Origin of the sequence: Roseovarius sp. MMSF_3350 (assembly GCF_030733425.1) — a bacterium.
GTDB lineage: Bacteria > Pseudomonadota > Alphaproteobacteria > Rhodobacterales > Rhodobacteraceae > Roseovarius.
In genome coordinates this window covers 112,105-168,204 of sequence record NZ_JASHIZ010000001.1, presented here as the reverse complement: position 1 = coordinate 168,204, position 56,100 = coordinate 112,105, and the positions used below count along the sequence as shown (strand labels likewise).

The window sequence follows — 56,100 nt, the reverse complement described above, 5'->3', positions numbered from 1 at the left end:
TGCGCCATTTCCGGCACTAAGGATCTAATTAAAATACGGTTGGCGGGTACAAGCTGACCCTGAAGGAGAGCAGCATGCGCACCTTAGTCTGGGTAGCCAGTTTCATCTTCGTGATCGATCAGATCACGAAATACTGGGTGGTTCAGGTGCTCGACCTCAAGACCGTCCGCTCGATAGAGGTCTTGCCGCCTTACCTCAATCTCGAGATGGCCTGGAACACGGGGATCAACTTTGGCGCGTTCGCCGGAGCCAGCCCCTGGATATGGATCACCGTGGCACTTGTGATTGTTGCCGCCGTGCTGTGGTGGGTCTGGTCTGACCCGCATGGCCGATGGCAACAGATATCGGCTGGTCTCCTGGTGGGAGGCGCCCTGGGCAATGTCATCGACCGCCTGATCTATGGCGCCGTTGCTGATTTCCTCAACATGTCATGTTGCGGTTTCACCAATCCGACCTCTTTTAACGTTGCAGATATCGCCGTTTTCATAGGCGCCTTCGGCATGGTAATCTTCAGCGCGGACAGCAAAAAGGCGGCGTGACGTTCCAGGCCGAATGCGATATGGCTGACGGAACGAAGCAGGAGTGAATAATGAAACTTCCGGCGATTTTGGTCTTGACCCTCGCGATGGCGGTCACCGCCTGCGGTGGACGCGACAGGGACATCACGCTTTCGCGGATCAAGAACACGGGCAATGGACCCGAGGAGTTCAACATCGTCCCCGGAAAACCCCTTCAGGCGCCCGACAGCTATTCGACCCTGCCCGCCCCCACGCCCGGCGGGACCAATATCACCGATCCGACCCCCCGAGGTGATGGCGTGGCCGCGCTTGGCGGCAATCCCGCCGCGCTTGCCAATACCGGGATCGGCCAAGCCGATGGCGGGCTTGTCAACTATGCCAACCGCTTTGGGGTGGTGCCGGGCATTCGTCAGACCCTTGCCCGCGAGGATGTCGAGATCCGCCGCCAGCGTGGCCGTGTCAACATCCTGAACATCGGCAGAAACGACGACTACAACCTTGCGTACAGACGCCAGTGGTTGGATTCGAACGCCGAGGCGACCCGACTGCGCCGGATCGGGGTTCCGACGCCCTCGTACCCGCCGGACGCTGGACGCCGCTGACGCCTCTCGCGCGCTCACAACAAAGTCAGAACAGTTGAATCGCCTTTGGCGCAGCGTATCTTCAGTGCAACGTCATGCTGACTGCAGGGGAGAAATTTATGCGCAATTGGCTATCCGGCCTATGCCTACTGATTATTGGTGCGACCACAGCCGTGGCTGATGACATGGTTACCAGCTTCACGCTTAAGAACGGCATGGAAGTCGTCGTGATCGAAGACCACCGCGCTCCGGTGGTTGTGCACATGGTGTGGTACCGCGCCGGCTCCGCCGACGAGAAACCCGGCGTTTCGGGCGTGGCGCATTTTCTTGAACATCTACTGTTCAAAGGTACGGAAAACATGGCCCCGGGAGAGTTTTCTTCCACCGTGGCCCGCAACGGAGGCTCGGACAATGCGTTCACGAGCTATGACTATACAGCGTATCTTCAGCGCGTCGCCGCGGATCGCCTTGAACTGATGATGAAGATGGAGAGCGATCGCATGGTCAACCTCCAGCTCGACGAAGAGGATATCTTGACCGAACGCGATGTCATCATCGAAGAGCGCAACCAACGCATCGAGAACAATCCTTCTGCCCTTTTCCGCGAGCAGCAGGGCGCGGCACAGTATCTCAACCACCGGTACGGCGTCCCTATCATCGGCTGGCAGCACGAGATGGTCGATCTGTCACTTGCCGACGCGCTGGACTACTACGAGACCTACTACGCCCCCAACAACGCCATCCTGGTCGTTGCGGGTGACGTAACGCCAGACGAAGTTCGTACCCTGGCCGAAAAATACTATGAACCGATCCCGGCCAACCCGAACCTGCCGGAACGCAGTCGGCCGCAGGAACCTCGTCAGTTGGCCGAACGCCGCGTTTATTACGAGGATCCCCGCGTCGCGCAACCGTACCTGCAACGTTCATACCTGGCGCCGGAGCGGGATTCCGGGGACCAGGAGACTGCCGCGGCGCTGACGATACTGGCCGACATTCTTGGAGATGGCACGACCTCGATCCTGAATGAAAAGTTGCAGTTTGATACACGCACCGCTGTATATACAGGCGCGTTCTACGGCGGCACGTCACTCGACGATACCACCTTCAACCTTACTGTCGTCCCCGCTCCCGGCATAACGCTCGAACAGGCAGAAACCGCGATGGACGAAGTGATCGCAACCTTTCTTGACGAGGGCTTCGAGCCGAAACGCCTCGAGCGTATCAAGACTCAAATCCGTGCTTCGCAAATCTACGCGCGTGACGATGTCGGCTCGATCGCCAATCGCTACGGCAGGGGACTGACCCAGGGCCTTACGGTAGAAGATATCCAAGCTTGGCCCGATATCCTGGAAGGCGTCACTTCAGAGGACGTCATGAACGCCGCACGGGACCTTTTTTCGCAGGATAACAACTCCGTCACCGGCTACATCACCGCCAAGGAGGTGACCCAATGAAACGCCTGACCGCTTTAATCCTGTCCGCCATCTTTTTGCTGGCCGCGCTCCCGGCCCACGCCGAAGTCGAGATCGAGGAAATTACCACGCCAGGAGGTATCAACGCCTGGCTGGTCGAGGATCACTCGATTCCATTCGTCGCCCTCGAGTTGCGCTTTCGCGGCGGGACGTCCCTGGATGCTCCGGGCAAGCGCGGCGCCGTCAACCTGATGACAGCGCTTCTCGAAGAAGGCGCCGGCGACCTGGACGCACGGGCGTTTTCCCGTGAGACCGATAGGTTGGCCGCGACATTCTCCTACGATGCCGGTCCGGATTCGCTGGGCGTTTCAGCCCGCTTCCTGACCGAGAACCGGGAAGCTTCGATGGACCTTCTGAAAGATACGCTCGTCGATCCGCGTTTCGACGAAGAAGCGATCGAGCGTGTGCGCGCGCAGGTAATTTCCATTATCCAATCGGACGCAAAGGATCCGCAGGAAATTGCCGGCGCGAGCTTTTCCTCTCTGCTCTATGGTGATCACCCCTACGGTAGCGACGAAAACGGCACGGTGGAAACGGTTAGCGCCTTGACCCGCGAGGACATTCTTGCGGCACATGAGAACACCATCGCGCGGGATCGGCTCTACGTGAGCGCCGCCGGCGACATCACAGCCGAAGAGCTGTCTTCGTTGCTGGACGAGCTCTTGTCTGATCTGCCTGAAACCGGCGCTCCTCTCCCCGAGGATGCCGCACTGAATCTGCCCGGGGGGGTTAAGGTTGTCGATTACGACACGCCGCAATCCGTTGCTTTGTTCGCGCAACCCGGTCTGGAGCGCGAAGATCCGGACTTCTTCGCGGCCTTCGTCCTGAACCATATCCTTGGCGGTGGCGGTTTCGAAAGCCGTCTCATGACGGAAGTCCGTGAAAAACGCGGCCTGACCTACGGTGTCTATTCCTATCTCGCGGACCGGGACGACGCCCAGGTCTGGATGGGCAGCGTGGCCTCCGCCAATGACCGCGTCGCAGAGGCGGTCGACGTCATTGCAGCTGAATGGAAGCGGATTAGCGAAAACGGTGTCACCCAGGAAGAACTGGACGATGCCAAAACATATCTTACCGGCGCCTACCCGCTGCGTTTTGACGGCAACGGGACGATCGCCAACATTGCCGTAGGCATGCAAATGGACGGATTGGGCACCGAGTACATCGCCAACCGCAACGATAAGGTGAATGCTGTCACCCTTGAAGACATCAATCGCGTTGCCCGAGAACGGCTTCTTCCCGACAAGCTGACGTTTGTCGTGACAGGACAACCCGAAGGTCTGACAGGCACGATCAACTGAACCTTCGTTTAACAGCATGGGCGGATGCAGCCATAAGCTGCGCGACCCTTATCGGCCGTGAAGGGGAGGACGTTCTCTCGCTAAGCCTCATGCGAAGGCCGCCGCCAGTAGCGGCGGCCTTCTCATGCAAACGAACGCGTCTCAGAACGCGAGGTTTGCCGTCAGGCTGACCGAGCGCCCCGGCTCCGTCAACGCGATCACGTTACCCAGCCCGGCCCCGTCGGACGAGCGACTCGTGTAGGTCTTGTCAAAGATGTTGCGGACGTCCAACCGCATCTGCAGGCGGTCGAAGCTGCTCGGCGTATAGGTCGCGTACAGGTTGGCCACTTCGTAGCCCGACAGCGGTACTGGCGTGTCGCGGTTCTTGAAGGCAATCTCCGCCGTGCCACCAAGCGTCCACTCGTCGGTGAGGTCCACAGCGCCCTCCAGCGCGATTGCCTTGCCGACAGGCCGGCCAAGGTAATACGCTGTCGAGCTGATCGTCGTGCCGTTCAGATCGACATCCGCATCGGTGTAGTTGGCCCTTATGAACCCGTTGACCCACGTGTATTCGACCGATGCCTCCCAACCCTTCGAGGACAGGTCGGCGATGGCACCCCGGTCGCCGCCTGTGGGCAGTACGGCGTTGATGTCGTTCACGTAGGTCTCAAAATAGGCACCGCTAAGCTGCCACGGTCCCCGCTCGTAGCGCAGACCGATCCGGCCCGCATCCGACCGCGACGTGGTGAACCCGGCATAGGTCCACGGCGCGCCGAAATTGATCAGCGCCGCCTCGCCCAACTCGAACCCGCCCCAGCTGTGGGCATAGCCCGCGTTCAGGGTCAGCGCATCGGTGATCTTGAAATCGACCGACCCGTTGGCGCTGAACCCGTCATCCTTGAAGGTCTGGCCATTGGCGGCCTCAAACTCCTGCCAGTCATAGCGTGCGCCATAGGACACCGAGGCGCGTTCGCCGACATCCTGCCGCGCCTGCGCGAAAATCCCGATATTCCAGTGATCCTCCCGGCCCGAACTGCCGAACGGGCCCGGACCACGGCCGAAACCCGAGGCGGACTCGTCGAAGAAATCGACACCCACCGACAGGTCCCCGCCGGCAATGGCAAAGCGGTTCTTGAACGTCCCGCTGAAGCTTTCATTCGTGCCGAAGACACCCGACGCGTCGATCTCCTGTTCGTTGTAGCTCAGCTGGAAGAACGGATCGAACCAGTCCGTGGCACTGTTCTTGGTATAGGTCAGCGTATAGGACGTGCGCTTCGACAACGCCGGCACCAGAACGCTGGGCCGTCCGGTGACGCCTGCAAAGTCGGGCCGGATGAAGATGATGCCGCCCGGTCCCACCTGTCCGGCTCGCAGGCCGGTGTCCTCGGTCTGGGACGCCGCGAATTCCAGGCGGTGCCCCGTGGGCGACGTATAGGCGAACTTGCCCAGGTAGCTGGTCAGATCCGCCCCCGAGCCGGGAACGGTCACACCGCTGCCGTCCTCGTAACTGCCACTGTCGGACCGCGTGCCGCTCAGCAGGTATTCAAACCCGCCGCTGCGTCCGAACAGCGTCAGCCCGGCGCGGATCCGGTCCTCGTTCGTACCAAACGTCAGCGTCGTCATGCCGCCGAAATTGTCGCCATCCTCCAAAAGGTCGGCGGCGTCCTTGGTCTCGTAGGCCAGCGAACCGGCCAGCGCATTCGGTCCCGCATCCGCCGGCGCCAGCCCCTTGCTGACCTCGACAGATTTCAGCAACGCAGGGTCGATCAGCACGTTCCCGGTATGGTGAAACGCCGACTTGTTCTGCCGCGCGCCGTCGATGGTGACCGACAGCAGGCTTTCCTCGATGCCGTTGACGAAGACCTTGTTGGCAATCGCCGCCCCGCCGCTGGTGGTGACCGAGGTTTCCCCGTCGAACACGTCTCGGATGGATTGCGGGTTGCGCTGCTCGATCTCTTCTTCCGAGATCTCGTCATTGCCCAGAAGCGCCTGCGCTTCCGGCGAGCCGATGCGGATCGTCCCGAGGAAAGTGGCACCTTCCGCGTCCTGCGCAAAGGCGGCAGGCACGGGCAGGAAAGCGGTCGTGATCAACAGAATGCCGAGGCGAGAGAGGTTCATGACTGTGTCCCATTTCAATCGTGTCGAAGCTGGGTACGTGCGGTCATGCTTCCCTGGCGGTGATCCGGCGACGTTTAAGCCCCTGCGCGCAAAGTGCAAGCACCATCCCGTGCAAAGCACGGGCCGGTCTGGCATTTTTGCATCAATGTCGCCGTGCCGAAGGCTCAGACCCCCACGAAGGTCCGCCCGCCGATCCTGTGCACCGCCGCGTCGGTTGCGAAAATCTCGTGCATCAGCCTGCCGTCCACCAGGGTGGTCGCATCGCCCTGCGGGCCGATCCGCCCCCCTTTCATGGTCACGATATGATCCGCATAGGCACAGGCATAGTTTATGTCATGCAGCACGATCACCACGGTGCGCCCGTGCTCTCGCGCCAGCCTCTGCAGCAGCGCCATCAGCGACCGCGACGCCGCGATATCCAGATTGTTCAGGGGCTCGTCCAGCAGCATGTAATCCGTGTCCTGCGCAAAGATCATGGCCAGCAGCGCCCGCTGCCTCTGCCCGCCCGACACCGTGTCCAGCGTCCGCTGCGCCAGCGGGTCCAGGTCGAACAGGGCCAGCGCCTCGGCGATCTTTTCACGGTCGTGCTTGCCCGGCCGCCCCAGGTGGTGCGGGTAGCGCCCGAACGCCACCAGCTCTTCGATGGTCAGCCGCGGCGCAATTTCGGAACTTTGCGGCAGAATCGCCAGCCGCCGCGCCAGCGTGTTCGACGCGCAGACGCCCACCTCCAGCTCGTCCACCATGATCCGCCCCGTGCGATGCCGCGCCAGCCGCGCGATAAGAGACAGTAGCGTGCTCTTGCCCGCCCCGTTCGGACCAATGAGTGCGGTCACCTTACCCTTGGGTATCTCCAGCTCAATATCGTGCAGCACCGTGCTGCCGCCCAATTCGTGGCTCACGCCCGTCACGGAAATCATCGTCTCAATCCTCTCATCACCAGCACCAGGAACAGCGCGCCGCCCGCAAGGTCGATCACCACGGTCAGCGGCGTCACCAGACCGAACACGCGCTCCAGCACGGCCTGCCCCCCGACCAGGGTCGTGCCCGAAATCAGCGCGGCCGAGACCAGCAGCACCGCGTGCCGCCCTGTAGGCGTCACCACGTGGGCGATACTGACCACCAGCAGGCCCAGGAACGCCGTCGGCCCGACCAGCGCTGTCGCGACCGACACCAGTACGCCGATCAGGAACAACACCTGCAACGTGCCGCGCCGCACGTCCTCGCCCAGGTTTATCGCCGCCTGGCGCCCCAGCGACAGCACGTCCAGCCGGTGCCGCATGACCCATGCGCCGACCAGCGCCGCGCCGATGGTCGCCGCCGCGATGGCCAGCAGGCCGGTCTCGATCTGGTGGAACCGGGCATAGGACGACACCTGCACCACGCTGAACTCGTTGGGGTCCAGCATCCGCACCAGCAGCGTGCGCAGCGACCGGAACAGCACGGTCAGCACCAGCCCGGTCAGGATCATCCGCATCAGGTCGGGCCGCTCCTGTAGCAGCAGCGTTCCGAACAGCAGCAGCGACGCGCCGGTCATCAGCACCAGCGACACGACGAACTGAACCCACGACGTGACGACAAGGTAATCGGTCATCCCGAACACGAAGACGCCCATCGCCACGATCAGCACGAAAAGCTCGTCGAAGCCCATGATCGACGGCGTCAGGATGCGGTTCTGCGTGATCGTCTGAAACAGCACGGTCGAGGTCGACAGCGCCACCGCCACAAGGCACAGCGCCGCCAGTTTCGCACCGCGAAACTCCAGCACGAAGCCCCAGTTGCCCCGCGCGCCGACCGTCATGTAGGCCACCGCCGACGCCACGAACAGCACCGCAAGAACGATCAGCCGCCTACGGTGCATGGCGCGCCGGACGGTACAGCAGCCAGATGAAAACGGCCGCGCCCACGACCCCCAGCACCGTGGCCGAGGGCATTTCGAACGGATAGCGCAGCACGCGGGCCACGATATCCGCCACCAGCACCAGCCCCGCGCCCATCATCGCGATCACCGGCAGCGTGCGGCGCAGGTTGTCGCCCATCATGCGCGACACGATGTTGGGCACGATCAGCCCGACGAAGGGGATGATCCCCACACTCACCACGGTCAGCGCGCTGACCAGCGACACGGCCAGAAGCCCGAACAGCATCACCTGCCGGTAGTTGAGTCCAAGGTTGATGCTGGCCGCATGCCCCAACCCCAGGATCGAAAACTGGTCGGCGGCCACGAAACACAGAACCGCCGCGATGGCGGCCAGCCACAAGGTCTCGTACCGGCCGCGCAACACGCCCGAGAACTCTCCGGTCACCCAGACGCCAATCATCTGCAACAGGTCGTTCTGGTAGGCCACGAAGGTCACAGCCGCCCCGATCACGCCGCCATAGACCAGCCCCACGAGGGCCACCATGTAGGGCTGCGTCGGCGGCAGCCGCCGGGCGATGAGCAGGAAGCCGGCGGTCGAGGCGAACGCCGTCGCCGACGCCATCGCGATCTTCGCAAACAGCGATGCCGCCGGCGCGAAAAGCGTGACCAGCAGGATGCCCAACGCGGCACCCTCGCCGCTGCCCACCGTCATCGGCTCGACGAAACGGTTGCGCACCAGCATCTGCAGGACCGTCCCCGCCACCGCCAGCGACGCCCCGGTGATCAGCACCGCGAACAGGCGCGGCGCCCGGCTCACCGCGATCAGTTGCAGCGCTGCGGGGTCCTGCAACAGCGCAGCCGGTCGAAGGTCGATCACGCCTATAAAGAGCGACACGACCGACAGCGCCAGCAGCGCCACCACCCCGAGGACAATCTTGCGCACCGCTCAGTTTCCGGAAAACGCGGCGAGCAACTGGTCCATTGTGGCATTGAGGGCCTGCACGCCGCCCGCCGCGATGTAGATCGGCGCGCTATCGAGGGTGATGACCTGGCCGTTGCGCCAGGCCTTCGTCTCGCGCACCAGCACGTTGTCCAGCGTCGATGTCGCCGTCTCTACGTCGCCGATCGCGGCGCTGCGGTCGATCACCAGGATCACATCGGGATCGACCTGCCGGATGAATTCGAAACTGATCGCCTCGCCGTGGTCCGAGCCCTTCACCTCTTCGGCGGCCACCTCCAGCCCGAAGGCCGTGTGCAGCCAGCCGAACCGCCCAACCGGGCCGTAGGCCGACACCTTCGGCCCGTTCGTCATCACGATCAGCGTCCGGCCCGCGCCCGCGGCGGCCTTTCTCACCTCGGCCTGCTTGCGGGTCAACTTGTCGGCCAATGCCGCCGCCTCATCCTGCCTGCCGAAAATAGCACCGTAGGCCTCCAGCCGCTTCAGCCCCGTCGCCAGCGTCTCGACATGGATCGTCATGTCGATCGTCGGCGCGATCTTGGCAAGGTCCGGCACCTTGTCATGGCTGCGCCCCCCGGCAATGATCAGGTCCGGGTGCAACGCGTAAAGCGCCTCCATATCCGGCTCGAACAGGGTGCCTATCCGCGCCGCGCCCTCCGCCACATCCTCCAGGTAGTCCAGGTAGACGTTGGAAATCGTACCATCGACCTCGACACCCAGCGCCTCCAGCGTATCGAGCGCGGCCATGTCGTATACGGCGACGGTTTCCGGGGTCTGCGCGACGGTAACCGGGCCACGGTACGTCTCGACGGTGACGTCCTGCGCGGCCACGGGCCCTGCCGCAAGGCAAAGCGCAAAAGCGAATATTCGGAGCATGTCTTCCCTCTGTCTTGAAAAACCTGCATGGCTGGGAAGTCTGGCTTTGCAGGCGCTGTTGCGCTGTGCTTAACCGCGGGGAAAAGAAGAGTCTACGCCCAACATATCACGAAAAGGAGGCGGCCATGCCCACCCTCATCGGACGCATTGAAACCGAGCACGGCGCGAAGTATCTCACCCAGCTTTGCAAACATTTCGCCCACAAGATCGACGCCACCTGGGAGGGCAACCACGGCCGGGCCGATTTCGTCTTTGGCCCCGCGATCATGGAGGCCGATCCGCAGGGGCTCACCATCCGCTTCGAAGTGGACAAGGATGAAAACATGCCGGCGGCCAAGGGCGTCATCGACAGCCACCTCGTGACCTTTGCCCACCGCGAAAAGATCGAAGGCATGGAGTGGACCGCGGCCTGACCTGGTGATGCGCCGCGCCCCCATCGGCTGTCTGCTCAGCGGACCTTGCTGCAATTCACGACGGAGGCAATTGTCAGACCCTGGGGCGGCGATCCGACGGCAATCATGAAGCACTTTATGCCTGCCAAATACGTCCTCGAAGTGATCGGTGCGCCCAGCCTCAGCCAAATCGCCAGCCCAAGGGAGGGGCTGACGATGGCTGGGCCGCTGCGCGGCTGTTAACCGGCTGGGGGATTCATACCAGTGTCTCTTAATAGCTCGATTCTGGCATTCGTTGCGGGTGGCACGAATGGCGGCTGTGCGGAACGAAGCGGACGTTATTCACCGACGGTAAGGAGACGCGCATCGACGGGCCGTGGTGCGGCGAACCGACGATAGTGATGGGCAATTTATGCCTGGCAGGCACATCCAACCTGAGTGCGTGGCACGTCACCTGCCAAATCGCCGTGCCGGGGGGCGGCCCGGCGATGCGCGGCGGGCTTCGCCCTTGTTCCGCGCGAGCGCTTTGTGACTAAGGCAAATATGGGCTCCAACCAGACCCTCGCCCATGGGTGACCGCGCCCCTTACGGTCGCGATAATCTCCACGCCGGCCCACACGGGCAGAACCACGCTCAGAACCGCAGCGTTGCCCGCAGGTTGAAGGACCGGCCCGGCTCCCGCAGCGGCGTCACCGTCGCGAATTCCTGACCATAAGTCGCCCGCTCGGTGTAGGTCTCGTCGAAGATGTTGTCGATTTCCGCCCGTAAGGTCAGGTTCTCCATCCGGCGCGGCGTATACTCGGCAAAGGCATTGACCACCTCGAACCCGTCGATCTCGCCCCCCGGCGCGCCCGCCGCCGACTTGTCGAACACGATCTGCGCATCCGCGCCCAGCGTCAGGCCCAGCCGATCCCAGGTGTTGGCCACCTCGAAGACAAGATTGTCACCCAAGGGCGTGGTCAGGTACCGCCCGGTATAGCTGTCGGCGGGTCCGCCGTTGATCTTGGTGTCGATATCGGCATAGGCGATGCGGGCGAACCCGCTCGACCACGTGTAGGCCGCGCCGATCTCATACCCCTCGGTGTCGAGATCCGAAACCTGCCCTGGCCCGCCATTGAAAAGACCCGTGGTCGGGTCCAGCAGGGTGCGCGCGTTGTCGATATCGGTCTTGAACAGCTTGGCGTTGAAGTCCCAGTTGCCCACCCGGTAGTTCGCCCCCAGGTAATAATTCTCGGAAGTTACCGGCTCGATCGACGCGGGGTATGCCCAGGCCGGATCGAACAGGAAGCTTTCCGCCAGCGCGATACCGCCCCACACGCGCGAGGCCCCGGCGCTGACCGTGATCGCATCGGTGACATCGAAATCCCCGGCGATATTCGCCGACAGCCCGTCATTGTCATAGGTCGTGCCGTCGACGCCCTCGAACTCCTGGAAATCATAGCGCGCGCCCGTGGACAGACGGAACCGCTCCGTCAGGTCCAGCTCGGCCTGTACGAAAAGGCCGATATTCGTGGCCTTCTCCTCGGCAAAGAACACGGCCGTGCCTTCGCCGTTGATATCCGCCACGTCGCTGTAGAAATCGAGGCCCGCATTCACGGTGCCTTTCGCCACCTGGAACTCGTTCTGGATCTTGCCGGTGAAACTCGTGGTCTCGCCCGAATAGGCGTCGGTCGCACCCGGCATCGGCCCGGTATAAAGATCGGTCGAGTTATAGGCGATCTGCACCGAAGGGTTCCACATCGCGGTGGTATTCCCGAACGCGTAGGACAGCACCAGGTTCTGCCGCTCGAGCCTGTAGGTCCGGGTGTCCAGCACGCCGCGCAAGCCTGCGAAATCCGCCCGCAAGGGACGCAGCGCATCGTCGCGCACAATCTCGTATCCCAGTTCAAGCCGCCCGCCATTTTCGGCATTGAACGCCACCTTGGCCAGGCCACTGGTCAGTCCTGTACCCGACCCGGTGATATCCATGCCGGAGCCGTCCTCGCGGATGCCCCCATCCGCATACTTGCCGAAGGCCAGGTATTCGAACCGCCCCGACACGCCAAAGAGCGCCAGGCTGTTGGTAAAGACATCGCCGTTGCTCTGGTATTCGGTGATGAACCGCCCGCCGAACGTGCGCCCTTCCTCCAGCAGGTCGCCCACGTCCTTGGTCTCGAACGCGATTGCGCCGGCCATCGCCCCCGGCCCCGCATCCGCCGGCGCCACGCCGGGATCGACCCGCACCGCCTTCAGCAATTCGGGGTCGATATAGGTCGTGGCGCTGTGGTGAAAGATCCGGTTGTTCTGCCGCGCGCCATCGATGGTGACGTTCAGGTTGTTCTCCTCGACGCCATTCACGTAGATCTTCTGCGAGATCGGCAGCGAGCTTCCCACCGACACCGACGACTCGGACTTGAAGACTTCCTGCAGGTCCTTCGGCGTCGTGCGCGTCAGGTCCTCATTGTCGATCCCGATGGAAGTTGTGGCGTCAGACCCGATATAGATCGTGCCCAGAACGAACGGTTCGGGCGCTTGCGCGAACGCGCTCCCGGTGCCGATGATGAAAATAGCCGACGCATACGGCGTGACAGTGCGCATATCCATTCCCCAGTAGATTTGATCTTTTTCTGGGTAGCGGATGATTGGCTGCCTGATCCTTTGCCTTTCACGTGGCGGCCCGAATTGCAAGACCTTCTGGTTTCGCGACGATGCAGGCGAGAGCCTGTCGGGTGTCTCCCGTCTCGGCACGATGGTGACGACGCGGTGAAACTGCTGAACGACCATGCCAGCCACGACTTTCTGAGCGACCGCGACAGGGAGGACGAGTGCACGCTGGCCACCTTCTGACCAGCTCGAGTTTGCCGACCTAATCGTTCTGACAAGGTCACCCATGCCGGACCCGAGCGCACCGATGCCGTGTACAAGACCATACGCGGAATGAACGGTTATCAGAAATCCAGGTTTTCGACGCTCAATGCGTTCTGCTGAATGAACTCTCGACGCGGCTCTACCACGTCGCCCATCAGCTTCGTGAAAAGATCGTCCGCTTCGGCCACGTCGTCGACTTTCACCTGCAAGAGCGTTCGCGCCTCCGGATCCAGCGTCGTTTCCCACAGTTGATCTGGGTTCATCTCGCCCAAGCCCTTGTAGCGTTGCAAGGCGAGGCCCTTTTCACCTTCCTTCAGGATCGCATCGAGCAGGTTGAGCGGGCCATAGATCGCCTGTGACCGCTCCTTGCGGTGCAGGGTCGCAGGCTCGTTGTAGATCTCGCGCAGCCCTTCGGTAAGTTGCCCCAAACGCTTTGCTTCGCCACCACGCAAAATCGGACCGTCAAGCGTGCGCACTTCTTCGACACCGCGCAGGATACGCGTCAGTCGAATACCGTGATCCTGGGTTTGCCGCCCCTGCCACCCCCGCTCGTACTCGAGCGCAATGAGGTCCAGACGCCTTGCCACACTGTCGGCGACCGATTGGACATCGGCGTCCACGCGGCCCGGTTCGAACGCCTCGGCGATTGCCGCCTGTTCCAAGATATGCCGGGGATAATGCGTTGGAAACGCGTCTAGGATACGCGTTGCCTGCCGCGCCTCCTCGACCACGCGCACAAGATCCTGCCCGGTGATATCCTCGCCCGAACCAAGCCGAAGGACCGCATCCTCGGTTCCCTGCGCAATCAGGTAATCTTCGAGCGCCGGTGTATCCTTGAGATACACCTCGGATTTGCCTCGGCTTACCTTGAACAGCGGCGGCTGTGCGATGTAGAGGTACCCTCCCTCGATCAGCTCCGGCATCTGCCGGTAGAAAAATGTCAGCAGCAGCGTACGGATATGCGCGCCGTCCACGTCGGCATCGGTCATGATGACGATCTTGTGGTAGCGCAGCTTCGAGATGTTGAACTCATCGCGCCCGATTCCCGTGCCGAGCGCCATGACCAGGTTCCCGATCTCCTGGCTTGACAGCATCCGGTCGAACCGTGCGCGCTCCACGTTCAGGATCTTGCCGCGCAGGGGCAGAACCGCCTGGGTTGATCTGTCCCGCCCGGTCTGGGCCGAGCCGCCGGCGCTGTCACCCTCGACAAGAAACAGCTCGGTCTTCGACGGATCCTTTTCAGAGCAATCCTTCAACTTGCCGGCGAGATAGTTGACGTCGAGCGCTGTCTTGCGCCGGGTCAACTCCCGCGCCTTTCGCGCCGCCTCGCGCGCCATCGCCGCTTCCATGATCTTGCCGACGATCATCTTGGCCTCGTTCGGATTCTCCTCGAACCATTCCGACAGCTTTTCGTTGACCAGGCTTTCCACTGCCGGGCGCACCTCGGAACTCACCAACTTGTCCTTGGTCTGACTGGAAAATTTCGGATCGGGCACCTTGACCGACAGCACGCAGGTCAACCCTTCGCGCGCATCGTCGCCGGTGAAGGTGATCTTTTCCTTCTTCGCGATCCCACTTTCGGCAGCGTATTTCTGCAAAACGCGCGTCAGCGCCCCGCGGAACCCGGCAAGGTGCGTGCCGCCGTCGCGCTGCGGGATGTTGTTGGTGAAAGGCAGAACCGTCTCGTGATAGCTGTCGTTCCACCACATCGCCACCTCGACACCGATATCGTCCCGTTCGCCGGTGACGAAAATCGGATCGGTCATCAGGGGGGACTTGCTGCGATCAAGATAACGCACGAACTCCTGCACGCCGCCATCGTAATGAAGTTCCGTCTGCAGCGGTTCGGCGGGGCGCTCGTCGCGCAGGATGATGCGCACACCGGAGTTCAGGAAAGCCAGTTCGCGCAGGCGCTTTTCAAGTGTTTCAAAGCTGTATTCGAGGTTCGAGAACGTGTCGAGGGAGGCCAGGAAGCGCACCTCGGTTCCGCGTTTGCCGTCCGCGTCGCCGACCACTTCGAGATGCTTGGCCGTCTCGCCCCGCTCGAAGCGGGCGATGTGCTCCTTGCCGCTGCGCCAGACACGCAGTTCCAGCCAGTCGGACAGCGCGTTCACCACCGACACGCCAACGCCGTGCAACCCGCCGGAAACCTTGTAGGAATTGCTGTCGAACTTCCCCCCTGCGTGCAGCTGGGTCATGATGACCTCGGCGGCGGATACGCCTTCTTCCTCGTGCATTTCCACCGGGATACCGCGGCCATTATCGCTGACCGAGATTGAACTATCTCCGTGAATACAAACGCTTACGTGGTCCGCATGGCCAGCCAGAGCCTCGTCGATGCCGTTGTCGACGACCTCGTAGACCATGTGGTGCAGACCAGAGCCGTCATCGGTGTCACCGATATACATGCCTGGGCGCTTGCGAACTGCCTCTAAGCCTTTAAGAACCTTGATGGAATCGGCGCCATATTCTTCGGGGGACGCAGCGGGCTCTGCCATGCAGATTATCCTTCGTTCATTTTCGTATTTTATACGATTTCCGGCGGGGAATGTCACGCAATAGGCACAAGATTTTGTGGTTCACGATCAGGAACTTAATATCGGTATCACGTCGGTATCCGGGTGGTATCGCGTCGGTGTGATTTTCCGGTTTCAGCGAGGGGTGACGATCGAGCTCATTTCATCCTCGGTCACCTCGAACAGCTGCGCCCGTTCGCCCAGTTCCGTGAACAGCTCCGGCCCCGTTCCCGTCATCCAGGCCTGGGCGCCCAAGGCACAGATCTCGGCGTAGAGCGCCGCGCGGCGGGCGGCATCCAGATGGGCCGCGACCTCGTCCAGAAGCAGGATCGGCGGCGCGCCGAAATCCTGAGCCAGTGCCCGCGCGTTGGCGAGGATCAGCGACACCAGCAGCGCCTTCTGTTCACCCGTCGAGCACTCCGCCGCCGGAACCCCCTTGGCGGCATATACGCCGTAGAGATCGGCCCGATGCGGGCCAACCAGCGTGCGACCGGCCGCGATGTCACGAAAGCGGCTTTCGGACAGGGCATCGCGGAAATCGGACCGGGTGCCGGGCATCTCGCCTTCGGTCATGGTCAGTTCCAGTTCGGCCACAGGAAACGCCGTCTCGGCCAGCGCCTGCGCCGTTGCCAGTTGCTCCAGCGCCGTCACCCTGTTCGTGTGGATCGCCGTCCCCGCCTCGGCCATCTGCCGCTCCAGCGCCACGTACCAGTGCCCGTCCCGCACCTGGTCCTTCAGCAGGCGGTTGCGCTCTCGCATGGCCTTCTCATAGGCCAGCGTCGCCTCGGCATGGGAGGGCACGAAACTGAGCGTCATGCGGTCGAGAAAGCGCCGCCGCCCCTCGGCCCCTTCGATCCACAGCCGGTCCATGGACGGGATGAGCCACAGCACCCTTGCAACCCGGCCCAGCGCCACCTGCGACGCGGCCTTGCCGTCGATCCGCAACTGACGCGCGCTGCCGCCCTCGGACCAGGTCTCGATCTCGTGGACCTGGTGCATCGATCGCAGAACGCCGGTCAGTTTCCACCCGATCGCATCGGGCCGCCGCGCCATGTCCTGAGCCGCCGCGCGACGCAAGCCGCGCCCGGGCGAGAACAGCGAGACGGCTTCGAGGATGTTGGTCTTGCCCGCCCCGTTCGGCCCGAAAAGCGCCAGGGGCCGTCCGTCCGCCTCGATCCGCACGCCCTTGTGCGAGCGGAAATGCGACAGCGTGAGCGATGACAGATACAATCCGGGCATTCACGCCCTTTTCCTCTGGCCAAAAATATCCCCGCCTGAGGCTCCGACAGTCGTCACACGCGCATCGGCATGACGACATAGACCGCCGAGGTGTCATTGCCTTCGCGCATCAACGTCGGATCGCCCGAGGAATTGAACATGAAAACGGCGTTCTCGCGGTCGACCTGGCTGGCGATTTCCAGCAGGTACTTGGCGTTGAAGCCGATTTCCAGCCGCTCGTCGCCATAGGCCACGGCCAGTTCTTCCTCGGCCGCACCACTGTCGGGGGCGTTGACCGACAGGATCAGACGGTCCTCGTCCAGCGCCAGTTTCACGGCGCGCGAGCGTTCGGAACTGACGGTGGCCACACGGTCGACGGCCTGGGCGAACTCGCTGGCGTCGACCTCCATCTTGCGGGTGTTGCCTTGGGGAATGACGCGCGTGTAATCGGGGAACGTGCCGTCGATCACCTTGGAAGTGAGCGTGATGTTGGGCGTGGCAAAGCGCACCTTGGTTTCGCTGACCGACACGGCGATGGCCATGTCGTCGTCATCCAGCAGCTTGCGCAGCTCGCCCACGGTCTTGCGCGGGACGATCACGCCGGGCATGTCCTCGGCATCCTCGGGCAGGTCGGCGTCGATCCGGGCCAGGCGGTGGCCGTCGGTCGCCACGCAGCGCAGCACCTTGCCGCCCTCGGCGTCCGAGACGTGCATGTAGACGCCGTTAAGGTAATAGCGCGTCTCTTCGGTCGAGATCGCGAATTTCGACTTGTCGAACAGCCGGCGCAGCACCGGCGCCTTGGCAGAAAAATTGCAGGAATATTCCGACGACGCCATGATTGGAAAGTCTTCCTTGGGCAGGGTCGCCAGTGAAAAGTTCGAGCGCCCCGCTTCGACCGTCAGGCGGCCCGAGGCACCATCGTCGGTCAATGTCACCAGCGCCCCGTCGGGCAGCTTGCGCACGATCTCGTGCAGGGTCACGGCAGAGACGGTCGTGGCGCCCGCGCGCTCGACCTGGGCGGGGGCCTTGTCGACGACCTCGATATCGAGGTCGGTGGCGCGGAAATGCACCGCGTCTCCCTCGGCCTCGATCAGCACGTTGGCAAGGATCGGAATCGTGTTGCGCCGTTCGACAACGGACTGCGCCTGCGAGACCGCCTTTAGCAGCGTTCCGCGTTCGATGCTGAGTTTCATGCCCTCGCTCCCTGCGTGCGTGCCTCTGACGGGCACCGGGACCGGCACGTTAGCAAGTTTCGCCTTATGCTCAAGCCTTTTATTGCCCTTCAGCCCTCGAGCGCGCGACGCAGAATCTTGAGGTCTTCGGCAAGCTGTCCGTCCTGCGAGCTGAGCTCCTCGATCCGGCGCACGCCATGCATCACCGTGGTATGATCGCGACCGCCGAACCGCCGGCCGATTTCGGGCAGGGACCGCGACGTCAGTTGCTTGCACAGGAACATCGCGATCTGGCGCGGGCGGGCAAACGTGCGCACCCTTTTGGGCCCGATCATGTCGCTTAAACGGATGTTGTAGTGTTCGGACACTTGGCGCTGGATCTCTTCGATCGACACCTTGCGCTCGGACGCGCGCAGAATGTCAGCCAGGCAGTCCTGGGCCAGTTCCAACGTGATCTGGTGCCCAACGAGCGAGGCAAACGCGTAGAGCCGGGTCAGCGCGCCCTCGAGCACGCGCACATTGGTCGAAATGCGATGCGCGAGGAATTCCAGCACGCCATCAGCCATTTCAAGGCTGGGATACTGTTCGGCAAAGCGGTCGGCCTTGGATTGCAGGATGCCGAGGCGCAGTTCGTAATCGGTGGGATGCAGATCCACCACCAGGCCACATTGCAGGCGCGACTTGATACGCTCTTCGAGGTTGGCGATCTCGCCCGGGGCGCGGTCGGCGGAGATGACGATCTGCTTGTTCTGGTCTACCAGCGCGTTGAAGGTGTGAAAGAACTCCTCCTGCGTGCTGTCCTTGCCTGCGATGAATTGCACGTCGTCGACCATCAGCACATCGACGGAGCGGAAGAGTTCCTTGAAATCCATCATGCGACGGTCGCGCAGGGCCTGGACGAAGCGGTACATGAACTGTTCGGCCGACAGGTACAGCACGTTCAGATCGGGTTGCGCCGCCTGCAGGTCCCAGGCGATGGCGTGCATCAGGTGCGTCTTGCCCAGTCCGACACCGCCGTAGAGGAACAGCGGGTTGAACGTGACCGGGCCGCCTTCGGCCACGCGCTTGGCCGCGGCATGGGCCAGCTCGTTGGGCTTGCCCACGACGAACCGGTCGAATGTGAACCGCTCGTCGAGCGGGGCGGAGGACAGCACGTCTTCCGAAAGGCGCGCAGTCGGCCGCGCCGGGGCGGCGGCGGCGGGGGCCGGTGCAGTGCTTGCGGTGGCGGCGGGTTTTTGCGACGAATTCGCCGCGACCTGGAAATCGATCCGGCGGATCGAGGGGGCAAATCCGTTCACCTTGAACAGGATCAGCTCGCCAAAGTTGCGGGACACGTAGTTGCCCTGGAACGTCGTCGGAACCTTGAAGGTCACGACGTCATCGTCGATCGCGGTCAGTTCGAGCGGTTCGATCCAGTTGGTGAAGTTGTTCTTGCCTACGGTCTTCAGCAGGTCTTGCTTGATTTGGCCCCATTGATCTTTGGTCATTTTTATCCCGTTCCGCGGTCTTGTTGTTTCGCCCCGGCACGCCCTCGACTGGCGCACCCACAAGTATGCGTTCCCGGTTCGGTCAAGAATCGACAAGCCACACCCCTTCGCCCGATAGATGTACCGGGCGGGAAGCCTGCTGGCCATTGTCAGGACGCCCCCATGCGCTGGCCCTGTGTCGTCCCCACAATCGTAAGGCAAGCCGCATGGATCGCGCCAATTCCGTTGGACAATATGCCCTCCGACACCAGTCGGATGCACCGGGACGATCAGAGCAGTAGATCGTCTGTTCCGGTTCGGGCGCCTGTCCCCCCAAGCGTGAATCGCTCGGATAAACTAGCAATTGAGTCCGCGCGGCGGCAACTGTTCTTAGCGCTTGACACATTCTTTACCGTGAAAAAATCGCGCGGACCCGAGTCGTTCATAGCCATAAAAAAAAGGTGCCGGACGATTCGGCACCTTTTCCTTCAATAGCTTAGGTTGGCGGATCAGCCCAGCGATTTGACCCGCGAAGACAGTCGCGACATTTTCCGGGAAGCGGTGTTTTTATGAAACACTCCCTTGGAAACGCCGCGCATCAGTTCGGGCTGCGCGGCACGGAGTGCATTTTGTGCGGCTTCCTTGTCACCGGACGCGATGGCTTCCTCGACTTTGCGCAGGAAGGTGCGAATCCGCGAGCGGCGCGCTTTGTTGACATCGAGGCGGCGGGCGTTCTGGCGCGCGCGCTTCTTGGACTGGAGAGTATTGGCCATGCTGTGAACCTTTTCGGGTCTGTCGTTACGTTTCAGATCTGCACGCGGACGAGCCCGTTCCGGCAGGCCAGGGGCCGGAATGATTCTGGCCAGAGCGGGCCGCACGCGCATGTATGGCGCAGGCGTATAGCGGCAAATGCCGCAAAAGCAAAGCGGGAATCGATGAAAACCGCTTTCGCCCGCGCTGTGCGCCCGGCATGATCCGACCGACGTAACCGGAGAGACCAATATGACCCTTGCCCACCGGAACTGGGTGCCCGCGAAATGCGAGACGCTGGTTCAGACCATCGCGACCCGGACAGGCTCGGAAACCAGCGCTGCGATTGCCACCCGGATCGAGGCGCTGGCCGCGCAGAACCGCGAAATACACGAGCGCGAATGCTTCAACCTGAACCCGGCGACGAATGTCATGAACCCGCGGGCCGAGGCGCTGCTGGCGTCGGGCATCGGTTCGCGCCCGTCGCTGGGCTATCCGGGCGACAAGTATGAGATGGGGCTGGAGGCCATCGAGGAGATCGAAGTCATCGCAGCCGAGCTGGTCGCCGAAGTCTTTCAGGCGAAGTTTGCCGAGATCCGCGTGCCTTCTGGGGCGTTGGCGAACCTATATGCGTTCATATCCACCTGCAGGCCGGGAGATACGATCATCGCCCCACCGGCCACCATCGGCGGGCATGTCACCCACCATGCCGATGGATGTGCCGGCCTGTTCGGCCTGCGCACCGTCCCGGCGCCGGTCAATGCGGATGGATACACGATTGATCTGGACGCGTTGCGCGACATTGCACAACAGCACAAACCCGCGCTGATCACCGTGGGCGGGTCGCTGAACCTGTTCGAGCATCCGGTGGCCCAGGTGCGCGCCATCGCCGACAGCGTGGGCGCGAAGGTCATGTTCGACGCCGCGCATCAATGCGGGATCATTGCCGGTCGAGCATGGAAGAATCCCCTTTCCGAAGGGGCGCATCTGATGACGATGAGCACCTACAAGAGCCTTGGCGGCCCGGCGGGCGGTGTGATCGTGACCAACGAGGCGGAGTTGGCCGAACGGCTGGACGCCATCGCATTCCCCGGCATGACCGCGAATTTCGATGCCTCCAAGTCAGCGGCGCTGGCGGTGTCGATGCTGGACTGGCGCGAGCATGGGCAAGCCTACGCGCAGGCCATGATCGACCTGTCCAAGGCTCTGGCGGAGGCATTGGCGACACACGGCATTCCGGTGTTCGAGACGCCGCAGGGATACACCGGTTCGCATCAGTTCGCGGTCGAGGCGGCACGGTACGGCGGCGGTCAAGCGGCGTCCAAGACCTTGCGCAAGGCCGGGTTCCTGGCCTGCGGGATCGGCCTGCCCATCGCGGAGGTGCCGGGCGATATGAACGGTCTGCGCATCGGCACGCCGGAACTGGTGCGCTGGGGCGTCACGCCAGGGGACGCGCCGGCACTTGCGGCGTTGATACAAGAAGGCCTGACCGGAGACGCGGAGGCCGTCGCATCGCGGACTCAAGCGTTGCGCAAGCGGTTCGACACCTTGCATTTCGTGATCTGAAACGGGGCCGGGGGCAGGATGCCCCTCGGCTCTACTTGTCGCGAAACTGCGCTTCGCGTTTCTCGGCGAAGGCCGCCATGCCTTCCTTCTGGTCCTCGGTCGCGAAGAGGGAGTGGAAGACGCGGCGCTCGAACAAGAGCCCCTCGGCCAGCGGCACCTCGTAGGAACGGTTGACCGCTTCCTTGACCGCCATGACGGTGATCATGGACTTCTCGGCAATCTTGCCGGCGGCGGCCATGGCCTCTTCCATCAGTTTCTTTGCGGGAACGACGCGGCTGACGAGACCCGAGCGGTCGGCCTCTTCGGCGTCCATGAACCGGCCCGTCAGGTTCATGTCCATGGATTTCGATTTGCCGATGAACCGGGTCAGGCGCTGGCTGCCGCCCATCCCGGCCATGACGCCGAGGTTGATCTCGGGCTGGCCGAACTTGGCGTTGTCGGCGGCGATGATGAAATCGCACATCATCGCAAGCTCGCACCCGCCGCCCAGCGCATACCCCGACACGGCGGCGATGATCGGTTTGCGGATGCGCACGATGGCGTCCGCCTCGGGGCCGAACAGGTTGCCCGAGAACACGTCGACAAAGGATTTCTCGGCCATCATCTTGATGTCCGCACCGGCGGCGAAAGCCTTTTCCGAGCCGGTGATCACGATGCAGCGCACCTTGTCGTTGCCCTCGGCATCCTGCAACGCGTCGACAAGCTCGCCCAGCAACTGATCGTTGAGGGCATTGAGGGCATCGGGGCGGTTCAGGGTAATCTTGGCGACGTGGTCTTCTACTTCGACGATGATCGTCTCATAGGCCATGAAATCTGCTTTCGCTTGTTTCTGTCAGAGTTGAGTCATTACCATTTGAGGCAGTCGGATCAAGGTTATCTTTGGCAAGTCGCGCAATAGAAGCTGGAACGCCCCGATTGCACCACACGGCGCACATTTCCCTGGCAACCGGCGCGGCGGCAGGGGGCGCCCTCGCGGTCGTAGACGTCAAAGCTGTGCTGAAAATATCCAAGCTCTCCATCGGCTTGGCGGAAATCGCGCAAGGAGGATCCGCCGGCGAGAATCGCGTCGTTCAGCACGGCACGGATGATCGGCACCAGGGCCGCGGCCCGCCTGACCGCGATGCGACCGGCGCGGCGCAGGGGCGATATACCGGCCCGGAAAAGCGCCTCGCAGACGTAGATATTGCCCAGCCCCGCGACGATTCGCTGATCCAGCAGGGCCGATTTGATAGGGGTGTTTTTTCCCGCCAGCGCGGCGACCAGGTAGGGTTCGTCGAACTGGTTGCCCAGCGGTTCGGGGCCCAGCTTGGCCAGCAGGGGATGCGCCTCGGCGTTGGCAGTGGCCATCAGGTCCATCGCGCCGAAGCGGCGCGGATCGTTGAAGGTGATGCGGGCGCCATTGGCCATGTCGAGCACCACGTGGTCGTGTTTCTCCGTCGCGGGATGGTCGTGCACGAACTGTCCCAGCGGATCGCCCGAGATCAGGATGCGGCCGGACATGCCGAGGTGGATCAGAAGCGTCTCGCCCGACGACAAATCGGCAAGGATGTATTTCGACCGCCGCCGCAGGCCCAGGACACGCTGTCCGGTGAGCCGGTCGGCCATGCCCGGAGGGAAAGGCCAGCGCAGGTCGGGGCGGTTGACCTGAGCCGACGCGATCACGGCACCGGTCATCGCGGGCTCCAGCCCGCGGCGCACTGTCTCGACCTCTGGCAATTCCGGCATTCCGCCTCCTCTGCGACCAAACGGGCGCATTGTAACCCGCCCCCGGCGACCTATAAGAAGGACTTGAGGATCAAACGGCAAGGCCGCGGGGATAAATGACCGGGAAAACAACGCATTTCGGATATGAGGACATCCCCGAGGAGGAAAAGGCGGGCCGCGTGCGCGGCGTGTTCGGTTCGGTCGCGTCGAAATACGACGTGATGAACGACGCGATGTCCTTTGGCATCCACCGCGTCTGGAAGGACGCGATGATGGACTGGCTGGCGCCGCGCCCGGGGCAACGTCTGCTGGACGTGGCGGGCGGCACCGGCGACATCGCCTTTCGGTTTCTCAAACGCGCCGGTTCGGGCCATGCGACCGTGCTGGACCTGACCGAGCCGATGCTGGTCGAGGGCCGCAAGCGGGCCGAGGCGGAACAAATGGCTGCGAGCCTCGACTGGGTGGTGGGCGACGCGATGGCGCTGCCCTTTGCCGATAACAGTTTCGACGTCTACACGATCAGCTTCGGCATCCGGAACGTGACGCGCCCGCAGGAGGCCCTGAACGAGGCCTTTCGCGTGCTGAAACCCGGCGGGCGGCTGATGGTGCTGGAGTTCAGCCAGATCCCCAATGACCTGATGCAGAAGGTCTATGACCTCTATTCCTTCAACATCATTCCCCAGATGGGCCAGGTGATTGCCGGGGATCGCGACAGCTATCAGTATCTTGTGGAATCGATCCGAAAGTTCCCGGACCAGGAAACGTTCCTGGGCATGGTGCGCCAGGCCGGGTTCGAGCAGGCCAAGTACCGCAACCTCAGCATGGGAATCGCCTGTCTGCATTCCGGCTGGAAGATCTGAACCATGCGCGGGCCACACAACCTCCTGCGCCTGATCCGCACGGGCGCCACGCTGGAACGCACCGGCGCCATGGGTCTGATCATGGATGCGATGGACGCGCCGCCGCTGGTGCGCGGGACCATGCGGTTCCTGGCCTGGCCGTTCCAATGGCTGGGCTACAAGGGCGACACCAGCATGCCGCCGGCCCTGCGTGCGCTGACGGCGCTGGGACCGGCCTATATCAAGTTCGGGCAGGTCTTTTCGACCCGGCCCGACATCGTGGGCGATGCGCTGGCGCAGGAACTGCGAGTGTTGCAGGACAAGCTGCCGCCCTTCGATGCGGAGGTCGCCAAGGCCAGTGTCGCCAGCTCGATGGGCCAGCCGGTCGACGCCGTTTTCTCGGAGTTCAGCGACCCGATTGCCGCCGCCTCGATCGCGCAGGTGCACAAGGCACGGCTGCGCGAGACGGGGCAGGACGTGGCGGTCAAGGTGCTGCGCCCGGGAATCGAGCGGGCTTTCCGCAAGGACATCGACGCCTTCTATTTCGCGGCGCGCATGATCGAGGTGCTGTCCCCGTCCGCCCGCCGACTGAAACCGCGCGACGTGATCGCCCATTTCGAGGGCGTGGTCATCGGAGAGTTGGACCTTCGCCTCGAAGCCGCCTCGGCCAGCGAGTTCACCGCAAACACCGCAGAGGACAAGGGCTTCAGCCTACCGGCCGTGAACTGGGACATGTCCGGTCGGCGCGTGATGGTGATGGAATGGGCCGACGGGGCACCGATGGGCGACAACGCCGCGATCGATGCCGCGGGCCATGACCGCGCGGAGCTTGCCGAGCGCGTGCTGCAGCTGTTCCTGAAGCACGCCCTGCGCGACGGGTTCTTCCACGCCGACATGCACCAGGGCAACCTGAAGGTCGCGCCGAATGGCGATATCATCGCCTATGACTTCGGGATCATGGGGCATATCGACGAATACACCCGCCGGGTCTATGCCGAGATCCTGTATGGCTTTATCAAGCGCGATTACCAGCGTGTTGCCGAAGTGCATTTCGAGGCAGGCTATGTGCCCCCCGACCGCGACGTGGACGAGTTCGCCCGTGCCCTGAGGGCCGTGGGCGAACCGATTTTCGGCATGGATGCCTCGAAGATCTCGATGGGCGGGCTGTTGAGCTATCTCTTTGAGGTGACAGAGAGATTCGGAATGGAAACCCGGACCGAGCTGATCCTTCTGCAACGCACGATGGTGGTCGTCGAAGGTGTCGCCCGAAGCCTGAACCCGCAGACCAATATCTGGCAGGTCGCCAAGCCCGTGGTCGAGGATTACATCCGCAAGAACATCGGCCCCGGCGCCGCGTTGCGCGACTTGCGCCGTACGCTGATGGTCCTGTCGCGGTACGGGCCGCGCCTGCCGAAGATCGTCGAAAGCGCGTTGATCCGCCAATCCTCGCCCGAACCGGAACCGACGCGCGGCCTGCGCTGGAAATCCGTGCTATGGCTTGTGCTGGGCATCACGCTGGGTGCCATGGCGACCTTGCTGGCATCGGTATTTCTCTGAAGACGTGGTATTGATGTGACTCCCGCCATCTATCGAAAGTCACGACGCGTCAGGCGGTGTCGGAATCGCGTGGCGTTGGCTAACGTCGACGGGACGTCAATGGAGGGAAACCCGCAGTGATCCGCAAATCGACACGCGTTTTGGTCACGTTCGGGATGCTCGGCCTTCCGGCCCTGGCAATTGCCGACGATCTTACGACGCTGACGACCAACAACTATGGTACGCCCGGCGGCCTGATCGACATGCCCACGGCGGAAACGGCGCCGGATGGCGAGCTGAGCACCAACATCACCTATTTCGACGGGTTCTTCCGCACGACGCTGAGTTTCCAGATCACCGACCGGCTGTCAGGTAGCTTTCGTTATGCCGGAACGGAAGATATCACCCCGGCCTTCTCGACCTATTACGACCGCAGTTTCGACCTTCGGTTCCGCCTGTTCGACGAGACCGATTTCACCCCCGCGGTTTCGGTCGGTTTGCAGGATTTCGTCGGGACCGGCCTTTTGTCCGGCGAATATATCGTCGCCACGAAGTCGATCGGCGACCGCCTGCTCGTGACCGGCGGTCTGGGCTTCGGGCGATTCGGCAGCTATGCCAGTGACGGCAGCTTCGGGACACGCACCCCGTTCAGTTTTGCCCAAGGCGGCACTGGCGGGCAGTTCAACATCGACGACTGGTTCCAGGGCGATTACGCCTTCTTTGGCGGGGCCAGCTATCAGGCGACCGACAAGCTTTTGCTGAGCGCCGAGTATTCTTCCGACAACTACGACACCGCGCAATCCGCCGGCATTCTGAAACGGTCGATCCCGTGGAACTTTGCCGTGACGTACCAGCTAAATCGGAACACATCGCTGCGGGCCTTTGCTCTGCATGGCGAAGAATTCGGCGCGGCGCTGACCTTCAACCTCAATCCGAAGAACCCGTCGGTCAAGGGCGGGGCCGAGTTGGCGCCGCTGCCCGTCGCGGTGCGCGGTCCGCGTAGCGCCGAAGACCTGGGCTGGACCACGCAACCGGGCCGGGAAGAGGCGATTACCGCGTCCCTGGATCGCAGTCTTCAGCAATCCGAGCTCGACCTCGAGGGGCTGACCCTGAACGGACGCTCGGCGCATGTGCGGATCCGCAACGCAAAGTATGACGCCACCTCCCAGGCATTGGGCCGGACCCTGCGGAGCATGAGCCGCGAACTGCCGCCCTCGGTCGAGATGCTGCATGTGACGCTGATCGAGAACGGCATCCCGGCGAGCACAATCTCGTTCAGCCGCACCGACCTGGAGCGCCTGGAGCACCGGCCGGCACGCGAGGCGCTTGCCGCCGCGCGCTTTACCGACACGCTGCGCTTTGGCGATTATCCCGATCCGTTCCCGGAGACCTATCCGCGGTTCGAATGGACGATCGGCCCCTACCTGCGCACCTCGCTGTTCGATCCCGGCAACCCGCTGCGCGGCGATGTCGGCATTCGCGCCAAGGCCAAGTATCACCTGGGATCCGGGTGGGTCGTTGCCGGCTCTCTCGGCCAGAAGGTGATCGGCAATCTCGACGAGGCCGTCCGACCCAACAACTCGCAGCTGCCGCATGTGCGCTCGGACGTGGCCCGCTACAACAGAACCGACGAACCCTTCCTCGAAAATCTCACCGTGGCGAAATACGGGCGCCTCTGGCCCGATTTCTACAGCCGTGTCACGGCAGGATATCTGGAACGCATGTATGCGGGCGTCTCCGGCGAGGTCCTGTGGAAGCCGGTGGACAGCCGTTTCGCGCTTGGCGCCGAGATCAACTACACGCATCCGCGCGACTTCGACCAACAGTTCGGCCTGCGTTCCCGGGTGACGCCGGGCGGCACGATTCCGGAGTTCAATGGTCACGTGTCGGCCTATTACGATTTCGGGAACGGCTTTCACGGCCAGATCGACGCGGGGCGTTATCTGGCCGGCGACTGGGGCGGCACGATCACGATCGACCGTGAATTCGCCAACGGCTGGAAGGTCGGCGCGTTCGCCACCTTCACCGACGTGTCCGCCAGCCAGTTCGGCGAGGGCTCCTTTGACAAGGGCATCCGGTTTACCGTGCCGTTTTCCTGGCTGGTGGGCGAGCCGACCAGGCAAAAGGCGAGCGGCGTCCTGCGCCCGCTCACCCGTGACGGCGGTCAGCGGCTGGAAGTCGACGGGCGCCTTTACGAAACCGTACGCGGGTCACACCGGCCGGAAGTTGCCAAGAGCTGGGGGAAATACTGGAGATGAGGCCGAGCAAGACGCTTTTATTCGCGGTCGGGTTTCTGGCTGCGCTGTCCTTGACAGGCTGCACGAACACCAGGCAGGGCGTTTCGCTTCTGACCGTCGGAAAGACCCTGATCGATTCCCGCCGCAACCAGAACCAGCCCAGACAACAGATCGCCGACAGCGTGGTCCAGCGGGAGGTGCAGCGCGCGTTGCAGTCCGGCGACGGCCCGTTTGCACTGATGCGGATCGAGGAAACCGGCAGCGTCGCCGTCCTCCGTGTGATCGAAACCAATGGCCCCTACAACACCTGGGCGGCCTGGGGAACGTCCGAAAGGCGCAGCGTGTCCACGCGCGGCGGCGTGATCACCTCGACCCGCGGACTGGGCGCCGACCTTATGTCGTCCAGCGTAAATGGTTTGCTGGGAATGCTGTCGCGGCGTGAAGACGGGATCGAACGACAGGTCCTGCGGCATCTGGACGGCGAAAACCAGATCGAGGAAACCGAAGCCTATTGCGCCTTTACCCCGGATGGGCGCCAGACCTACGAAGGCGGCGCGCTTCGGCTTCAGGTGACGCGCGTCGACGTTTTTTGCAAGACCGACACCGGTACGTTCGACAATTACTATCTGGTGAGCGACGGCGGACGGATCGTCGAAGCGCGCACCTGGCTTGGCGAGGGCCTGGGGTACTTCACGCTGAGCCATCTGCGCTGAGCGCGACACTTCGAACTCTTCGGCGCGGGCACTGGCGGCAGTCAGTTGCTTTCTTTGCAGCCACCTTCCAGTTTCGCCTTGTTCCAAAAGAAAAGCGGGCCCCGAAAGGCCCGCCAGACTAATCGAATATTTGGTCGGATCAGTTGCGCACGAGGCTCGTCGTGGTGGAAGAGCCATCTGCCAGCGCCACGATCAGGCCAGCAGCGACGACGCCGACGACAACGTAGGTGACGCCGCCGATGGACAGCAGCGAGCCTTGCGCTTGCGTCGAAACGAAAGGATCGTTGGTCGCGGGGGCGTTCTGGGCGACGGCCGGCGCAACCGAAGCTGCAACGACAGCGCTTGCTGCGATGAGTGTCGTAAGTTTCTTCATGACAGTCTCCAAGTCATAAGGTTGCACGATGCCGAAGCACCTTGTTCACGTGGCTTATCCCATAAAGTTGAACAAAATAAAACCCAATCTGAGCAGATGGCGAAGAATCCGGCGTTTATTATTTTGCTGTGGCCATTACGCCGAATCTTTCACCAGAAGCCTTCCAAGTCGCCTGAGGCAGGACTGTTCGCGACGCCCGCGCGGCGTTCGAACGAAAGGCGCATTTCGACTTTATGCCTCAAGCCCGAGTTGAAACGCTTTATCGAGGCAACCGGAGTCCAAGCATGGCCGATGCCGCCACCTCCTGACCGCTTTCCATGACCAGCAGGGTTTGGCCTGCCTCCGTCCTTGCCTCGATGATTCTGCCGTGAACCTGGGCGGGCGTCGATGCCACGATCTCGTCGCCGGAATAGGACTCGACGCTGATGTCGTAGGTTCCGGACGGCAGCACTGTTCCGTCAGGGTCACTGCCCAGCCAGGCAATCTCTTCGCGGTCGCCTGAAACGGCAAGGCGCTGAACTTCGTTGCCGCTGCTGTCCCGCACGATCAGTTCGTGCCGGTCGGCGAGACCGTCGCCGGAGATGGTCAGGGGCACCGGAGCGCCGTCGAACACGACGGGCGCGATCGCGCGACCTTCCATGCCGATCCAGCCGGACATTTGCGACACGCCCAACAGGCTCATCTGTGCGCCCAGGGCCGACAACAGATCGTTGGTCTTGACCTGCTGTTCGACCCCGGAGAACGTGGCCAGCTGTGTGGCGAATTCCGTCGACTCGATCGGGTTGAGCGGATCCTGGTTTTCCATCTGCACGGTCAGCATTCGGATGAATGTCTCGAAATCCGAGCTCAGGACGGATGAACCGCCCGCCGAAGACGCGGCGCCACGTGCGGCGGTTCCAGCGGCGGTCGCGGAAAGGGTGGAGAAATCCATAAAGCTGTCCTTTTCGGGCTGATCAGAGACGAATGTCGACACGGTCAAGCGCGATCCGCGTCGACGGCGGGCTGGGGGTCGCGCCCATCGGCGCATCGCTTTCGGACACGGTCACGTCAGGACGATACATCTCGCGGCCGTCATCGCCGCCCTGATCCGTCTGTGCGTCACCGCCCTGGCCGAACGAGAATTCCGCCGCGCCATAGCCGATTTCGTGGAATTCCTGGGCAAGGCTGTCGCTGTGTCTGCGCAACAGGTCGAGGGTTTCCGGCCTTTCGGCCAGCACGGTCACGATGACACCGGTTTCGCTGGTGTGCAGGCTGATACGGACACGCCCGAGCTCGGCCGGATTCAACATGATTTCGGCGCTCTTGTCGACGGCGCCGCGAAACCCGTTCGCCAGCTGCTCCGCCACGTGGCGTGGCAAGTCCGGCGTCAGCGATGTCAGGGACGCAGCCGGGCGCACCGGTGCGCTGGTCTCGACCTGACTGGCAAAGCCACCGGCGGCAGTAACGCGGCCGACTTCGGCCTCGATGCTCCGCACCCACTCCTCGCCGACACGGCTTGCGCCGGATATGTGGGCCAATGTCGCCATTCCGTGCGTTGCGGGCCCGGTGGCCGGGCCTGGCGCCTCGGACCGCGACAGCGAAGGAGAGGCAGGAACATGGATCATTGGCCGTTCGGCGGGTGCCCGAGACCTCGCTTCGGGATGCGACAAGTCAGGCCGCGACAAATCTTGTTGTCCAGAGGTTTGAACGATCGCGCGGGCTGTGTCCTCGCCTGCCTTCTTTGTTGTCATCTTGGGCTGGCGGGCCGGGGAAGGGTCCGAGATCACGCGCGCTGTAGAAGCCATGGCGGTCGGAGCGTTCTCAAGGGCAGGTTGGTTTGCGGAACGGTGCGGACCGGACGCAAGTGTAGCAGGCGGAATATCCTGCGTCGAAACCGGGGCCGATCTGCGATCACCGGCGCGGGGCTGTCCTTGCGGCTGCGCGGCAGGGTCCGATCTGAAAACAAATCGCACCCCGGCAGGCAGGTCACCGGTTGGATCGACGCGGGTTTCGCCTGTGACTGATTGCGTGGGGTGCATCACCTTGCTGTCCGGCCTGGTGATGGTGTCCAGCGCCTCCGGCGCGGTGCGGCCTGCGCGACCGGGGTCGCCTTGCTGCAGGGCGGCAGATGCAAGGAGTTCTTCGGCCAATGGCGGCACGCGCCCGGTTGCCGGGGGCGCCGCGGCGGTTCCTTCTACCGATGCCACCGCCGGACGCGGCTGGGCTTGAGGTGCCTCCTCAGACCTGCTCGCACCCTGTGCGATCGCACGTTCGGCGGTTCCGTTCTGAACCGTTTGCGGAGGTCGGAGTGTCGCCGGCGTCTCGGAGGCGGGCAGGGTCAGACGCTTGACGTCACCGCCGGCCGCTGCGTCTTTTACCCGTGTCGCCGCCACATCGACTGACACGTCAGGTTTCCGGCTCACGTCGTTTTCCGTTCTCTTCAACGACGAGGGGCCGTCGGGACGCTGATCCTCCTGCACGCCACCCCCTCGGAGTATCCGATCCTGTTCAGCGATTTCGGACTCGTGAGGTTCTGCCAGAACGACAGGACTTTCCGAAACATCAGTTGGATCGTCGTCCGCGACCTCGCCAGCGGTCTCAGGCGCCACCGTTGCGCCGCTTTCGGCCCCATCCCCGGGCATTTCCGCATCTTCCGACGGACGCTCGACCTCGGGCTCCACGGCTGCTGAATCGGTCGTCGAAGCCTGCCGCGACCGGGCCTCCGCGAAAACGGTCGCAAAGCTCGGCCGGGTCGGGTTGCCATCGGCTTTGTCGCCCGTGGCCGCAGCTTCGGTTTTCACGGCCATGCGCCTGCCGGTGGGAGGCGTGGCAAATTCGCTTGTGAACATGTGCTGCATTCCAGAGCTCCGGGATTCTTCCTCGCTCGTCGAACTTCGCAGACGGTGATTACCAGTTCTTTACCGCTTTGCTGTCAGATACCGGAAAGTTCGCAGCATTAGAGGGATTCTGGTGACCGATCATTTACCCATCAAACCGGTGGCGCGCTCGATGCCTGCGCCACGCATGTTGACGCAGACCTCTCCGGAGGCGGCGCGCAGGGCCGCCGAGACGCTCGAGGCGACGTTCCTTGCCGAGATGCTAAAGGCCGCCGGTTTCGGCAAGCAGGTGAAAACCTTTTCCGGTGGCGAGGGAGAGGACCAGTTCGCGTCGTTCCATCGCCAGGCGATCGCGGACAAGATCGCGGCAGCCGGCGGTATCGGCCTTGCCGAGCATTTCCTGAGATCAATGATGGAGAAGACAAATGAGTGACTCCCCCGCGCAAGCGCTGGTCGATGAACTGGATGCGCTTCTGGACTCCGAACGCAAGGCCGTGCTGAACGGCAAGCTCGACGAGATGTCGCGCCTGACGGAGCGCAAGGAAGCACTGATCGATCAGCTGAGCCAGTTCGATGCGGCGGATGCCGCCATGATATCGGAAATCCAGGACAAGCTGTCGCGCAACCAGCTTTTGCTCGATGGCGCCCTGCAGGGCATCCGGCAGGCCTCTGCGCGGCTGGCCGCCATCAGAAAGGTCCGTCGCTCGCTGGAGACTTACGGCGAAGATGGGCGGAAGAGAACGATCGACGCCCAGATCACGCGGCAACTGGAAAAACGGGCGTGAGCCTTCCAACGCGGTCGATGCGCATTTGTTTTAAATGCCGGTCATACGGGCCGTCGAATTTAGGATTCTCTTAGCACTTTCCCGGCATTTCTCGGCCTGCGTCCCAGGGCGGATGGCGCGATGCCGAGACCGTGCATCGCAAACGTCAGAACGACTTTTGAAACCACCGCCAAGGGGCGGTGAACGTGTATCGGCGCAAAAGCGCCGCAGAAAAAGGACTATGCTATTGCGACCTTCCAGGCGCCGCCATGGTGCCCGTCGCCGCCCGTGACCTTTTTCCGTTTGATGATGACTGGCGCGGCATTGTCACCAGACGCACTCATCTCACCACCTATTCACTCACCCGAAACAATCGTTAGCAGACGGGGTCTTACTCGACCGTTAACAGATCAACTTGTCCGCTTAATCGACCGGGCCGCGCTCGGCCGGAACCCTAGGCATTCGAGTAAAATGCAGGGCACTCTGTTTTTGTCAAACGCGGACGGAAATGCTAGAAGCAACCTTGTCGCGCCAGTATGGCCGAAACCAATTCCAGAGACACGTGTGGTGCGTAGGGAGCACGTGGGGCAACGGAGGGTATCGGTCGATACGCGCAGGTACCCTCCGTCCGAATTTTAATGAGATTCTGGCCGAACGCGGCGCTGCCTACGGCGTCAGACCCGCCATCTCACAGACAATTTTCCATTCATCCTCGGCGACCGGCTGTACGGACAAACGCGAATTGCGCACCAGCACCATTTCCCCCAGACGCGGATCCTCCTTGATCATGTCCAGCGTGACGGGCGCCTTGGCGGCCTCGAGCGCCTTGATATCCACGCACTCCCAACGCTCGTCATCGGTCGTGCTGTCGGGATGGGCCTCGGCGATCACTTCGACGGTGCCGACCACCGCCTTTTCCGTCTGGCTGTGATAGAAAAAACCGCGGTCGCCCACCGCCATCTCGCGCATGAAATTGCGCGCCTGGTAGTTCCGCACGCCGTCCCATTCCTCGCCCGCTTCACCCTTGCCAACCTGCTGGTCCCAGCTCCATGTCGACGGCTCGGATTTGAACAGCCAATAGCGCATCGCTCAGATTACCTTGTTCCAGGGGATAAGCTCGACACTCTCAAACAGGTCGGCCGCCTTGTAGGGGTCGTTCGCCGCCCAGGCCTCGGCCTGTGCCATGTCCTCGACCTCCAGCACCACGAGCGAGCCGATCATCCCGCCATCAGCATCCAGCAGCGGACCCGCCTGGCTTACGACGCCACTGTCCTTCAGGTAGGCCACGTGCTTGTCGCGGTTATCGAGACGGGTTTGCAGGGCGCCGGGTTTGTCCCGGGCAATCAGGGCAATCAGCATTCTTCTTCCTTCAATGGCCGTTGCAGCAGCATATCCATCGCGTCGCGCACGTTCAATTCGCCACGCACCAGTCCTGTCACGACGCGTGTGATCGGCAGGTCCAGCCCGGCCTGGCGCGCCATCTCCTCCAGCGCCTGCGCGGTTGCCGCGCCTTCGACCGTCACGCCCTTGTCGAAGTTCTCGCCCGCGCCGATACTCTCGCCAAAGCGATAGTTGCGCGATTGCGCCGACGTGCAGGTCAGCACCAGATCACCAAAGCCGGAGAGGCCGGACAGCGTCTCTGCCCTGGCGCCATGCGTTTGTGCAACCTTCACAAGTTCGGCGAACCCGCGCGTCAGCAGCGCAGCGCGCGCGCTTTCGCCCAGCCCGGCCCCGATGGCCGCGCCACAGGCGATGGCGATCACGTTCTTCAGCGCGCCACCAAGTTCCGCGCCGGTCACATCCGTGGTGCGATAGAGCCTGATATTGGGCGTTGTCAGCCGTTTTTGCAGGTGCCCGCCCATGGCGTCATCCGCGCAGGCCAGGGTCAGCGCGGTGGGCAGGCCCTTCGCGATGTCCTGCGCAAAGGACGGGCCGGTCAGCATCGCCGTAGCGGCCTTCGGCACGTGATCGGCGATCACCTGCGTCGGCCTCAGCCCTGTACCCCGCTCCATGCCCTTGCAACAGGCTACCACGGGCTTTCTAGCCAGTTGCGGCCCAGCGGTTTCAAGAAACGCACGCAGCTTTTGCGCCGGAACAGAGACCAGAACGATGTCCGCGTCCGAAACGTCGTCGAGATCCGCAGAAATGGTGATGGCTGTCGGCAAGGTGATTCCGGGTAACCGCCGCGCATTCTCTCGCGTGGCCTGCATCTCTTGGACGTGCTGCGTATCCCGTGCCCAAAGAACAACCGGGCCGTTGCGTGCCAGCGATGCTGCCAGAGCCGTGCCGAACGCACCGGCGCCGATCACCGCGATCATGCCTTGGCCCCTTTCTTTCCGCCACCCAGAAGGGCGGGACTGTGTTGATCCAGTGGCCAGCGCGGTCGCGCCGCCAGCGTCATGTCGTCAATGCGTCCGGCACGGAAGAGTTCCCCGCCCGCATAGGCGATCATCGCGGCATTGTCGGTGCATAGAGCAAGGGGAGGCGCGACGAACCGCACGCCGAATTCGCCTGCAACAGTCTCTAATCCGGCCCTGATCTCGGCATTAGCAGCCACCCCCCCGGCAACCGCCAAGGCGGGGGGCGCCGGCAGTTCCAAAGCCGCTTCGGTCAGAGCACGGCGCGTCTTTTCTTGCATGACGTTCGCCACCGCCCGCTGAAAACCGGCGCACAGATCGGCCCGGTCCTGCCGCGTCAGTCCGCCTTTTTCCGCAACCACCGTGTCGCGGGCCCGCAACAATGCGGTTTTCAGACCCGAGAACGACATGTCACATCCCGGTCGATCCAGCAGGGGCCTAGGAAATCGAAACCGCGCCGCGTCGCCATCGCGTGCCGCGCGCTCGATGGCCGGACCGCCGGGCTGGCCAAGGCCCAGAAGGCGGGCGGACTTGTCGAACGCTTCGCCCGGCGCATCGTCGATCGTACCGCCCAGGCGCGTGAAGTCGTCGCAGCCTTTGACCAGAAGAAACTGACAGTGCCCACCGGACACCAGGAGCATGACATAGGGATAAGGCAACCCGTCGGTCAGACGCGGGGTCAACGCGTGCCCGGCAAGATGGTTGACCCCGACCAGCGGAATCCCCCGCGCCGCGGCGATCGCCTTGGCCGTCGTCACCCCGCACAGCACGCCACCGATCAAACCGGGGCCTGCCGTCGCGGCCACCAGCGTCACGTCTGCCAGAGACATTTTCGCCTGAAACAGAGCCTGTTTTACGGCGATATCCAACTTTTCGGCATGGGCGCGGGCGGCGATCTCTGGGACGATGCCGCCGAAGGCATCATGCAGCGCGTCCTGCCCCAGCACGACCGACGACCGGATCTCGGCGCCTCGTCCAGTGACGGACACAACCGCGGCGGCGGTGTCATCACAGCTGCTTTCCAATCCAAGGATCACTAGGTTGTCGGTCATCTCACGCCCGTTGCGCCACGCCTTCGTGGCAGGTAACACCGCAGGGACGCACAAACAACTCCGGAGCGTGCATGTCGCCGCTGATCCTGATCACCAGACCCGCCGACGCGGCGAAGGCTTTCGCCGACACGGTGCGGGCGGAACTGGGACCCAGGGCCGACATCTGCATCGCCCCGCTGCTGCAAATCCAGCTTTTGACGGACCTGCCCGACCTCACGCGCTATCCCACGCTGATCTTCACTTCGGCCCATGCCGTCGCCAGCTTTGCCCAGGCAACATCGGCGCGGGATTTCACCTGTTACGCCGTGGGCACGGCAACCGCCGAAAAAGCGCTTGATTGCGGCCTGTCTCCGCGTGTCGGCCCCGGAACCGGGCGCGAGCTTGCAACCCGGATCCGTCACGACGCCCCCGCGACGCCTTGCCTTCACCTGCGCGGCGACCACATCGCTTTCGATATCGCCCGACACCTCAGTTCCGCTGGAATAGAGACTGCAGAGGCGACGGTCTACCGCCAGATAGCGGTCCCCTTGCCGGACGATGCCAACGCCCGGATCGCGCAGGCGGAAACCGTCATCGCACCTGTCTTTTCACCGCGCAGTGCTCAGCTTTTGCTAGATGCGCTTCCAAATGGCACTAACTTGCATATCGCGGCAATCAGCGATGCCGCAGCCGGGGTCTTTGCCCCGGAAAACGCGGCCCGGATCGAGGTCGCGCAGTCACCCGACAGGCAGGCCATGCTCGCCTGTGTTGCAACACTATGGTCTCAGGCCAACCGGCTTGAGGGCAGTACCGGCCCACAGTAAGCTTGCCTCACCGGGCATTAGCGGCAAGATTCGAAAGAGGTTTTCAAGTGGCAAAGAAACCATCGTCCAAGGCGAAGAACACGTTCGACCGGGATGCGTCGCAAACGGACGAAACTTCCGAAGAAAAGAGCGAAGCCACCGAAAGCTCTGGTGAGAAGGCACAGGAGGAAGGCAAGACGGACTCCGCCCCGACTGCGGCCGACGTCACGTCATCCGAAGACCCGGCCAAGGAAGAGCCGGCTGCCACAGACGACCCCAGCGCGCAGAAAGATCCCTCCGCTCAGGATGTCGCGCCAAATGCAGCCGCCGAAAGGACCGATCCCGAGGATGCGCCTCCACCGAGCGGTACGGAAGATCACACCACCGACACGACCACGACCACGGCCACGGCGCTTCCCGCGACCACCCGGCAGCCGGCAAAGGGCCCGGGCGCCGCAGCGCTGGTCCTGGGCGGCATCGTCGCGGGCGCCATCGGCTTTGCCGCGGCCTATTTCGGCCTCGCGCAGACAGAGCCTCTGCGCGACGAGGCGCTCGCCAGCGAAGTCAGCGACCTGGGACTCCGGGTCGATGCCCAATCCGGCACGATCGAATCCCTTTCCGAGAAGGTCGGCGGCATCACCAACACCGATGACGCCGCGCTCGAGGCTCAGGTCGAGGCGCTCGGTACCCTGTCCGAACGCGTCGCCGAGGCCGAGGAAACGCTGGAGGCATTAGATGCGCGGTTGCGCGATGTCGAACAGGGCCCGGTCACAGAAAGTGCCGATTCCGCGGCCGTCGCGGCCTACGAGGCCGAACTCGACGCCGCCCGCCAGGAACTCGCTGCCCAGCGCGAAGAATTGCAGGCCCTGATCGACGAGGCGATGAACACCGAAACCGCCGCAGACGAAGCCGCGGTCGCGGCGATGCAACGCGCCGCAATCAGCCGTATCCTGGCTGCGCTCGACAATGGCTCGGGTTTCGCAGGGGCCGTGGCCGAGTTGCAGGATACCGATGTCGAGGTTCCCGAAATTCTCGTCTCAACCGCCGAATCCGGTGTCGCCACGCTGTCCAGCCTTCAGGAAAGCTTTCCCGATGCGGCCCGGGCGGCACTCGAAGCCTCCCGTGACGTGACCGGCGAAGGAACCGGCCTGTCGGGCTTTCTCCGCAATCAGCTGGGGGTCCGTTCGCTCGAACCACGTGAGGGCAGCGACCCGGACGCGGTGCTGTCGCGCGCCGAGGCGGCGATCCGCGACGGCCGGCTGCAGGACGCCCTGGCGGAGATCGAGGCCCTGCCCGAAGAAGGCCGCGCCGAGCTGTCAGACTGGGCCGGACGGGCGACACAACGGCGCGAGGCGCTGGGCGCGGCCCAGTCGCTGAGCGAGACATTGAATTAAACGCCAGGGGAAGTCAGAGAATGTTGTGGTCCATAATCAAGATCGTCCTCTTCATCGGCCTCGTCGCCGCGGCCAGCTGGGGGGCGATCTATCTGCTGGAACTCGACGGCGGCGTGCGCATCGTGATGGCCGGACAGGAATTCAACCTGACCCCGCTCATGGCGGTGATCGCGCTTGTCCTGCTGGTGGTTGCCGTCTGGCTCATCCTGAAGATCGTCTCGCTGCTGGTTGCCGTCCTGCACTTCATCAACGGCGATGACACCGCGCTGTCGCGCTATTTCCAGCGCAACCGGCAGGAAAAGGGCTATCAGGCACTGTCCGAGGGCATGATGGCACTGGCGTCCGGCGAGGGCGAAGTGGCCATGGCCAAGGCTGGCAAGGCCGAACGTTATCTCAACAAGCCCGCGCTCACCAACCTGATCACCGCGCAGGCCGCCGAGATGTCGGGCAACCGCCGCAAGGCCGAGGAAACCTACAAGCGTTTGCTGACGAACGAGAAGACCCGCTTCGTCGGCGTGCGCGGCATCCTGCGCCAGAAGCTGGCCGATGGTGAAACCGAAACCGCGCTGAAGCTCGCCAAGACCGCCTTCACGCTCAAACCCAAACACGAGGAAGTGCAGGACACGCTGCTGAAACTGCAAGCCCAGACCGGCGACTGGAAGGGCGCGCGCGAAACGCTCAGCGCCAAGCTGAAATCCGGCAACCTGCCGCGCGACGTTCACCGCCGCCGCGACGCCGTACTGGCCCTGTCCGAGGCGCGCGACATTCTGGACGAAGGCAAAAGCATCGAGGCCCGCGAGGCCGCCATCGCCGCGAACAAGCTCTCGCCCGATCTGGTGCCGGCCGCCGTTCTGACCGCCCGCGGCTATATCGAACAGGGCAACAAGCGCCACGCCACCCGGGTGATCAAAAAGGCATGGGATGCCCAGCCTCATCCCGACCTTGCCGCCGCCTTCGCCGAGATCGAACCCGAAGAGACGCCGCAGGCCCGGATCAAGCGCTTCTCCAAGCTGCTGAAAATCCATCCCGATCATCGCGAGACGCGCCTGATCGATGCCGAACTGCACCTCGCCGCAGAGGATTTCCCCGCCGCCCGCCGTGCGCTGGGCGATCTTGCCGAGGTCGACCCCGATGCCCGCGCGCTGACCATAATGGCCGCCATCGAACGCGGCGAAGGCGCGTCGGACAGCGTGGTGAAGGGCTGGCTCGCCCGCGCCCTGTCGGCGCCGCGCGGGCCGCAATGGGTGTGTGAAAACTGCCATCACATCCACGCTCAGTGGGCTCCGTCCTGCGACAATTGCAACGCCTTCGACACGCTGAGCTGGCGGGCGCCGCCGGCCTCGTCCGTGTCTTCCGCCACCGGGATCGAGATGCTGCCCCTGATCGTCGGATCCCAACCGGATAACGCGGCGGATACGCTGGATAGCGGGGTCGACACGCACAGGACCGGCACGAACGAGGCCGACGAGTCCGAGGTCGCGGATGCCGAGATCGTCGAGGATACCCGCCTCGAAGAGACCGAAAAATAGCCCTTTTCGGATACGGATTGGAGTGCTATAGCCGCGCTCCACGGGGCCGCTGTAGCTCAGCTGGTAGAGCACGTCATTCGTAATGATGGGGTCGGGGGTTCGAGTCCCTTCAGCGGCACCACTTTTTCAAGAAAAACCATGTAAAATCAATCGCTTGTGCGATTTCAATTAATTTCCATCCACCCTTTAGTCCACCCCGCGCAACGACTGTTCGCGTTTTAAGCTTTTCTGCTCATTTGCGTCACAAGAGCTTTGATGGTGGGTGAAAATGCCCAATACAGTATTATCCATGTCAGCGCTGTGGATGCATTGGTACCAATGGCGGTGGACGTTTCAATTTCAAAGAAAGTCGGCAGGGGTTCCCTCGACAGGATCCAGTCTCCTGGCCATGTCCAAAGCCACGAGATTCCTCCCCACACGTCAGAAATGGTGAGTTCATGTTGGCAGTCGAAGTCGTTCCAACCGTTTGATGGCCAGCTCAAACGCGATCCCGTAACATCGGCATCCCTTAATCGGGCGCATTCTTTCCAGTGCACTTGCGCCCCTCCAATACTCGAGCGACAAACACAGTCGTGTTGTTACAAATGTGGCAACCCCATGTGAGGTTGCCACGGACTTCAAAAGTGATTCGAATATTCTCACTTGCTATGCTGATAATCTTGGCAATTATAATTGTGACCGCAAAGTGCCACTATGCCCAATTTTTGTCGTATTCTGGCAATTCGGAAGACAAACCTATCGGATTGTAAGTCGACGGGAGTTTCTGATTACTTTGTAGGGAGGTCTATATCAGGAACTCGCCACCACCAACGGCGGATCGGCCGGAAAGCTGCGCACATCAAACCAGGTGAACCGCGTTCCATCTGGATTGCACTTGTTGCCCCAACACAGGCCCTCCGCACCCTGCCGGATCAGCGCGGCTCGGAAGGCGTTGAGGTCGATCAGGTACCACCGCTCTACAGCCGTCTGAGAGGCGTTGGCGTGGCCATAGAACAGCCAGTCGCCTTTCCCGTTCACTATCTTGGAAAGCTCCGTCTCCGCGCCGGAGGGAAGCCGGGAGCGCACAGTAAACTGGTACGGGTAGCGGTCGGCATATCCCGGCCTGCGTACCCGAGCGGCAATCCGCATGTCGCGGGCGTCCAGCATCACCAGATCCGTTGCTTGGGTCATGTCGAGCATATCGGGAGCCGCCTGCAACAGGTGACTACCGACAATGCTTTTGATTTGCGGTATGAACTGGTCAGACCACTGGCGGTTAATGTCGTACTGAAATGTCATTTTTGAAATAGCCTTAATGGGGAAAGGCAGCCCACGAATGCAGGCTGCCTCCGACGACAAGGATAAGGGCGATTTTCAGTTTTCAACTCCTTTCACACCCAGGATCCTATTTCTGCTTTCGCTTGAAAGTGTCTGAAGGGCCATGCTGAGTTCGTTCATCATTGCTTCCGCAACCTCAGCGACCGCTACACGGGCGTTGCTGTGTCCCTCGCTGTCGAGGTGGTTCACGCCCTCCATCACTCCACACAGCATGATCGAGTAGTGCTCACAGTCGGAAAGCGTGGCGTCTTTGGGCAGGCTCAAGTCGTTCATTCGTGTTCCCTCCTGGGGTTCTGGTTGGAAGTAATTTTTGCTGTTTCTGATCCGTTCGCCGAACCTAGTCCCACCCCCGCTTGTGGTGCGCCTGCAGCGCCTCCTGGGCTTTCTCACGCGCAATTTCCAGCAGGGTCATGAGCCGCACCGCTTCAGGTTCAGAATTGCCGAGCGTGTCACTGTCCATCGCCAGATCATATAGCGTGTCCAAGAGACTGGTGGTCTGGTGAAGCAGACCGTCGGTTTCCTCAAAGGCTTCACGTTGCGGGTTCATGCTGAGCCTCCTTTTCCCGTAGTCACTTGCATCTCACGCAGGTCGTCTATTCGCTTCTGCGCGTTCTCCATTGCATCGGAGAAATCAACCTTGCCGCTTGCGTTATCCTTGAGCGCGCCAACGATGACCTCCCGCTCTTGCGGATCGAGCTTCCGGAGCAAATCAAAGAAGTGAGCGGTTTCAGGGTCCATCTTGTGCTTCTCACGAAACACCGATGCCATCCCTGCAACGCCGCCACAGAACACCCAATCCATGGATGCGCCTTGTACTCTGATCCACGTCATAAGCTCGTCAGTGAGCAGGATCGCGTCGGGTTCATCGTCGTCGTGCTCCAGTGTCGGGGGCGAAACATCAAAATGCTCGCAGAACCAAGCGATGCGTTTGCCAGCGGTGTCTATGTTTTCAGGGCAGTCTTTCATTGCGGAAACCTCCACTCGTGATATGATACCAAAAGTATCACCATAGGGGCGGGCGCGTGTCAATACTAAAAGTATCAATTGAGCAGGTGAAAGCTGCACGAGCGTTACTGAAATGGTCCCAAAATGACCTTGCTGAAAAGTCAGGAGTGTCCATTCCAACGATCAAAAGGCTCGAAGCTTCTACCGGGCCTATTGGCGGTCGAACTGAAACCGCCGATGCTATCCGAGAAGCTCTAGAAGCTGCCGGGGTGGAGTTCATTCCAGAGAATGGAGGAGGCGTAGGTGTGAGATTGAAGAAGGATAAACCATGAAGTGGTTTAGGTTCGCCTCTATGGCTTGTTGCCTGACGGCAATAGCGACGAGTTCCAGCGCGCAGCAGATTACTGGCAACCAATTGCTTGATACCTGTACGAGCGATAACCAGGTCATGGCCGGGTTTTGCCTTGGCTACATCATCGGGTATTCGGAGGGCGCTCCTTGGGGCGGCACTCTGGCTGTAATGCAGGCCAACCCTCGATTGGGCACAGATGCTGTAAATGATGCAGTCGGGGTCATTACAGGCAGCTGCGTTCCGTCTGAGGCTTCAAACGAACAACTGATGGACGTCGTGATAAAGTACCTCACAAATAACCCTGAAACTCGCCACACCAGTGCCCGGACCTTGATCTGGACTGCATACTCCGAAGCCTTCCCCTGCGGATAGGGCGAATCCTGCAATCGATTGCCAGACAGTTCAGTTTCTCGATAACGGCCAGGTAGCCGCAGGCCCAGGCGTGGCTTTGAAAGCGATAGACTAGAGCTGCTTCAGCCATTGTTTTGGCATAAACGGTCTCCAGAAATGAAAAATGCGGCAACCGCAAATCACACACGGTCGCCGCTTTCGTCATGGAAATCAGTTATAAACACTCGTTACTGATAGCCATCTTTGCGTTTTGTCCGTGCGCTAAATGTGGCTCGAATGTGTTCTAAATTGGCCGTTGCGGGTTTTCTGCGAAACAACGCGTTTCGAAAAACGAACTGTCACGTAAGTCTTCGAACTTTGTTTCAATCGCATGTCACGCCTTGCGGTAGATTGCCGTCGTTATCCGCGAAAGAAGCTGGATTTTGCCGTCTGAACTGCTCGGATCGGGAGGGTTATCGAAATTTTTGCGTGCGTGCTTATCCCTTTCGAAGCAGGTCGTCTGATCGGCCTGTAGCTTGGACAAGTACGAAAGGTTAGCACAATGAAACTCAAGACAGTCGCATTGACCACCGCACTGGCCTCGACCCTCGCGCTGCCACTGTATGCACAAGGCGTCGGCGCAGATGCAGGTGCAGAGGCTGGCGTTGGCGGAGTTGGCGCTGGAGTGGGCGCTAATGCCGGTGTAGGCGCTGATGCGGGCGTTGGCGGAGTTGGCGCAAACGCTGGAGTTGGCGCAGGTGTGAGCACCGACACCGGGAATGTCGGCGTTGATTCCAATGCAAACACGTCTTCGAACGCTGCAACTGACAACGCAGCGGCTGGTGTGAACGTCGGTGCTGAAGTCGCATCCGCAGACGGTCAGTCCATCGGCACCATTGCTGACACGCGCACGAGCGCCACAGGAACTGCCCAAGCCGTGATCGACGTAAATCCCGGCCTCGGCCTGGGTGTTGATCAGGTTGCGGTAGACGCAGCTGGACTGCAGACCGATTCAGAGGCTGGTGTCTCCATCGGCATGGCTGCTCAAGACTTCCGCGATAGCATCCAGGCTCAATTGGGGGCCCGTGCTGGTGCAGAGGCGACCACTGGCACAAACGACGGCTGAACCCCCGAATGCAAAATGCGTCAGGCCGCTGAAAGGCGGCCTGGCGACAGAACGGGAGCCAAAACTGGTTGCGTTCCGAGTGGAAATGTCGCTCGCAATCGTCTAGGTTGAGAGACGTTGGCGAGGCTGTTGAAATCCATTCGCCTCGCCTGGATCTCCTTATATCACTGCGACCGAGCCTATCTCGGTCGCTTTTTTATGTAAGGATATCAAATCACGGGTGTTGTTACTTCGAAGTAGTTGAAACGCCCCGGCCGCGAAGGCCAGGGCGTCAAAGGGAGTTAGTACGTATTACACCCCCGAGGGAAGCGTATCCGGACAAGGCCGTACACCCGAGAGCGTGACTACAACGTACCATGGTTGAGTCAAAAAGTATATTAAAAGCAAAAATTGCGCTCGGCGTTTAAGCGCAGTTCTTGATCGTTTCTATCACAGCCAAGAAGCCATACGGATGGAAACTTGTACCAGATTTGTTGAAAATGCCCGCTCAATATTTCCGTTACCAATTTCAACGCAAAGCGTTATCGATTTGAGGAGTAATGGGGAGAGGAGCAAAAAAAATCTGTGCATAATTGTAGCCGCTCAGCTCAGAGGCATCGACAACTCGTCGCTTATCTTAAAGTGAGGGTTCCGTTGTAATTGTTACAATCACACTTTTAGTGGTGTCGACCTTTACTTACGATCAGCGTCTGTCGGGACGGCTCTCCTGAATACTCGGATATCAATTTGTTTCGGGAGAACGAAGTAAAAGCGAAATCTTTTCAACCACCTCTGCGTCCCGAAATGGTTTTTCTATCACCTCGCAGTCCCGCGGCGTCTTAGGCAAATTGCGCACGTCCGCTTCGAAATCTGCGACGAAGACTACGCGACAGGCGTTTTGGACTAGCCTTTGAGCAATGCAGACGCTTGAATTACTATCATCAATTGTGAAGTCGACGATGGCAACTTTTGGAATGCGAAGGCTGATTTCACTGGTCGCACTCTCGACGGAATTGCAAAGAACTAAGTTATCGAATCCTTGATGCCTCAGTTCCATTTCCAAGCCCAAGGTGATTACTGGATCGTCTTCCAGAACCATTACTAATGCTTCATTCATGGTGATGGTCGTTTCTCCGAGATTTCAAGAGTAGCCACTAATACCTTGTACACTGGCGGTTTGGTGCCCACGTAGATACTATCTCCTGTCTTAGGCTCGTGAAATTACGTGGACGTCTGCCATACTCTAATCTCTAAGGCATCGGCAACGGGAAGTTATCAATGCTGGCAGTAGGAGCGGCCCAACCCTGCAGCTTAGTTAGACGGGATCACAAAATTTCGTCCGGATATGGCAGGTCATTGATGCGCATGTTCACGAAGTCTGGGGCGGGTGTTTTTGCAAACCGCACCGCCGGAATATGAGTTCGGCTTTCCAGTATCGCCTTTACAACGCGGTGCATTCCATCCATCAACCGCCCCTCGGCACTTAGGATAATAGGATGACTAGGATCTACGTCATTAATCAATGCCATGTGCAGCGCGAGCGACCTCGGGGTCGGAACAGCTTCAACCGAACTGTACCACCAATTCTCATCGGCCTCTAATATTTCGGCGACCGGAAACATCTCTACTTCAAGGTCACGGGACGCACGAATGAGCCGGTGGACATCCCAGATGTATCGGTCTGATCCAACAATGCGCGAGTGATACTGCTTTCTAATTGGTTTAGGTTCTACTTTGTCCATGCCCATTAAATAACTCGATTTGAGTAATGCAGTGGCGGTACGTGTTATTAGTGAAAAGCCGGAAGAAGCCGAAAGGTATTAGCGCACTACCGCATGGCTACGTGGACAGCGAAACAGTGAACGTCGTCCCTTTGCCTTCTGTTGTATCGAATTCGATTTTTCCACCGTGATGATCAACAATGGCCTTAACAATGCTCATGCCTAGACCTGTGCCTTTTTGTGTGGCGGTGTAACTCTCCGGAGACCGCGTGAATCGGTCGAACAATTCTTGCTGCAAAGCCGCCGGGATGCCCTTGCCCTGGTCGCGGATCCAAAAACCGTTCCCATTGGAAGTTAGGCCGACGTCAACCACCCCTCCAGACGAAGAGGCTTTCACTGCATTCGAGAGCAAATTGCTCAAAACTTGGAGCAAGCGAGCTTCATCGCCAACTATAACACCTGCATTGGCGTTGCTGCTCGCCAAAACGAGCCCTACGTCGTACTGAGCGGCATACGGGCGCATGTCTTCAACCGCCCTGGCAACCAGCGCCGACAGGTCAATTTTTCGGTGATCGGCAGAAAATTCATTTGAGTTGAGCTTTTCCAAGTCAAGAATATTCTCGACCAAGTGTATGAGCCTATCAGCGTTTCGTGTGGCTGAATCAAGCAGCACCCGCATATTTTCGGGGAGCCGCTCACGTTCCATCGTAAGGAGTTTCACAGCGCCGTTTATCGAAGTAATCGGCGTACGAAGTTCGTGCGATACGGTCGCGATGAGTTCGTCTTTGGCCTTGCGAAGTGCTGTTTCTTCACTGATGTCTCGTACCACCCCAACGACTCCCAGTTTTGCGCCAGCATCGCCGTTGAGGGGGGCCATGAAAACTTCCCCAGGGAATATTGATCCGTCTTTCTTACGAAGATTCATTTCAAAACGGTTCACTGCTTTCTGCATCGCCGTGTCGTAAACCCGTTCGCCTTGGCGTTCGTATTCATCGACGCTGGGATAAAGAACCGATGTGCTTTGCCCCACGAGCTTGTCTCGGTCTAAGCCAAATAGCTTCTCGCCAGACGAATTTATCATCTGAATCCTTCGCTCATCGTTTGCGGTAATGATCGCGTCCGGAACCGCCTCGACAATGGCATTGAGAAGCATGGTCTTCTCCGCAATCTCGCGTGCTCGTACCGACTTAAGCCACTCTTGACCGAGCCAGCGCCCGAACAGTCGCACCAACTCGGCTTCCATCGCTCTGAAAGCTTTGCGCTCATCAGGTCCTGAAAAGTTCAGTGTGCCGACGCGTTCTGAACCCACGCGCAAAGGAACACCGATGTAACTCTCCAATCCAAAGTTCTGATAGCATGGGTGGTCGGCGATTTCGGATCCACCAGCATGATGGAAGTAACTCACGTCGTTCGCCACCAAGGTATGCGTGCAATACGTCTCCGAAACATCAAAAGTCGCGCCTGGTTCTGGAGCCCAATCAGGTCCACACACGTGATGCACTTCGTAGACACTGCCATCAATCCGGCTAACAATACCAAGCGGCAAATTTAGAGCATCGCAGCCCAGGCGCAGTAGCCGCGATATCTTCTCATCAATTTCGATATCGGGGTCGAGCGACAGCATGAACAGCTGCCTTAGGGCGGCGTCATGGCGACCAAGAAACTGTTTCCATTCCTCGGAAGCATGACGAAGGTCGTAGTTGGACATGGGCACCCGAATGAACCTATCATCGTAGCTGGGGCAAATTTATAGAAGGATTTGCGAAGAACTCAATTCTAGGCGTCGAAGGTATCGACGGAAATTCGCGAAAAAGATTCAGAGACAAAAACGCTACCGTGTTGCTGGTCGTGCCACGCCTTTTGAACAAGAAAAGGAAGGCTGTTTGTCCTTCTGCTCTTTGCAATCCAAAATTGCGAGAACCAACTTGAAGTAGATTGGAAGTGTCCCTATGAGCGGCAATCAAACTTTGCTCACGCACCAACGATTCACTCCCCGAAAATAAAAAGCATAGTTACGTCGCTGAGATGAAACCGACACTAGAAGACCAAAGAACACTCGCTGATTTAGAGAAATCGCTTTGGGATAAAGACCTAAATTTCAAGAATGACGACGTAAATTACACACTTGTTGCAAAGTTCGTCGAAGTTGATCGCTTAGGGCAGCGCCACGAAAGGACGAGCAAGGCTTTCGCGGAAAAGCGTGCCCGGTTAACCGAAGTGAAGCTGCCGCTATCGGACTACTCAGTAGAATTGGTTGACGAAAACATGGCGTTGGTCACCTATATGTGCGAGGTGCGGTTCGGTGGTGCTCTGGAGATGCTCCACTGCGTTTCGTTTTGGGTAAAGGCAGGCAGTCTTTGGCAATTGCAGCTTCATCAAACGACCCCTCGCTTAGGTTGATAAGCGACTGACTCTGTGCAGATGAATCGAAGCGGGCCGCCGGTTCTTGAACCCTTCGGAGTGATACCCCGGTGGAGGGAGCCGTTTCCGTATCAAAACCTCTTTCTGCCTTCGGGGGTTTCCCGTACCCGATTTCGGGTGGGACAAGTTGCCCCACCCGATTTTCTCGCGCCTCCCAGAGTTCCTTTCGCTTGGCGAGGTGTTCCGCTCCCTGCGTCGGGGTAACGGTTTATTAATCTTTCGACGCGAAGCTGCTTGCCATGGAGGCGCTCAGTTGACCAAAGAACGAGTAAAAGAAGCTGAACGAATACTTGCGGCCTATGCCCAGAAGTATGGACCCAGCGACGAGGTGCGAGATTACTTTATGAAGTGGGGAAACGTACAAGATCACCCACCTTTGTTTTCTCGAATTGCCCTACTTGGACTAGCCGCCGTCGCATTTTTGGAAGTTTTTCGCTGCTTCGTGAACTCGTGAGTTCACAGCATCAAAAAAACGACGCCAATCGCGACCAGTAACAGCGCTGTATAGACCAAATATATGTGTGTCCAGTGCACTAGGGTCAACCTTACTTTGGAGTTAGCCAAGCTAACGCACTGCTTTTAACATTGTTCCATTTTTTTTCGCGAATTGACAACTGCCTATAAATCTGAAGCAATTTCCAGACTACAGAATCCGCCCTCGCTGGCCGACGGTGGAAGAAGGAGTAACCGGTTTTAATACAGCAGGGTTGGAATTGGTGCCACAAAAGATGGATGAGCGTTCGCCATCCTGTCCGTTGAATCGGCTCAGTTTAGAAACACCAGAAAGCTCAATACCGCAATGACGAGGATCGCATAGCAGCGACGTTTGCGCACTTTGACGTTTTTTTCTGGAACGCAAGTCTCTTTGACGTCAAAACTCTCTAGCGCTTTTGCCTTGCTCATCATTTCTGACCACCTGGGTACTGGTTACGAGGTTGCGCATCGATTTTAGATTTAACGCTTTCGGGCTGTGCACGGGAAACACTGCGCCGCGTACAGAGCGAAATGCAACTTCTGGTGGTCGAGAAGGAGACTTATTGAAGCCAACAAAGTGGCAAATGCGACCAAGTACGAAACACTCCGTTTCAGGATTAGTTTCCGGGCGGAAAAGCCTTTCCGCACCCTCGCCCCAGGGCGCTTAATAAAACCTTGCCCTATTGTCGAAAGGGCCGCACCCTAAAATTCGTGAACATCTCGCTGGGGAAGCTTTTCATGACACCACGGTTTTTCGGATCCGATGTTCAAAAGCGGATGCAAAAAGTTGCAAATCAATTATCCCCTTTGCTGGAGGATCATCCTTCATACGGAATAGAAGGTCGCATGTGGGGCATCGACGGTCCAGAGGTCACCGACGCCGACAAAGTGGTTTCACTCGCCTCGCTGCAAGGGGCAACTGTTAATCACTACGTCCCGAAGTCAGAAGAAAAGCGATTTGCGGAAGAATACGCAAAGCGCGGTTTTGCTAATGACCGCTGGGATCAGTTTATGGGGAGGCGTGACTGTCTTGAAATCTGCTCTGACTACCTCGTCGACTTCAATTTACCGAAGCAATATAGGCTTCATCGGATAGGCCCCGAAACACCAACTCACATCCTCGACGGCCTTGAGGAAACAGCAACGGCCTGCGGCGTGCTGCCGCCAATGACGCCAGTGCTGTTCGGGCAGGTACGCGATGCAGTGTACTTCTGCCTCGAGGCAGCCGATGGTAGCGTTGCAGCCTGTGCAGGGGCGTGCCTGCGCAACCACCCTAGAAGCCGCTTCGGAAAGACCTCGTGGTGGGGCATGCTTGCAACACGCCATGAGGACCGTGGACAAAGCTTATCGCTTTATCTCGGGGCACTTGCTGTGCGCCATATGTATGACAATTTCGGCGTCGAGGAGTTCTACACTGGCGTGCGTTCAGACAATGACGTATCGAGGCACATCTGCCAGAAACTCGGCGTCCGTGACAGCGTGTACGCCTGTCTCGCAGTTCTTGACCCGGACGCATTCGGAGAAGACGGGTACACGAAGTAGTAATGATTTTTTAGAGATGTCTCGACCTTCGCGGCAAAGGCGTGAATGTCTACTATTTGACGAAAGATCAGCCGGACCGCCAGTTACAAAAATTACGAAACAAAGCAGTCACCCTTCCACGCCAACACGCCTTCGCTGCTCAGCCACGCTCCTCAGCGTCCCGGACAGGTCGTCTGTGGCGTACACTATGGACACGTCTGACAGACCTTCCTGATGCCAGACATCCACCGTCGCATCGGTCTGATCGAGTTCACCCGATAGCAACTCGAAGGCTCGCCTCAGGCATCTCTCTTCCGGCCAATTCGTGGGGGCATCCGCGAGAACCCATCCTTTCCTGGAAGTGCGGTTGCCCTCCAGTCGGGCAACACGCTTTGCAAATCCGGTCATCTGCTTTCCCCCATCTCTGCCGCGACTGTAGCCGCGCCGCCGATCACGTAAACCGGTGCAAAACTCCCTTGCTACCACCCCCTGAGCGTAGCCCTGCATTTCGATTACGGCTGCGCTGGAATTCATCATGCAGCCCCGCTTTCCCGACGAAGAGGGATAACCTCTGCCGTCGCCAGATCCCGTTCATGGGCTTCGGCCCACTCTTTTGCGAACGCGATGGCTTTGGGGCGCGTGTTGAAGCTGCCGACGATTGCCGCGCTGTCCCGGTGGCGGGACCAGTCATAGACGTAGTAGACCGTCAGGTAGCGGTATGGGGCGATTTCCTCGCCCCAACCTTCGCGGACCTCCACATAACCCCGCAGGTCATCCTCGGGTTTTCGCGAACACTCGGTCATGCCGCCTCGCTTTCCGCAGCGGGACTGGCAACAGTGCTGACTTCGCCCAGGTAACGCACCTGGTCTACAAGGACGTAGATGCCAAAGCGCGTGTTCTCGATCCCATCATTCTCCTGGAAGAACTCGGTTTCGATATTGAGCCCGTTTTCATTCCGCAAAAGCAGTACGATGTCTGACAGGCGAACCGGGCTAGCGCAGTAAATGGGGCTGCGCATCAGCGCGTCCAAAACCTGCCTTTTGCGGTTGCTCAGGGTGATGGATTCACGCTTGCCGTCCGCGTGTTGCACCTCGTAGTGCGCTCCGCCTCGGCGGCGAGGTAGATCAAGCCTCGAAATGATCCATTGGGTGTTTTGAGGCGGTTTAGTGTCTGTTTTCTTATTCATGCTCGTTACCTTCTTCTTGAAGGAACGGGCCGGATGCGGTACGTTTCTGTTGCTGCATAAACGAATACCGCCCCTGCCCGAACCTCTTGGGTGGGGGGTCGTTTAAGCGGCATCCTGCAATTGCTTGGTCAGAGCGTCGTCAACTTGGCTTTCGATCCAGTACGGACGACCGCCCAAGCGGATCGGTTCAGGAATGCGGCCAGCTTCTACGTCTCTATACAGGGAGCTGCGGGAGCGACCGCCAAGCTTTTGTGACAGTTGGTTGAGATTAAGATACGTCATAGCCTCACCTACGTAGGTGGGTGAAGCTAACCCCTGGGGCCTTGCCACGCTTCACCATGGGGCGGCATGGTCGAAGGTAGAAGCGAATGATACTGCTTGCGCCCGACAGAAACGCATTTTGTTTCTGTGGAATGTCTATACGTACATAATTATTGATTTGGTTCAGCAGAACTGTCGACAGCAAATTTCCACGAACGAAGGGCGCTCTGAGCGGACGGCGACTTTCCTTCTTCATATCCTCCTATCGTTGATAGAAGGTCCTCAAGCATACGGCCCATAGGCCCCGGTGACTGTCTCTCGCTTTTTGGAGCAAAGTTCTGGATATGATATCTGTATCGCTCCAATAGCATCTGATTTTCGGCGCTATAGAACTCTTGGAGTAGAGCATTTCTTACGGGTTCTGGTCCGCGCTCTTGGGAATTTACGCGCCATTCCTCGATGGCCCAAACCTCTCGGCAAGCGCCAGCTATAGCTGCCATCTTCCAATCACGATTTGCTTTAGCCGTCGGCAACTTTTCTTGATCCCGCAGTAGTGACTTACATCCGCTTTTGATTTCCTCAGTTAGGAGGGTCACGTCATATAGCAGTGCATAAGCTTCGATTGTCCGAGGTCCAGCTGCCCAATGTAACTTCTCTTTTAGCCCTTCCGGCAAAGCAGAGATTGCTCTTTCGTATTCGGTTGCGGCCCTAGAAAGACGTCGAAGGGCCTCAGCTTGCGCCTTAGACCCATAGCCGAACTGCGCCTCTGGCGACTTCAGGCTATTGAGAATGATGTCTGCGTAACGCCGACTAACAGGGCTGCCGTGCAGCATTTCTATTGAACGCGGCAAATGCATTTCGATGATGCGAGCCACACCTGGCCGTAACGCTTTCATTTGGGAGGTAATCTGCATTTTTACTCTATCTAGCCTCCATCCAGTCGCTGATTGCACTTTCCCGCCAGCCAATGGCGCGCAGGCCAAGCTTCTGGGGTCGCGGGAAATCACCGCGCTCAATCATACGGTAAATCGTGGATCTGCTAAGCCCTATGGCTTGCTGAACTTCTTTGCATCTCAGTATTCTATCGGTCATTAAATGTTTCCTCTTTCCGAATGAAAAAAGGTTACAATCTAATAGTTTAAGCCCAGTTAAATTCTCCAGATTAAGCAAATCGAATCACCTCACTTGTGTTTTCGCCGGTGACGTGATCCGCCCAACGGGCCATCAAAACACGGCGTTGATCGAGGAAATCCGTGCGGCGATAGGCACGGGCAACTTTCGTTCCGGTCACGTGCGCCAACGCCACCTCGGCAATGTTTTCCGGCGTACTCGTCGCCTCGGCGCACCATGTTCTGAAACTGGATCGAAAGCCATGCGGGCGGGCGTCCATGCCGCGCCGTTTCATCAATGCACTCATCGTCGCGTCGGACAGAACGCCCCTACGCACGCTGGGGAACAAGTAGCCATCGCGCGCCAGAGGCTTGGCTTGCTCGATGACGGCCAACGCCTCTTTAGACAGCGGCACGCGGAATTCCTGCTCATACCCTTTCTGCGACTTCATGTTTTCGGCCGGAACGGTCCACACGTCGCCTTCAATCTCATCAAGACGACAGAACCGGATCGGCTTGGAGCGCAGAGCTGTCAGAATCAGGAGCCTCAAGGCCAGGTGCGTCACTGTTCCCTCGGAAAGGCTTTCATAGAAGCTTGGCACCTCTTGCCAAAGCAGCGCTGGAATATTGCGTGCTTCATGTCGGGACTTGCCCAGCAGCGCCTTGGCTTTTTCCGTTGCCTGAACATCCACATCGAGTCCCATGGCGGCGGCATGCTTCAAGGTGATGCTCAGCCGGTTAAGAGCCTTTCTCGCGGTGTCTGACTTCGTGTGCCAGATAGGTGCCAGGGTGTTCTTGATGTCGCGCTGGTCGATATCCTCGACCGGGACTTTTCCAATCTTGGGCAAGACGTGGAGTTCGAGGGGAGTGAACCACCGGCCTGCCTTGCCGTCGCCTTTCAACTCGGCCTTCTTGGCTTCGAATGCCTCCACGGCCACTGAGGATAGAGTGTGGTCGTCGCGCATCGCATCGCGGCGCAGGCGCTCTCGTTCCTTGATCGGATCTTTCCCCTCCCGCACCACGGCCCGCCAGCGCTCGGCAGAATCGCGAGCTTCTTTCAGGCTGACATCGCTCAGGGCACCGAGACCCATTTCCCTGCGCCTGCCGTGGACAGTGACGCGAAGCACCCACTGAGCCCCGCCGTCCTCACGCTTGTGGAGCCATAGACCAGCGCCATCGGAATACTTGCCGGGTTTCGCGTTCTTGAGCTTGGCGGCTGATAGCTTGTGTTGCGCGGGCAAATCTCTGTCCCCCTCTTAATCCACCTCTATATATAGTATAGAACGCGACAGCATGAAACAGCATGAAACGATGAAGTAACCGTTTTTATTGAAAAACCGGGGTATGTGACACAGATTGGAACCACATGATATAGGGTTTCGATGCCCTTCAGCGGCACCACCTTCCCGGGCAGATTGCAGTTCTGACAAGCAGGCGTCGTTTCGCTTGGGCGTTACTGCGCCGTGTCGACCCGCGGTGCGATATGGAACGCTGGAACCGCCGTCGCCTCGACGCAGGAATTGTCCAGCGTCCGGGTCGGATCGTTCACAAAGGCTGCGGTCATGTCTCCGACGCAATCGACATAGGCCAACGCGCCGTGACCGGCCTCGGCGATGAAGAAGTGCTGCGCATTGGTCAGCCCGCGCGTGGCTTCTTTCGCCCAGCTTGCAGCGGTCTGCGTGTCCCATCCGGAACCGATCGAGACGGTGGGAATATCGCTTTCCACCACCTCGTGCCAATTTTCGCGCTGGGTTGGTGTGAACGCAGTGCAAACCGTATAGACACCCGCCGCCGCGCCATCGAAAAACGCCGTCACGTCAAAAGGCTGTTCCGCGGACGTCTGCCGGTAACCTTCCATCGTATTGTAGGGCATGTCCTCCTGGCATGCGTAGAGCATCAGGTCGATGGAGTTCTGCTGAAATTCCAACGTATGCGTCTGCACCGATTGCGCCGCGTCGGCATAGACCGCGGCGATCTCCTCGTCGGTCATGGCCTCGACTATGGCGAGCAGTCGCGCAAGATGCGGCCCCTCGAAATGCGTTTCGACGAACATTGATAACCTTTCGCGCGTCGGCGCACCCAGCTGCAACGCCGAATACCCTTCCAGCGTCGCGCGGGCGGCATCCGAGGTCACGATCGTGTCGGGAACGGCGGCAGACAACTCGGCATCGAACAAGCCGGGCATCGGGCCCAGCACGCGGTCACGGCGCAACTGACGGCGCAGGTCAGCCACGGCGATCCCGAGCGCCGTTGTGGCATCGTCGATAATCGCGGCATCGCCCAGCGCCATTTGCAGAAGATGCATCTGCTGCTCGGTCAGGTCGTCCCGCCGTGCCGCAAGAACTGCGTCCGCATCCGGTTGCGGCACAGAAAAATCCCAGTCCTTCACGACCATTTCGATCGTTGGCGTGTCGTCGCCCCTGTGCAACTCGTACACCATCGCGGGGATATACGGCGTGAGCGAGCCGAGGTTGAACCGATCGTTGCGTTGCGAAAAGAAGTTGAGCACCAGTTGCGGCGGAATGGTCGCGCCGTCGACCACCAGGTCCCCCGCCTTCGACCGCGCGATGACGTCGCGCAGCACCTCGCCCAGATCGGGATAGGCCATGTCACAGACCATGTCCGCGGCGCAATCCTCGACCAACCGTTGCATCGACTCCGCCAGTGGCAGGGTCAGCGTGTCATAGAGCCTGACCCAAGGTGGCGCGACCCCGTCGATCACGGCAGACCGGACACCCTCGGGCGCAGTGCGCAGCACCTCCAGCGTAAGCTTGGTACCGTAGGAAATGCCGTAAAGGTTCCATTCCTCGTAGCCCAGCGCCGTCAGGATCATCGGCACGTCCAGCGCGTTCTGGCGCGTGTTGTATTTCGAAAGATCCGTGCCGTCCGCCTCGATCTCCGACAGGCAATCCTTCAGGAACTGGCTGACCACGGGGTTTCCCTCCGGGTCGGCCTCCAGCGCGCCGGTCTCCTCGGTAATGACCTGGCTGACATTCTGCGCAATCTGCTCGTAGCAGACCACGCTGCCCGAAGAGATGCCGGCGGCCCGCTGATCGAAGATGATCACGTCGCGATTGGCACGAAACGGCGCAAAGGCGTCCGCCATGAAGCTCAGACCGCTGTTCAGGTTGCCGATCCCGGGCCCGCCATGCAGGTAAACCAGAGGGTCCGGGGCCGGATAGGTCGTCTCGGATCGCAGGATCGCAAAGGCGAGGTCGACACTTTGCCCGTTCTCCGGCGCGTCGTGGTCCTCCGGCACGGTGACCGTGCCACAAAGGATCGTCTCGCCGACGATTTCCGACATCGCCATCGGGTCGCGACAAGACACGATCTCCACCGGAGCCCCTTCGCCCCGAGCCAACAGGGTCTCGAAGTACCTCCCGTCCGGCTCGGGCGCCGTCAGGGCCATCAGCAGTGCGATGATATCTTCCATCGTGAACCTCGCTCAAAAGACTTGCGGGCGACAACAGCCCCTGATCAATCACACTGAATACTCAAGTCGAATTCTTGAAACACCGCCGGTATCGGTGTCGGCCCCGATGTGACGGACATCGGGGCTTCACGCCGGCCCGTCACCACCGCTTGACGGTACCATACCACATTCCCACGTTGATCGTGACCTGTCCTAAGGGGGCGATGTCCCGGCTTTTCATTGAGCACACGCAGCTTTTCGC

General features: G+C 60.5%; 55 protein-coding genes, 1 tRNA gene and 1 pseudogene (1 of these 57 only partly in view). 22 read left to right on the top strand and 35 right to left on the bottom strand.

The features are described from left to right. The 5 genes from purH to RBB31_RS00810 form a co-directional block, all read left to right on the top strand. On the top strand, positions 1-20 hold the end of the coding sequence (gene purH / locus RBB31_RS00830) for a bifunctional phosphoribosylaminoimidazolecarboxamide formyltransferase/IMP cyclohydrolase (RefSeq protein WP_306127363.1). 1,570 nt of this gene lie to the left of the window's left edge; only the last 20 of its 1,590 coding nucleotides appear in the window; its start codon lies off the left edge, out of view; it ends in the stop codon at positions 18-20. Positions 21-74: 54 nt separating this feature from the next. Continuing rightward, positions 75-539 (top strand): signal peptidase II, encoded by a 465-nt coding sequence (lspA, locus tag RBB31_RS00825; RefSeq protein ID WP_306127362.1) that lies wholly within the window; start codon positions 75-77, stop codon positions 537-539. A gap of 50 nt (positions 540-589) precedes the next feature. Continuing rightward, positions 590-1,120, top strand: coding sequence for a DUF3035 domain-containing protein (locus RBB31_RS00820; RefSeq protein ID WP_306127361.1), 531 nt, complete (start codon positions 590-592; stop codon positions 1,118-1,120). Positions 1,121-1,218: 98 nt separating this feature from the next. After that, positions 1,219-2,553 (top strand): pitrilysin family protein, encoded by a 1,335-nt coding sequence (locus RBB31_RS00815; RefSeq protein WP_306127360.1) that lies wholly within the window; start codon positions 1,219-1,221, stop codon positions 2,551-2,553. Beyond that, positions 2,550-3,872: a pitrilysin family protein gene (locus RBB31_RS00810; protein ID WP_306127359.1), complete on the top strand. Its 1,323-nt coding sequence runs from the start codon at positions 2,550-2,552 to the stop codon at positions 3,870-3,872. Before RBB31_RS00815 ends, RBB31_RS00810 begins: the two co-directional genes overlap by 4 nt. Before the next feature lie 141 nt (positions 3,873-4,013). Here the strand turns inward: RBB31_RS00810 and RBB31_RS00805 are convergent, their stop codons facing one another. From RBB31_RS00805 to RBB31_RS00785, 5 genes are all read right to left on the bottom strand, one after another. Next, on the bottom strand, positions 4,014-5,969 hold the full coding sequence (locus RBB31_RS00805) for a TonB-dependent receptor domain-containing protein (protein WP_306127358.1): 1,956 nt from the start codon (positions 5,967-5,969) through the stop codon (positions 4,014-4,016). Positions 5,970-6,133: 164 nt separating this feature from the next. Further along, positions 6,134-6,886: an ABC transporter ATP-binding protein gene (locus tag RBB31_RS00800; protein WP_306127357.1), complete on the bottom strand. Its 753-nt coding sequence runs from the start codon at positions 6,884-6,886 to the stop codon at positions 6,134-6,136. Continuing rightward, positions 6,883-7,827, bottom strand: a complete 945-nt coding sequence (locus RBB31_RS00795; protein ID WP_306127356.1) for an iron chelate uptake ABC transporter family permease subunit — start codon at positions 7,825-7,827, stop codon at positions 6,883-6,885. The genes RBB31_RS00800 and RBB31_RS00795 overlap by 4 nt, the downstream gene beginning before the upstream one ends. Next, positions 7,817-8,770, bottom strand: a complete 954-nt coding sequence (locus tag RBB31_RS00790) for an ABC transporter permease (protein ID WP_306127355.1) — start codon at positions 8,768-8,770, stop codon at positions 7,817-7,819. The genes RBB31_RS00795 and RBB31_RS00790 overlap by 11 nt, the downstream gene beginning before the upstream one ends. A gap of 3 nt (positions 8,771-8,773) precedes the next feature. Next, on the bottom strand, positions 8,774-9,661 hold the full coding sequence (locus tag RBB31_RS00785; RefSeq protein ID WP_306127354.1) for a siderophore ABC transporter substrate-binding protein: 888 nt from the start codon (positions 9,659-9,661) through the stop codon (positions 8,774-8,776). Positions 9,662-9,786: 125 nt separating this feature from the next. Between RBB31_RS00785 and RBB31_RS00780 the strand changes: the two genes are divergently transcribed. Beyond that, a complete protein-coding gene (locus tag RBB31_RS00780) occupies positions 9,787-10,074 on the top strand; it encodes a DUF2218 domain-containing protein (protein WP_306127353.1) in 288 nt (95 codons plus the stop codon). 612 nt (positions 10,075-10,686) lie between these two features. On the opposite strand, the gene RBB31_RS00775 is transcribed toward RBB31_RS00780, so the two are convergent. The 6 genes from RBB31_RS00775 to rpsT all read right to left on the bottom strand — a co-directional run bounded on the left by RBB31_RS00775 (position 10,687) and on the right by rpsT (position 20,045). Beyond that, positions 10,687-12,636 carry a TonB-dependent receptor domain-containing protein gene (locus RBB31_RS00775; RefSeq protein ID WP_306127352.1) on the bottom strand — a complete coding sequence of 650 codons (1,950 nt, stop codon included), beginning with the start codon at positions 12,634-12,636 and terminating at the stop codon, positions 10,687-10,689. Between the two features lie 344 nt (positions 12,637-12,980). Continuing rightward, positions 12,981-15,398, bottom strand: a complete 2,418-nt coding sequence (gene gyrB, locus RBB31_RS00770; RefSeq protein ID WP_306127351.1) for a DNA topoisomerase (ATP-hydrolyzing) subunit B — start codon at positions 15,396-15,398, stop codon at positions 12,981-12,983. A 153-nt stretch (positions 15,399-15,551) separates the two neighbouring features. After that, positions 15,552-16,655 carry a DNA replication/repair protein RecF gene (recF, locus tag RBB31_RS00765; RefSeq protein ID WP_306127350.1) on the bottom strand — a complete coding sequence of 368 codons (1,104 nt, stop codon included), beginning with the start codon at positions 16,653-16,655 and terminating at the stop codon, positions 15,552-15,554. Between the two features lie 53 nt (positions 16,656-16,708). Beyond that, positions 16,709-17,827: a DNA polymerase III subunit beta gene (gene dnaN, locus RBB31_RS00760; RefSeq protein ID WP_306127349.1), complete on the bottom strand. Its 1,119-nt coding sequence runs from the start codon at positions 17,825-17,827 to the stop codon at positions 16,709-16,711. An 89-nt stretch (positions 17,828-17,916) separates the two neighbouring features. Then, positions 17,917-19,293 (bottom strand): chromosomal replication initiator protein DnaA, encoded by a 1,377-nt coding sequence (gene dnaA, locus RBB31_RS00755; RefSeq protein ID WP_306127348.1) that lies wholly within the window; start codon positions 19,291-19,293, stop codon positions 17,917-17,919. Between the two features lie 488 nt (positions 19,294-19,781). Then, on the bottom strand, positions 19,782-20,045 hold the full coding sequence (gene rpsT / locus RBB31_RS00750; protein ID WP_306127347.1) for a 30S ribosomal protein S20: 264 nt from the start codon (positions 20,043-20,045) through the stop codon (positions 19,782-19,784). 229 nt (positions 20,046-20,274) lie between these two features. Here rpsT and glyA point away from each other — a divergent pair, with 229 nt between their 5' ends. Next, positions 20,275-21,588, top strand: coding sequence for a serine hydroxymethyltransferase (glyA, locus tag RBB31_RS00745; protein ID WP_306127346.1), 1,314 nt, complete (start codon positions 20,275-20,277; stop codon positions 21,586-21,588). A gap of 31 nt (positions 21,589-21,619) precedes the next feature. Here glyA and RBB31_RS00740 read toward each other — a convergent pair whose 3' ends face one another. Together RBB31_RS00740 and mutM are read right to left on the bottom strand one after the other, a co-directional pair. Then, the gene (locus RBB31_RS00740; protein ID WP_306127345.1) at positions 21,620-22,396 is read right to left on the bottom strand and encodes an enoyl-CoA hydratase; all 777 of its coding nucleotides are present in this window, start codon (positions 22,394-22,396) and stop codon (positions 21,620-21,622) included. Positions 22,397-22,461: 65 nt separating this feature from the next. Further along, positions 22,462-23,313 (bottom strand): bifunctional DNA-formamidopyrimidine glycosylase/DNA-(apurinic or apyrimidinic site) lyase, encoded by an 852-nt coding sequence (gene mutM, locus RBB31_RS00735; RefSeq protein WP_306127344.1) that lies wholly within the window; start codon positions 23,311-23,313, stop codon positions 22,462-22,464. A gap of 95 nt (positions 23,314-23,408) precedes the next feature. Between mutM and ubiE the strand changes: the two genes are divergently transcribed. From ubiE to RBB31_RS00715, 4 genes are all read left to right on the top strand, one after another. After that, positions 23,409-24,152, top strand: a complete 744-nt coding sequence (ubiE, locus tag RBB31_RS00730; RefSeq protein WP_306127343.1) for a bifunctional demethylmenaquinone methyltransferase/2-methoxy-6-polyprenyl-1,4-benzoquinol methylase UbiE — start codon at positions 23,409-23,411, stop codon at positions 24,150-24,152. Positions 24,153-24,155: 3 nt separating this feature from the next. Next, positions 24,156-25,688: a 2-polyprenylphenol 6-hydroxylase gene (gene ubiB / locus RBB31_RS00725; protein ID WP_306127342.1), complete on the top strand. Its 1,533-nt coding sequence runs from the start codon at positions 24,156-24,158 to the stop codon at positions 25,686-25,688. Between the two features lie 116 nt (positions 25,689-25,804). Beyond that, positions 25,805-27,925: a YjbH domain-containing protein gene (locus tag RBB31_RS00720; RefSeq protein WP_306127341.1), complete on the top strand. Its 2,121-nt coding sequence runs from the start codon at positions 25,805-25,807 to the stop codon at positions 27,923-27,925. Beyond that, a complete protein-coding gene (locus RBB31_RS00715) occupies positions 27,922-28,617 on the top strand; it encodes a YjbF family lipoprotein (RefSeq protein WP_306127340.1) in 696 nt (231 codons plus the stop codon). The genes RBB31_RS00720 and RBB31_RS00715 overlap by 4 nt, the downstream gene beginning before the upstream one ends. Before the next feature lie 139 nt (positions 28,618-28,756). On the opposite strand, the gene RBB31_RS00710 is transcribed toward RBB31_RS00715, so the two are convergent. The 3 genes from RBB31_RS00710 to RBB31_RS00700 form a co-directional block, all read right to left on the bottom strand. Further along, positions 28,757-28,990, bottom strand: a complete 234-nt coding sequence (locus RBB31_RS00710; protein ID WP_306127339.1) for a hypothetical protein — start codon at positions 28,988-28,990, stop codon at positions 28,757-28,759. A gap of 259 nt (positions 28,991-29,249) precedes the next feature. Further along, the gene (locus tag RBB31_RS00705) at positions 29,250-29,921 is read right to left on the bottom strand and encodes a flagellar hook capping FlgD N-terminal domain-containing protein (protein ID WP_306127338.1); all 672 of its coding nucleotides are present in this window, start codon (positions 29,919-29,921) and stop codon (positions 29,250-29,252) included. Positions 29,922-29,943: 22 nt separating this feature from the next. Next, entirely contained in the window at positions 29,944-31,827 is a 1,884-nt protein-coding gene (locus tag RBB31_RS00700; protein WP_306127337.1) for a flagellar hook-length control protein FliK, read from the bottom strand. 166 nt (positions 31,828-31,993) lie between these two features. On the opposite strand from RBB31_RS00700, the gene RBB31_RS00695 reads away from it, so the two are divergent. Then, entirely contained in the window at positions 31,994-32,239 is a 246-nt protein-coding gene (locus RBB31_RS00695) for a rod-binding protein (RefSeq protein ID WP_306127336.1), read from the top strand. Next, positions 32,232-32,591 carry a flagellar protein FlgN gene (locus RBB31_RS00690; protein WP_306127335.1) on the top strand — a complete coding sequence of 120 codons (360 nt, stop codon included), beginning with the start codon at positions 32,232-32,234 and terminating at the stop codon, positions 32,589-32,591. The genes RBB31_RS00695 and RBB31_RS00690 overlap by 8 nt, the downstream gene beginning before the upstream one ends. A 221-nt stretch (positions 32,592-32,812) precedes the next feature. On the opposite strand, the pseudogene RBB31_RS00685 reads toward RBB31_RS00690, so the two are convergent. The 5 genes and pseudogenes from RBB31_RS00685 to tsaD all read right to left on the bottom strand — a co-directional run. Further along, positions 32,813-32,914, bottom strand: a pseudogene (locus RBB31_RS00685) (chemotaxis protein MotB); the annotation flags it as partial. A 322-nt stretch (positions 32,915-33,236) separates the two neighbouring features. Continuing rightward, entirely contained in the window at positions 33,237-33,656 is a 420-nt protein-coding gene (locus RBB31_RS00680) for an EVE domain-containing protein (protein ID WP_306127334.1), read from the bottom strand. Positions 33,657-33,659: 3 nt separating this feature from the next. Next, positions 33,660-33,929: a YciI family protein gene (locus RBB31_RS00675; protein WP_306127333.1), complete on the bottom strand. Its 270-nt coding sequence runs from the start codon at positions 33,927-33,929 to the stop codon at positions 33,660-33,662. Then, positions 33,923-34,888, bottom strand: coding sequence for an NAD(P)H-dependent glycerol-3-phosphate dehydrogenase (locus RBB31_RS00670; protein ID WP_306127332.1), 966 nt, complete (start codon positions 34,886-34,888; stop codon positions 33,923-33,925). Before RBB31_RS00670 ends, RBB31_RS00675 begins: the two co-directional genes overlap by 7 nt. Continuing rightward, entirely contained in the window at positions 34,885-35,979 is a 1,095-nt protein-coding gene (gene tsaD / locus RBB31_RS00665; RefSeq protein ID WP_306127331.1) for a tRNA (adenosine(37)-N6)-threonylcarbamoyltransferase complex transferase subunit TsaD, read from the bottom strand. The genes RBB31_RS00670 and tsaD overlap by 4 nt, the downstream gene beginning before the upstream one ends. A 71-nt stretch (positions 35,980-36,050) precedes the next feature. On the opposite strand from tsaD, the gene RBB31_RS00660 reads away from it, so the two are divergent. The 4 genes from RBB31_RS00660 (at position 36,051) to RBB31_RS00645 (ending at position 39,805) form a co-directional block, all read left to right on the top strand. Further along, positions 36,051-36,782: a uroporphyrinogen-III synthase gene (locus RBB31_RS00660; RefSeq protein WP_306127330.1), complete on the top strand. Its 732-nt coding sequence runs from the start codon at positions 36,051-36,053 to the stop codon at positions 36,780-36,782. A gap of 47 nt (positions 36,783-36,829) precedes the next feature. Next, a complete protein-coding gene (locus RBB31_RS00655) occupies positions 36,830-38,155 on the top strand; it encodes a hypothetical protein (RefSeq protein ID WP_306127329.1) in 1,326 nt (441 codons plus the stop codon). Between the two features lie 20 nt (positions 38,156-38,175). After that, positions 38,176-39,684, top strand: coding sequence for a heme biosynthesis protein HemY (locus RBB31_RS00650; RefSeq protein WP_306127328.1), 1,509 nt, complete (start codon positions 38,176-38,178; stop codon positions 39,682-39,684). 45 nt (positions 39,685-39,729) lie between these two features. After that, positions 39,730-39,805 (top strand) — tRNA-Thr (locus tag RBB31_RS00645). A 668-nt stretch (positions 39,806-40,473) separates the two neighbouring features. Here the strand turns inward: RBB31_RS00645 and RBB31_RS00640 are convergent. The 4 genes from RBB31_RS00640 to RBB31_RS00625 form a co-directional block, all read right to left on the bottom strand. Next, entirely contained in the window at positions 40,474-40,962 is a 489-nt protein-coding gene (locus RBB31_RS00640; RefSeq protein WP_306127327.1) for a hypothetical protein, read from the bottom strand. Positions 40,963-41,037: 75 nt separating this feature from the next. Further along, complete coding sequence (locus RBB31_RS00635) at positions 41,038-41,274, bottom strand: hypothetical protein (RefSeq protein ID WP_306127326.1); 237 nt, start codon at positions 41,272-41,274, stop codon at positions 41,038-41,040. Between the two features lie 64 nt (positions 41,275-41,338). Next, on the bottom strand, positions 41,339-41,548 hold the full coding sequence (locus RBB31_RS00630; RefSeq protein ID WP_306127325.1) for a hypothetical protein: 210 nt from the start codon (positions 41,546-41,548) through the stop codon (positions 41,339-41,341). After that, on the bottom strand, positions 41,545-42,126 hold the full coding sequence (locus RBB31_RS00625; protein WP_306127691.1) for a hypothetical protein: 582 nt from the start codon (positions 42,124-42,126) through the stop codon (positions 41,545-41,547). Before RBB31_RS00625 ends, RBB31_RS00630 begins: the two co-directional genes overlap by 4 nt. On the opposite strand from RBB31_RS00625, the gene RBB31_RS00620 reads away from it, so the two are divergent. The 3 genes from RBB31_RS00620 (at position 42,024) to RBB31_RS00615 (ending at position 43,754) form a co-directional block, all read left to right on the top strand. Then, on the top strand, positions 42,024-42,278 hold the full coding sequence (locus RBB31_RS00620; RefSeq protein ID WP_306127324.1) for a helix-turn-helix domain-containing protein: 255 nt from the start codon (positions 42,024-42,026) through the stop codon (positions 42,276-42,278). The two genes, RBB31_RS00625 and RBB31_RS00620, sit on opposite strands and share 103 nt — an antisense overlap. Next, positions 42,275-42,670, top strand: coding sequence for a Rap1a/Tai family immunity protein (locus tag RBB31_RS20530; protein WP_371931276.1), 396 nt, complete (start codon positions 42,275-42,277; stop codon positions 42,668-42,670). The genes RBB31_RS00620 and RBB31_RS20530 overlap by 4 nt, the downstream gene beginning before the upstream one ends. Before the next feature lie 520 nt (positions 42,671-43,190). Then, a complete protein-coding gene (locus RBB31_RS00615; RefSeq protein ID WP_306127323.1) occupies positions 43,191-43,754 on the top strand; it encodes a hypothetical protein in 564 nt (187 codons plus the stop codon). A 721-nt stretch (positions 43,755-44,475) separates the two neighbouring features. On the opposite strand, the gene RBB31_RS00610 is transcribed toward RBB31_RS00615, so the two are convergent. From RBB31_RS00610 to RBB31_RS00600, 3 genes are all read right to left on the bottom strand, one after another. Then, entirely contained in the window at positions 44,476-44,850 is a 375-nt protein-coding gene (locus tag RBB31_RS00610; protein WP_306127322.1) for a hypothetical protein, read from the bottom strand. Between the two features lie 208 nt (positions 44,851-45,058). Next, positions 45,059-45,475: a hypothetical protein gene (locus RBB31_RS00605; protein ID WP_306127321.1), complete on the bottom strand. Its 417-nt coding sequence runs from the start codon at positions 45,473-45,475 to the stop codon at positions 45,059-45,061. Between the two features lie 97 nt (positions 45,476-45,572). Continuing rightward, on the bottom strand, positions 45,573-47,162 hold the full coding sequence (locus tag RBB31_RS00600; RefSeq protein WP_306127320.1) for an ATP-binding protein: 1,590 nt from the start codon (positions 47,160-47,162) through the stop codon (positions 45,573-45,575). Between the two features lie 317 nt (positions 47,163-47,479). On the opposite strand from RBB31_RS00600, the gene RBB31_RS00595 reads away from it, so the two are divergent. Then, complete coding sequence (locus tag RBB31_RS00595; RefSeq protein WP_306127319.1) at positions 47,480-47,854, top strand: hypothetical protein; 375 nt, start codon at positions 47,480-47,482, stop codon at positions 47,852-47,854. Positions 47,855-48,640: 786 nt separating this feature from the next. Here RBB31_RS00595 and RBB31_RS00590 read toward each other — a convergent pair. Continuing rightward, on the bottom strand, positions 48,641-48,778 hold the full coding sequence (locus RBB31_RS00590) for a hypothetical protein (RefSeq protein WP_306127318.1): 138 nt from the start codon (positions 48,776-48,778) through the stop codon (positions 48,641-48,643). A gap of 282 nt (positions 48,779-49,060) precedes the next feature. Here RBB31_RS00590 and RBB31_RS00585 point away from each other — a divergent pair, with 282 nt between their 5' ends. Then, positions 49,061-49,891 (top strand): hypothetical protein, encoded by an 831-nt coding sequence (locus tag RBB31_RS00585; RefSeq protein WP_306127317.1) that lies wholly within the window; start codon positions 49,061-49,063, stop codon positions 49,889-49,891. A 512-nt stretch (positions 49,892-50,403) separates the two neighbouring features. On the opposite strand, the gene RBB31_RS00580 is transcribed toward RBB31_RS00585, so the two are convergent. The 6 genes from RBB31_RS00580 to RBB31_RS00550 form a co-directional block, all read right to left on the bottom strand. Next, positions 50,404-50,673: a hypothetical protein gene (locus RBB31_RS00580; RefSeq protein ID WP_306127316.1), complete on the bottom strand. Its 270-nt coding sequence runs from the start codon at positions 50,671-50,673 to the stop codon at positions 50,404-50,406. After that, entirely contained in the window at positions 50,670-51,056 is a 387-nt protein-coding gene (locus tag RBB31_RS00575) for a hypothetical protein (protein ID WP_306127315.1), read from the bottom strand. The genes RBB31_RS00580 and RBB31_RS00575 overlap by 4 nt, the downstream gene beginning before the upstream one ends. Positions 51,057-51,487: 431 nt before the next feature. Further along, positions 51,488-52,231: a hypothetical protein gene (locus RBB31_RS00565; protein WP_306127313.1), complete on the bottom strand. Its 744-nt coding sequence runs from the start codon at positions 52,229-52,231 to the stop codon at positions 51,488-51,490. 7 nt (positions 52,232-52,238) lie between these two features. Further along, on the bottom strand, positions 52,239-52,409 hold the full coding sequence (locus RBB31_RS00560; protein WP_306127312.1) for an AlpA family transcriptional regulator: 171 nt from the start codon (positions 52,407-52,409) through the stop codon (positions 52,239-52,241). A gap of 70 nt (positions 52,410-52,479) precedes the next feature. Then, complete coding sequence (locus RBB31_RS00555) at positions 52,480-53,667, bottom strand: site-specific integrase (protein WP_306127311.1); 1,188 nt, start codon at positions 53,665-53,667, stop codon at positions 52,480-52,482. 212 nt (positions 53,668-53,879) lie between these two features. Beyond that, positions 53,880-55,859 carry an alpha/beta fold hydrolase gene (locus RBB31_RS00550; RefSeq protein ID WP_306127310.1) on the bottom strand — a complete coding sequence of 660 codons (1,980 nt, stop codon included), beginning with the start codon at positions 55,857-55,859 and terminating at the stop codon, positions 53,880-53,882. Between the last annotated feature and the right edge of the window lie 241 nt (positions 55,860-56,100).

Excerpts from the sequence above, each read along its gene's own strand:
- RBB31_RS00640 (WP_306127327.1), bottom strand. The coding sequence starts at position 40,962 with ATGACATTTCAGTACGACATTAACCGCCAGTGGTCTGACCAGTTCATA.
- recF (WP_306127350.1), bottom strand. The coding sequence starts at position 16,655 with ATGCCCGGATTGTATCTGTCATCGCTCACGCTGTCGCATTTCCGCTCG.
- RBB31_RS00815 (WP_306127360.1), top strand. The coding sequence starts at position 1,219 with ATGCGCAATTGGCTATCCGGCCTATGCCTACTGATTATTGGTGCGACC.
- RBB31_RS00650 (WP_306127328.1), top strand. The coding sequence starts at position 38,176 with ATGTTGTGGTCCATAATCAAGATCGTCCTCTTCATCGGCCTCGTCGCC.
- RBB31_RS00780 (WP_306127353.1), top strand. The coding sequence starts at position 9,787 with ATGCCCACCCTCATCGGACGCATTGAAACCGAGCACGGCGCGAAGTAT.
- RBB31_RS00660 (WP_306127330.1), top strand. The coding sequence starts at position 36,051 with ATGTCGCCGCTGATCCTGATCACCAGACCCGCCGACGCGGCGAAGGCT.
- RBB31_RS00695 (WP_306127336.1), top strand. The coding sequence starts at position 31,994 with ATGTTGACGCAGACCTCTCCGGAGGCGGCGCGCAGGGCCGCCGAGACG.
- dnaA (WP_306127348.1), bottom strand. The coding sequence starts at position 19,293 with ATGACCAAAGATCAATGGGGCCAAATCAAGCAAGACCTGCTGAAGACC.
- RBB31_RS00605 (WP_306127321.1), bottom strand. The coding sequence starts at position 45,475 with ATGGACAAAGTAGAACCTAAACCAATTAGAAAGCAGTATCACTCGCGC.
- RBB31_RS00675 (WP_306127333.1), bottom strand. The coding sequence starts at position 33,929 with ATGCTGATTGCCCTGATTGCCCGGGACAAACCCGGCGCCCTGCAAACC.
- ubiB (WP_306127342.1), top strand. The coding sequence starts at position 24,156 with ATGCGCGGGCCACACAACCTCCTGCGCCTGATCCGCACGGGCGCCACG.
- RBB31_RS00615 (WP_306127323.1), top strand. The coding sequence starts at position 43,191 with ATGAAACTCAAGACAGTCGCATTGACCACCGCACTGGCCTCGACCCTC.
- RBB31_RS00710 (WP_306127339.1), bottom strand. The coding sequence starts at position 28,990 with ATGAAGAAACTTACGACACTCATCGCAGCAAGCGCTGTCGTTGCAGCT.
- RBB31_RS00630 (WP_306127325.1), bottom strand. The coding sequence starts at position 41,548 with ATGAACCCGCAACGTGAAGCCTTTGAGGAAACCGACGGTCTGCTTCAC.
- RBB31_RS20530 (WP_371931276.1), top strand. The coding sequence starts at position 42,275 with ATGAAGTGGTTTAGGTTCGCCTCTATGGCTTGTTGCCTGACGGCAATA.
- RBB31_RS00580 (WP_306127316.1), bottom strand. The coding sequence starts at position 50,673 with ATGACCGAGTGTTCGCGAAAACCCGAGGATGACCTGCGGGGTTATGTG.
- RBB31_RS00590 (WP_306127318.1), bottom strand. The coding sequence starts at position 48,778 with ATGAGCAAGGCAAAAGCGCTAGAGAGTTTTGACGTCAAAGAGACTTGC.
- RBB31_RS00715 (WP_306127340.1), top strand. The coding sequence starts at position 27,922 with ATGAGGCCGAGCAAGACGCTTTTATTCGCGGTCGGGTTTCTGGCTGCG.
- rpsT (WP_306127347.1), bottom strand. The coding sequence starts at position 20,045 with ATGGCCAATACTCTCCAGTCCAAGAAGCGCGCGCGCCAGAACGCCCGC.
- glyA (WP_306127346.1), top strand. The coding sequence starts at position 20,275 with ATGACCCTTGCCCACCGGAACTGGGTGCCCGCGAAATGCGAGACGCTG.
- tsaD (WP_306127331.1), bottom strand. The coding sequence starts at position 35,979 with ATGACCGACAACCTAGTGATCCTTGGATTGGAAAGCAGCTGTGATGAC.
- RBB31_RS00805 (WP_306127358.1), bottom strand. The coding sequence starts at position 5,969 with ATGAACCTCTCTCGCCTCGGCATTCTGTTGATCACGACCGCTTTCCTG.
- RBB31_RS00610 (WP_306127322.1), bottom strand. The coding sequence starts at position 44,850 with ATGAATGAAGCATTAGTAATGGTTCTGGAAGACGATCCAGTAATCACC.
- gyrB (WP_306127351.1), bottom strand. The coding sequence starts at position 15,398 with ATGGCAGAGCCCGCTGCGTCCCCCGAAGAATATGGCGCCGATTCCATC.
- RBB31_RS00705 (WP_306127338.1), bottom strand. The coding sequence starts at position 29,921 with ATGGATTTCTCCACCCTTTCCGCGACCGCCGCTGGAACCGCCGCACGT.
- dnaN (WP_306127349.1), bottom strand. The coding sequence starts at position 17,827 with ATGAAACTCAGCATCGAACGCGGAACGCTGCTAAAGGCGGTCTCGCAG.
- RBB31_RS00635 (WP_306127326.1), bottom strand. The coding sequence starts at position 41,274 with ATGAACGACTTGAGCCTGCCCAAAGACGCCACGCTTTCCGACTGTGAG.
- RBB31_RS00565 (WP_306127313.1), bottom strand. The coding sequence starts at position 52,231 with ATGCAGATTACCTCCCAAATGAAAGCGTTACGGCCAGGTGTGGCTCGC.
- RBB31_RS00690 (WP_306127335.1), top strand. The coding sequence starts at position 32,232 with ATGAGTGACTCCCCCGCGCAAGCGCTGGTCGATGAACTGGATGCGCTT.
- lspA (WP_306127362.1), top strand. The coding sequence starts at position 75 with ATGCGCACCTTAGTCTGGGTAGCCAGTTTCATCTTCGTGATCGATCAG.
- RBB31_RS00560 (WP_306127312.1), bottom strand. The coding sequence starts at position 52,409 with ATGACCGATAGAATACTGAGATGCAAAGAAGTTCAGCAAGCCATAGGG.
- RBB31_RS00785 (WP_306127354.1), bottom strand. The coding sequence starts at position 9,661 with ATGCTCCGAATATTCGCTTTTGCGCTTTGCCTTGCGGCAGGGCCCGTG.
- RBB31_RS00800 (WP_306127357.1), bottom strand. The coding sequence starts at position 6,886 with ATGATTTCCGTGACGGGCGTGAGCCACGAATTGGGCGGCAGCACGGTG.
- RBB31_RS00740 (WP_306127345.1), bottom strand. The coding sequence starts at position 22,396 with ATGGCCTATGAGACGATCATCGTCGAAGTAGAAGACCACGTCGCCAAG.
- RBB31_RS00810 (WP_306127359.1), top strand. The coding sequence starts at position 2,550 with ATGAAACGCCTGACCGCTTTAATCCTGTCCGCCATCTTTTTGCTGGCC.
- RBB31_RS00595 (WP_306127319.1), top strand. The coding sequence starts at position 47,480 with ATGAAACCGACACTAGAAGACCAAAGAACACTCGCTGATTTAGAGAAA.
- RBB31_RS00680 (WP_306127334.1), bottom strand. The coding sequence starts at position 33,656 with ATGCGCTATTGGCTGTTCAAATCCGAGCCGTCGACATGGAGCTGGGAC.
- RBB31_RS00700 (WP_306127337.1), bottom strand. The coding sequence starts at position 31,827 with ATGCAGCACATGTTCACAAGCGAATTTGCCACGCCTCCCACCGGCAGG.
- mutM (WP_306127344.1), bottom strand. The coding sequence starts at position 23,313 with ATGCCGGAATTGCCAGAGGTCGAGACAGTGCGCCGCGGGCTGGAGCCC.
- RBB31_RS00575 (WP_306127315.1), bottom strand. The coding sequence starts at position 51,056 with ATGAATAAGAAAACAGACACTAAACCGCCTCAAAACACCCAATGGATC.
- RBB31_RS00795 (WP_306127356.1), bottom strand. The coding sequence starts at position 7,827 with ATGCACCGTAGGCGGCTGATCGTTCTTGCGGTGCTGTTCGTGGCGTCG.
- RBB31_RS00775 (WP_306127352.1), bottom strand. The coding sequence starts at position 12,636 with ATGGATATGCGCACTGTCACGCCGTATGCGTCGGCTATTTTCATCATC.
- RBB31_RS00600 (WP_306127320.1), bottom strand. The coding sequence starts at position 47,162 with ATGTCCAACTACGACCTTCGTCATGCTTCCGAGGAATGGAAACAGTTT.
- RBB31_RS00820 (WP_306127361.1), top strand. The coding sequence starts at position 590 with ATGAAACTTCCGGCGATTTTGGTCTTGACCCTCGCGATGGCGGTCACC.
- RBB31_RS00670 (WP_306127332.1), bottom strand. The coding sequence starts at position 34,888 with ATGATCGCGGTGATCGGCGCCGGTGCGTTCGGCACGGCTCTGGCAGCA.
- RBB31_RS00550 (WP_306127310.1), bottom strand. The coding sequence starts at position 55,859 with ATGGAAGATATCATCGCACTGCTGATGGCCCTGACGGCGCCCGAGCCG.
- ubiE (WP_306127343.1), top strand. The coding sequence starts at position 23,409 with ATGACCGGGAAAACAACGCATTTCGGATATGAGGACATCCCCGAGGAG.